54 protein-coding genes, 7 tRNA genes and 1 riboswitch (1 of these 62 running past the window's edge) are annotated in these 57,671 nt (G+C 60.5%); of the genes, 58 read left to right on the top strand and 3 right to left on the bottom strand.

The window, feature by feature from the left end; genetic code table 11:
* From GXN74_RS05595 to glmS, 17 genes are all read left to right on the top strand, one after another.
* On the top strand, positions 1-1,439 hold the 3' portion of the coding sequence (locus tag GXN74_RS05595; protein WP_162369938.1) for a lectin like domain-containing protein. 211 nt of this gene lie to the left of the window's left edge; only the last 1,439 of its 1,650 coding nucleotides appear in the window; the start codon falls outside the window, past its left edge; its stop codon occupies positions 1,437-1,439.
* Positions 1,440-1,501: 62 nt separating this feature from the next.
* The gene (locus GXN74_RS05590; RefSeq protein ID WP_162369937.1) at positions 1,502-1,882 is read left to right on the top strand and encodes a NusG domain II-containing protein; all 381 of its coding nucleotides are present in this window, start codon (positions 1,502-1,504) and stop codon (positions 1,880-1,882) included.
* Positions 1,866-2,390, top strand: a complete 525-nt coding sequence (locus GXN74_RS05585; RefSeq protein ID WP_162369936.1) for a Gx transporter family protein — start codon at positions 1,866-1,868, stop codon at positions 2,388-2,390. The genes GXN74_RS05590 and GXN74_RS05585 overlap by 17 nt, the downstream gene beginning before the upstream one ends.
* Positions 2,391-2,519: 129 nt before the next feature.
* Positions 2,520-4,772 carry an N-acetylmuramoyl-L-alanine amidase gene (locus GXN74_RS05580; RefSeq protein WP_162369935.1) on the top strand — a complete coding sequence of 751 codons (2,253 nt, stop codon included), beginning with the start codon at positions 2,520-2,522 and terminating at the stop codon, positions 4,770-4,772.
* Positions 4,773-4,775: 3 nt separating this feature from the next.
* Entirely contained in the window at positions 4,776-5,771 is a 996-nt protein-coding gene (locus GXN74_RS05575) for a biotin--[acetyl-CoA-carboxylase] ligase (RefSeq protein WP_162369934.1), read from the top strand.
* Positions 5,772-5,784: 13 nt separating this feature from the next.
* Positions 5,785-6,111, top strand: coding sequence for a DUF6145 family protein (locus GXN74_RS05570; protein WP_162369933.1), 327 nt, complete (start codon positions 5,785-5,787; stop codon positions 6,109-6,111).
* 97 nt (positions 6,112-6,208) lie between these two features.
* The gene (locus tag GXN74_RS05565) at positions 6,209-6,805 is read left to right on the top strand and encodes an ECF transporter S component (protein ID WP_162369932.1); all 597 of its coding nucleotides are present in this window, start codon (positions 6,209-6,211) and stop codon (positions 6,803-6,805) included.
* Positions 6,806-6,874: 69 nt separating this feature from the next.
* Positions 6,875-7,642 (top strand): type III pantothenate kinase, encoded by a 768-nt coding sequence (locus tag GXN74_RS05560; protein ID WP_162369931.1) that lies wholly within the window; start codon positions 6,875-6,877, stop codon positions 7,640-7,642.
* Between the two features lie 8 nt (positions 7,643-7,650).
* Positions 7,651-8,631, top strand: coding sequence for a tRNA dihydrouridine synthase DusB (gene dusB, locus GXN74_RS05555; protein ID WP_162369930.1), 981 nt, complete (start codon positions 7,651-7,653; stop codon positions 8,629-8,631).
* 75 nt (positions 8,632-8,706) lie between these two features.
* On the top strand, positions 8,707-9,183 hold the full coding sequence (gene greA / locus GXN74_RS05550; RefSeq protein ID WP_162369929.1) for a transcription elongation factor GreA: 477 nt from the start codon (positions 8,707-8,709) through the stop codon (positions 9,181-9,183).
* A 15-nt stretch (positions 9,184-9,198) separates the two neighbouring features.
* Positions 9,199-10,692, top strand: a complete 1,494-nt coding sequence (gene lysS / locus GXN74_RS05545) for a lysine--tRNA ligase (RefSeq protein WP_343032794.1) — start codon at positions 9,199-9,201, stop codon at positions 10,690-10,692.
* 81 nt (positions 10,693-10,773) lie between these two features.
* Complete coding sequence (locus GXN74_RS05540; RefSeq protein WP_162369928.1) at positions 10,774-11,175, top strand: hypothetical protein; 402 nt, start codon at positions 10,774-10,776, stop codon at positions 11,173-11,175.
* A gap of 10 nt (positions 11,176-11,185) precedes the next feature.
* Positions 11,186-12,121, top strand: a complete 936-nt coding sequence (locus GXN74_RS05535; RefSeq protein WP_162369927.1) for a hypothetical protein — start codon at positions 11,186-11,188, stop codon at positions 12,119-12,121.
* Positions 12,122-12,136: 15 nt separating this feature from the next.
* Positions 12,137-13,009 carry a diadenylate cyclase CdaA gene (gene cdaA / locus GXN74_RS05530; RefSeq protein ID WP_343032793.1) on the top strand — a complete coding sequence of 291 codons (873 nt, stop codon included), beginning with the start codon at positions 12,137-12,139 and terminating at the stop codon, positions 13,007-13,009.
* Complete coding sequence (locus GXN74_RS05525; protein WP_162369926.1) at positions 12,999-14,240, top strand: CdaR family protein; 1,242 nt, start codon at positions 12,999-13,001, stop codon at positions 14,238-14,240. The genes cdaA and GXN74_RS05525 overlap by 11 nt, the downstream gene beginning before the upstream one ends.
* A gap of 138 nt (positions 14,241-14,378) precedes the next feature.
* Entirely contained in the window at positions 14,379-15,728 is a 1,350-nt protein-coding gene (gene glmM / locus GXN74_RS05520; protein WP_162369925.1) for a phosphoglucosamine mutase, read from the top strand.
* Between the two features lie 9 nt (positions 15,729-15,737).
* On the top strand, positions 15,738-17,570 hold the full coding sequence (glmS, locus tag GXN74_RS05515; protein ID WP_162369924.1) for a glutamine--fructose-6-phosphate transaminase (isomerizing): 1,833 nt from the start codon (positions 15,738-15,740) through the stop codon (positions 17,568-17,570).
* A gap of 107 nt (positions 17,571-17,677) precedes the next feature.
* Here glmS and tpx read toward each other — a convergent pair whose 3' ends face one another.
* On the bottom strand, positions 17,678-18,181 hold the full coding sequence (gene tpx / locus GXN74_RS05510; protein WP_162369923.1) for a thiol peroxidase: 504 nt from the start codon (positions 18,179-18,181) through the stop codon (positions 17,678-17,680).
* Between the two features lie 202 nt (positions 18,182-18,383).
* On the opposite strand from tpx, the gene argC reads away from it, so the two are divergent.
* A complete protein-coding gene (gene argC, locus GXN74_RS05505) occupies positions 18,384-19,328 on the top strand; it encodes an N-acetyl-gamma-glutamyl-phosphate reductase (protein ID WP_162369922.1) in 945 nt (314 codons plus the stop codon).
* A 1-nt stretch (position 19,329) separates the two neighbouring features.
* On the opposite strand, the gene GXN74_RS05500 is transcribed toward argC, so the two are convergent.
* On the bottom strand, positions 19,330-20,190 hold the full coding sequence (locus GXN74_RS05500; RefSeq protein WP_162369921.1) for a M15 family metallopeptidase: 861 nt from the start codon (positions 20,188-20,190) through the stop codon (positions 19,330-19,332).
* A gap of 114 nt (positions 20,191-20,304) precedes the next feature.
* Between GXN74_RS05500 and GXN74_RS14845 the strand changes: the two genes are divergently transcribed.
* The 34 genes from GXN74_RS14845 to GXN74_RS05330 all read left to right on the top strand — a co-directional run bounded on the left by GXN74_RS14845 (position 20,305) and on the right by GXN74_RS05330 (position 51,580).
* Positions 20,305-20,727 carry a PspC domain-containing protein gene (locus tag GXN74_RS14845; RefSeq protein ID WP_162369920.1) on the top strand — a complete coding sequence of 141 codons (423 nt, stop codon included), beginning with the start codon at positions 20,305-20,307 and terminating at the stop codon, positions 20,725-20,727.
* 37 nt (positions 20,728-20,764) lie between these two features.
* Positions 20,765-22,045, top strand: a complete 1,281-nt coding sequence (locus tag GXN74_RS05490) for a glutamate-5-semialdehyde dehydrogenase (protein WP_162369919.1) — start codon at positions 20,765-20,767, stop codon at positions 22,043-22,045.
* Positions 22,046-22,068: 23 nt separating this feature from the next.
* On the top strand, positions 22,069-23,511 hold the full coding sequence (locus GXN74_RS05485; RefSeq protein ID WP_162369918.1) for an S-layer homology domain-containing protein: 1,443 nt from the start codon (positions 22,069-22,071) through the stop codon (positions 23,509-23,511).
* Between the two features lie 95 nt (positions 23,512-23,606).
* Positions 23,607-24,365 carry a peptidylprolyl isomerase gene (locus tag GXN74_RS05480; RefSeq protein WP_162369917.1) on the top strand — a complete coding sequence of 253 codons (759 nt, stop codon included), beginning with the start codon at positions 23,607-23,609 and terminating at the stop codon, positions 24,363-24,365.
* 5 nt (positions 24,366-24,370) lie between these two features.
* A complete protein-coding gene (gene murB / locus GXN74_RS05475) occupies positions 24,371-25,288 on the top strand; it encodes a UDP-N-acetylmuramate dehydrogenase (protein ID WP_162369916.1) in 918 nt (305 codons plus the stop codon).
* A gap of 20 nt (positions 25,289-25,308) precedes the next feature.
* Positions 25,309-26,178, top strand: a complete 870-nt coding sequence (gene rapZ / locus GXN74_RS05470; RefSeq protein WP_162369915.1) for an RNase adapter RapZ — start codon at positions 25,309-25,311, stop codon at positions 26,176-26,178.
* The gene (locus GXN74_RS05465) at positions 26,175-27,176 is read left to right on the top strand and encodes a gluconeogenesis factor YvcK family protein (RefSeq protein ID WP_246208606.1); all 1,002 of its coding nucleotides are present in this window, start codon (positions 26,175-26,177) and stop codon (positions 27,174-27,176) included. Before rapZ ends, GXN74_RS05465 begins: the two co-directional genes overlap by 4 nt.
* Positions 27,177-27,178: 2 nt before the next feature.
* A complete protein-coding gene (gene whiA / locus GXN74_RS05460) occupies positions 27,179-28,126 on the top strand; it encodes a DNA-binding protein WhiA (RefSeq protein ID WP_162369914.1) in 948 nt (315 codons plus the stop codon).
* 3 nt (positions 28,127-28,129) lie between these two features.
* A complete protein-coding gene (locus GXN74_RS05455) occupies positions 28,130-28,387 on the top strand; it encodes an HPr family phosphocarrier protein (protein WP_162369913.1) in 258 nt (85 codons plus the stop codon).
* Positions 28,388-28,394: 7 nt separating this feature from the next.
* A complete protein-coding gene (locus tag GXN74_RS05450; RefSeq protein WP_162369912.1) occupies positions 28,395-29,024 on the top strand; it encodes an XTP/dITP diphosphatase in 630 nt (209 codons plus the stop codon).
* Positions 29,002-29,508: a metallophosphoesterase family protein gene (locus GXN74_RS05445; RefSeq protein WP_246208610.1), complete on the top strand. Its 507-nt coding sequence runs from the start codon at positions 29,002-29,004 to the stop codon at positions 29,506-29,508. Before GXN74_RS05450 ends, GXN74_RS05445 begins: the two co-directional genes overlap by 23 nt.
* 136 nt (positions 29,509-29,644) lie before the next feature.
* Positions 29,645-29,719 (top strand) — tRNA-Pro (locus GXN74_RS05440).
* 5 nt (positions 29,720-29,724) lie between these two features.
* Positions 29,725-29,795: transfer RNA gene (locus tag GXN74_RS05435), tRNA-Gly, on the top strand.
* Between the two features lie 4 nt (positions 29,796-29,799).
* A tRNA-Arg gene (locus GXN74_RS05430) sits at positions 29,800-29,873 on the top strand.
* 108 nt (positions 29,874-29,981) lie between these two features.
* Positions 29,982-30,055, top strand: a tRNA-His gene (locus GXN74_RS05425).
* Positions 30,056-30,085: 30 nt separating this feature from the next.
* Positions 30,086-30,157: transfer RNA gene (locus tag GXN74_RS05420), tRNA-Gln, on the top strand.
* A gap of 3 nt (positions 30,158-30,160) precedes the next feature.
* Positions 30,161-30,233, top strand: a tRNA-Lys gene (locus GXN74_RS05415).
* A gap of 30 nt (positions 30,234-30,263) precedes the next feature.
* Positions 30,264-30,344, top strand: a tRNA-Leu gene (locus GXN74_RS05410).
* Positions 30,345-30,578: 234 nt separating this feature from the next.
* A complete protein-coding gene (locus GXN74_RS05405) occupies positions 30,579-31,337 on the top strand; it encodes a transposase (protein ID WP_162369910.1) in 759 nt (252 codons plus the stop codon).
* Between the two features lie 95 nt (positions 31,338-31,432).
* A complete protein-coding gene (locus GXN74_RS05400) occupies positions 31,433-32,068 on the top strand; it encodes a flavodoxin family protein (RefSeq protein ID WP_162369909.1) in 636 nt (211 codons plus the stop codon).
* 88 nt (positions 32,069-32,156) lie between these two features.
* A riboswitch (cobalamin riboswitch) is annotated at positions 32,157-32,350 on the top strand.
* Between the two features lie 127 nt (positions 32,351-32,477).
* Positions 32,478-36,596, top strand: coding sequence for a DUF4430 domain-containing protein (locus tag GXN74_RS05395; protein WP_162369908.1), 4,119 nt, complete (start codon positions 32,478-32,480; stop codon positions 36,594-36,596).
* Positions 36,577-37,347, top strand: a complete 771-nt coding sequence (locus GXN74_RS05390) for a DUF4430 domain-containing protein (protein WP_162369907.1) — start codon at positions 36,577-36,579, stop codon at positions 37,345-37,347. Before GXN74_RS05395 ends, GXN74_RS05390 begins: the two co-directional genes overlap by 20 nt.
* On the top strand, positions 37,344-38,219 hold the full coding sequence (locus tag GXN74_RS05385) for an energy-coupling factor transporter transmembrane component T (protein WP_162369906.1): 876 nt from the start codon (positions 37,344-37,346) through the stop codon (positions 38,217-38,219). The genes GXN74_RS05390 and GXN74_RS05385 overlap by 4 nt, the downstream gene beginning before the upstream one ends.
* Complete coding sequence (locus GXN74_RS14715; protein ID WP_162369905.1) at positions 38,192-39,841, top strand: ABC transporter ATP-binding protein; 1,650 nt, start codon at positions 38,192-38,194, stop codon at positions 39,839-39,841. The genes GXN74_RS05385 and GXN74_RS14715 overlap by 28 nt, the downstream gene beginning before the upstream one ends.
* A complete protein-coding gene (locus tag GXN74_RS05375; protein WP_162369904.1) occupies positions 39,820-40,428 on the top strand; it encodes an ECF transporter S component in 609 nt (202 codons plus the stop codon). The genes GXN74_RS14715 and GXN74_RS05375 overlap by 22 nt, the downstream gene beginning before the upstream one ends.
* A gap of 379 nt (positions 40,429-40,807) precedes the next feature.
* Positions 40,808-41,317 (top strand): radical SAM protein, encoded by a 510-nt coding sequence (locus GXN74_RS05370; protein ID WP_162369903.1) that lies wholly within the window; start codon positions 40,808-40,810, stop codon positions 41,315-41,317.
* Between the two features lie 160 nt (positions 41,318-41,477).
* The gene (gene iolG / locus GXN74_RS05365; protein WP_162369902.1) at positions 41,478-42,485 is read left to right on the top strand and encodes an inositol 2-dehydrogenase; all 1,008 of its coding nucleotides are present in this window, start codon (positions 41,478-41,480) and stop codon (positions 42,483-42,485) included.
* Complete coding sequence (locus GXN74_RS05360; RefSeq protein WP_212505716.1) at positions 42,482-43,273, top strand: hydroxypyruvate isomerase family protein; 792 nt, start codon at positions 42,482-42,484, stop codon at positions 43,271-43,273. The genes iolG and GXN74_RS05360 overlap by 4 nt, the downstream gene beginning before the upstream one ends.
* Positions 43,274-43,501: 228 nt before the next feature.
* Complete coding sequence (locus tag GXN74_RS05355) at positions 43,502-45,118, top strand: response regulator transcription factor (RefSeq protein WP_246208608.1); 1,617 nt, start codon at positions 43,502-43,504, stop codon at positions 45,116-45,118.
* A 12-nt stretch (positions 45,119-45,130) separates the two neighbouring features.
* The gene (locus GXN74_RS05350) at positions 45,131-46,912 is read left to right on the top strand and encodes a cache domain-containing sensor histidine kinase (RefSeq protein WP_162369900.1); all 1,782 of its coding nucleotides are present in this window, start codon (positions 45,131-45,133) and stop codon (positions 46,910-46,912) included.
* Between the two features lie 13 nt (positions 46,913-46,925).
* Positions 46,926-47,927 (top strand): sugar ABC transporter substrate-binding protein, encoded by a 1,002-nt coding sequence (locus GXN74_RS05345; protein WP_162369899.1) that lies wholly within the window; start codon positions 46,926-46,928, stop codon positions 47,925-47,927.
* Between the two features lie 130 nt (positions 47,928-48,057).
* A complete protein-coding gene (locus GXN74_RS05340) occupies positions 48,058-49,005 on the top strand; it encodes a sugar ABC transporter substrate-binding protein (RefSeq protein WP_212505715.1) in 948 nt (315 codons plus the stop codon).
* Positions 49,006-49,094: 89 nt separating this feature from the next.
* On the top strand, positions 49,095-50,594 hold the full coding sequence (locus GXN74_RS05335) for a sugar ABC transporter ATP-binding protein (protein ID WP_162369898.1): 1,500 nt from the start codon (positions 49,095-49,097) through the stop codon (positions 50,592-50,594).
* Positions 50,594-51,580, top strand: a complete 987-nt coding sequence (locus tag GXN74_RS05330; protein ID WP_212505714.1) for an ABC transporter permease — start codon at positions 50,594-50,596, stop codon at positions 51,578-51,580. The genes GXN74_RS05335 and GXN74_RS05330 overlap by 1 nt, the downstream gene beginning before the upstream one ends.
* Positions 51,581-51,696: 116 nt before the next feature.
* Here the strand turns inward: GXN74_RS05330 and GXN74_RS05325 are convergent, their stop codons facing one another.
* Positions 51,697-52,548 carry an AraC family transcriptional regulator gene (locus GXN74_RS05325; RefSeq protein WP_162369896.1) on the bottom strand — a complete coding sequence of 284 codons (852 nt, stop codon included), beginning with the start codon at positions 52,546-52,548 and terminating at the stop codon, positions 51,697-51,699.
* A 279-nt stretch (positions 52,549-52,827) separates the two neighbouring features.
* Between GXN74_RS05325 and GXN74_RS05320 the strand changes: the two genes are divergently transcribed.
* The 6 genes from GXN74_RS05320 to GXN74_RS05295 all read left to right on the top strand — a co-directional run.
* Positions 52,828-53,637 carry a glucose 1-dehydrogenase gene (locus tag GXN74_RS05320; RefSeq protein ID WP_162369895.1) on the top strand — a complete coding sequence of 270 codons (810 nt, stop codon included), beginning with the start codon at positions 52,828-52,830 and terminating at the stop codon, positions 53,635-53,637.
* Positions 53,638-53,666: 29 nt separating this feature from the next.
* The gene (locus GXN74_RS05315) at positions 53,667-54,494 is read left to right on the top strand and encodes a transketolase (RefSeq protein ID WP_162369894.1); all 828 of its coding nucleotides are present in this window, start codon (positions 53,667-53,669) and stop codon (positions 54,492-54,494) included.
* A gap of 26 nt (positions 54,495-54,520) precedes the next feature.
* A complete protein-coding gene (locus GXN74_RS05310) occupies positions 54,521-55,444 on the top strand; it encodes a transketolase family protein (RefSeq protein WP_162369893.1) in 924 nt (307 codons plus the stop codon).
* An 18-nt stretch (positions 55,445-55,462) separates the two neighbouring features.
* Positions 55,463-56,344: a 2-hydroxy-3-oxopropionate reductase gene (garR, locus tag GXN74_RS05305; protein ID WP_162369892.1), complete on the top strand. Its 882-nt coding sequence runs from the start codon at positions 55,463-55,465 to the stop codon at positions 56,342-56,344.
* 83 nt (positions 56,345-56,427) lie between these two features.
* Positions 56,428-57,144, top strand: coding sequence for a FadR/GntR family transcriptional regulator (locus tag GXN74_RS05300; protein WP_212505713.1), 717 nt, complete (start codon positions 56,428-56,430; stop codon positions 57,142-57,144).
* Between the two features lie 232 nt (positions 57,145-57,376).
* On the top strand, positions 57,377-57,671 hold a 295-nt coding region (locus GXN74_RS05295; protein WP_162369891.1), incomplete at its 3' end, for a transposase.

Below are 57,671 nucleotides of genomic sequence, written 5' to 3'. Positions count from 1 at the left end.
TGGAGATGTTCGGCGCGAAGGTGGAATGGGACAACAGCCGGAGGCAGGCCACGGTGGCCAAGGACGGCGTGACGGTGCTGGTTCCGGTGGGAAGCAGGACCATCTACAGGAACGGAACCCCCCAGACCATCGACACGGCCGCGGTGATCCGGGAGAACCGGGTCTATCTTCCGATCCGGGCGGTGCTGGAGGCTTTCGGAGCCCAGGTCGCCTGGACCGCCGCTACAAGCACGGTCCGGATCAGCACCGGAGGGCCGGCAAACCCGGTGGTCCGGATTCCGGAGAAGTACGACCTGCGGAACTTCAACAAGACCACCTCCGTCAAGAACCAGCAGGACAGCGGAGCCTGCTGGGCCTTTGCGGCCGTGGCCTCCATGGAATCGGTGCTGATGCCCCGGCTGCCCTATGATTTTTCCGAGGACAACATGAGTTTGTCCCACGGCTACAACCTTTCCCAGGCGGAAGGGGGGGACTACCGGGTATCCCTGGCCTATCTGGCCCGCTGGTCCGGACCGGTCCTGGAAAAGGACGACCCCTTCGGGGACGGGGTGGTCCGGGAGGACCTGAAGGCCGTGCGGCACCTGCAGGAGGCCCTGGTGATTCCGGACAAGGACCATGCGGGCATCAAGGAAGCCATCCTGCTGCATGGAGGGGTCCAGACATCCATGCGCTTCACCTACGGATCCAAAGAGGAAATGGAGAAGTACTACAATGCGGAGCTGGGCGCCTACCGGTATGTGGGCCTGGAGAACATCAACCACAATGTGGTCATCGTAGGCTGGGACGACGCCTACCCCAGGCAGAATTTCAACCACCCGCCTGCAAGGGACGGGGCCTACCTGTGCAAGAACAGCTTCGGCCCCGGTTTCGGGGACGGGGGGTATTTCCACGTCTCCTATGAGGACCTGCACATCGGGAAGGACAACATCGTCTACAGCGGACTGGAGAGCCCGGACAACTTCAAGAGGATCCACCAGACGGACCTCCTGGGATGGGTGGGGCGGATCGGCTACGGGACGGATACGGCCTATTTCGCCAACGCATACGAAACCCAAGGGGCCGAAATCCTGTCGGCCGTTTCCTTCTACGCCACAGGGCCCGATTCCTACTACGAAGTGTACCATGTGCCTGAATTCAGGGGCGTGAAGGATTTCGAGAAGCGGGTGTTCGTAGCCAACGGGACCCTGAAGCACGGAGGATACCACACCATCCGTTTCCCCCGTACGGTGCAGGTGGAAGGCAAGTTCGCCGTGGTGGTGAAGCTCACCACGCCGGGCTCCAAGCTGCCGGTGGCGGCGGAATACCGCCGGGAAGTGAGCTGGCTGGGGGATGTGGAGATCTGGGACGGGGAAGGTTACATGAGCGTGGACGGCAAGTCCTGGGACAGGACGGAAACCGCCCTGGGGAGCAACGTCTGCCTGAAAGCCTTCACCAATTAGCGCAAGCGACAATTAGCGCAAGCGACAATTAAGAAAGAATTCTGGGAAAAGGTGGAATCAAGATGGTAAGGAACGACTGGTTCCTTCTGGTGGGGGTCCTGGGGCTGGCAATCGCCCTCGGGGCCTTCAACCTGGTTAGGACGACACAAGTCCAGGGACTGGCCATGCAGGTCGTGGTCAAGGTGGACGGAAAAGAAGTGAAGACCCTTCCCCTGGAAGAGGATCACGAAGAGCGCCTGCTTACGGAGCATGGATACAATGTGGTCCACATCGAAGGTGGGGAGGCCAGCATCACGGATGCGGACTGCAGGGACCAGATCTGCGTCCGGACCAGGGCCATCTCCAGGCCCGGGGAATCCGTAGTCTGCCTGCCCTACCGGGTCACCTTGGAGATCCGGGGACGCAGCGGGGAAGGGGGGGAAGTGGATGCCGTCGCACAATAACAAGAGGCTGGTGCTGATCGGGATGCTGGTCAGTGCCGCCCTGGTCCTGGGGTATTTCGAGCGCCTTATCCCCATGAACTTTTCCTTTCCGGGCATCAAGCTGGGACTGGCGAACATCATCACGCTGATGGCCGTCTACATGTTCGGCTTCCGGGAGGTGATGACCATCGTGCTGTTGCGGGTGGCCATGACCGCCTTCTTCGCGGGGACGGGCGTGAGCTTCCTCTACAGCCTTTCCGGAGGGATGCTGAGCTTCCTGGCCATGTACCTCCTGGTGCGCTTCTTCCGCCGGCATTTCAGCATGGTGGGGGTGAGCGTCTTCGGGGCCGCCTTCCACAACCTGGGGCAGGCGCTGGTGCTGGGAGTGCTGACCGGCAGCCTGGCGGTGCCCCTGCACCTGTTGCCCTACCTGCTGGTGGCGGGGACGGCCACAGGGCTCCTGACCGGCTTCACAGCCCTCTATTTCTACAACCATGTCCAGAAGCTCCCCTCCCGGCTGTTCAAGTGAGGGAGGCGAAGATACCTATATTACGGTTTGGTTACAAAAGGGCCACAGCCTTTAGGTCGGTGGCTTTTTTTGTTATAATCATAAACAGGAAGTCATAGGAAATCCAGGAAGGAAAGGAGCAACAGACCCATGAGAAGAGCGCCGATGATCTGGCTTTTGGTATTTTGCATGCTGCTGGGAACGCTGCAGCCGGTATCGGGAGGTGAAGTCCGCCCCGGTTTCAAGATCAAGATGGATGGGGTGGTCCAGGCCTATTCCGCCCGGACGGTGACGGTCCAGGTCGCAGGAAAGGACATCCCCACGGGGGACATGCCGGCCATCATCCTGGACGGAAGGACGCTGGTGCCCCTGCGGGAGGTCTTCGAAAGCGACGGTTTCGGCGCCAAGGTGGCCTGGAATGCGGACAAGAAGGAAGCCACCGTCACCTATGGAAGCACCACCATCGTGATGGCCATCGACAGCACCACCGCCTACGTGGACGGCAAGCCCCAGAAGCTGGATGTGGCGCCGAAGCTGGTCCAGGATGTGAGCGACCCCGCCAAGCCGGGTTCGGGCAAGACCATGATCCCCCTGCGGTTCGTATCCGAGCAGCTGGGCCATGCAGTGTCCTGGGACCCGGGGACCTATACCGCCGGCATCACCCCTCCGGTCCCCGAACCAGAGCCTGCACCTGCGCCGGAAAGCCCGGTGGTGGCGGGCGACGGAGCGGGGGACCCGCCGGTCCTGGTGGCGGACGGGGCGCATAGAAGCCTGCCCACAGCCCTCCTCCAGGCACCGGTCATCTGGAGCGCGGGGACGGGAACGGCGGCACCTTCCGTAGACAGGCCCTCCGTGGAATCCGGACTGGAAGCCAGGGAGCTGGATCCGGTGGAGCTCCAGGCGGTGGAATACAGCCTCAAGGACGGGAAGCCCCGTTTCGAGGTCCGGGCGGACGGCCCCATTTCCCGGGTGGACCACCTGGTGCTGGACAAGAAGGTGGTGCTGGATGTGGTCCAGGCGAAGAACGCCCTGGGCAACCGGAGCTACGGGGACAATCCGGTGGCGACCGCCATCCGGACAAGCCAGTACGCGGAAACACCGCCGACCACCCGGATGGTCTTCGACCTGAAGGAGAACGCGCAGGTCTGCACCTTGTCCCTGAGCGCAGACAGGAAGACCCTGGTGGTGGAATTTGCGCCCAAGGCCATCAACCGCATCGTGCTGGGACAGAACGACAAGGGGGACTACATCCAGGTGGAGGGCATGGCCCCCACAGGAGTGGATTCCTTCCGGCTTTCCGGCCCGGACAGGATCGTCTTCGACCTGACCGGGACCAAGAGCGCCATCGGCAAGCAGGAGGCCCAGGCCCAGGGACAGTTCGTGCTGGGCATCCGCACGGACCAGTTCACTGAAACCACCACCCGCATCGTGGCGGTGATGGACGGTACCGCGGACTATACCGTGACCCGGAACGGGTCCACGACCCTGATCCAGTTCATGGCCTCCACCCTGACCAACGTCCAGTACACCAGCAGCGGCAAGAACCCCCTCATCGGCTTGGGCGCCAGGAGCAACTCCATCGACCTTGCCGGCGTACGGTATGTGGACGACTATGAGGACGGGAAGTTCACCGTGGTCCTGCCGGGGGACTATTCCCAAGTGTTCGGGGCTGGAGACCTGGCCATCAACGACAGCTCCGTAGGCAGCATCGAACTGGTCCAGGACAGCGCAGGCAGGACCAACATCGTGGTGCGGCAGAAGGAATACTACGAATTCCGTTTGGAAGAAGCGGAGGACGGCTACCAGCTGAAGGGGTACAAACCCAGGGAGCTTTACAGCCGGATTGTCGTCGTGGACGCAGGCCATGGAGGCAGCGACCCCGGTGCCACCGCAGGCAGCGTGAAGGAGAAGGCGCTGAACCTTTCCATGGCCCTGTACCTGAAGGCGCATTTCGACGCCTCCGGCGACTACAAGGTCTACTACACCCGGACGACGGACGTGTACAAGACCCTGCAATACAGGGCGGACCTGGCCAACACCGTGGGGGCGGACCTGTTCATCAGCATCCACAACAACGCGACCAGCTCCTCTTCCGTGAACGGTCTGGAGACCCTGTACATGCCCGGGGGGACTGTCGACGTCATGAGCTCCATCGCGGCGGCCAGGATCTTCCAGGACAACCTGGTCCCCGCCACAGGAATGGCGAACCGGGGGCTGAAGTCCCGGGAAGGGCTGTATGTGCTGCGGAACACCAAGATGCCGGCGGTCCTCCTGGAGATCGGCTTCATGAGCAACGCGGCGGACCTGTCCAAGCTGGTGGACGCCTCCTTCCAGAAGAAAGCGGCGGCGGCCATGTTCGAGGCTGCGGAGAAGGTGTTCGTCCGCTTCCCCACAGGGAGGTAGGCGATGGAAGGAGACAAGAGGCAAGAACAGCTGCTGGGGATCCTGCTGGAAGCCGAAGGCTTCATCTCCGGCGAGGAGATCAGCCGCAGGCTGGGGATTTCCCGCACGGCGGTGTGGAAGCGGATTCGCAGCCTGAAGGAGGAAGGCTGCGCCATCGAATCGGTGAGCAACAAGGGCTACCGGCTCCTGTCCACCTCGGGAGCCCTAAGCACGGCGGAAATCCAAAACAGGATCCCTCCGGAATCCCGCTTCCGGGATGTGCGGGTGTATCCCACGGTGGATTCAACCAACGGGGAAGCCAAGCGGCTGGCCGCCCAGGACAGGACCTGGGAGGGGCTGGTCCTGTCCGAGGAACAGACCGCCGGCAAGGGACGGAGGGGCAGGGCCTGGCTCTCCGGACAGGGGGAGGGGATCTACATGAGCTTCCTGTTGCGGCCCGCCATCCTGCCCCAGAAGGCGGCCATGCTGACGCTGGTGGCGGGGCTGGCGGCCGCCCGGGCCATCGACTCCCTGGGGATCGGCGTAGGAATCAAATGGCCCAACGACCTGGTGGCGGACGGCAAGAAGCTCTGCGGCATCCTTACCGAAATGACGGCCGAGCCGGACTATGTGGACCTGGTGGTGGTGGGCATCGGCATCAACTGCAACCAGAAGGCATTCCCCCCGGACCTTGGGGAGAAGGCCACGTCCCTGGCCCTGCTGGGCGGAGCGGATGTGGACAGGAACGCCCTGGCCGCCCGTGTGGTGGAGGAGTTCGAACCCTTGTACATGGAATTCCAGGAACGGGGGGATTTGGGCTTTTTATTGGAAGAATACAATGTCCGCTGCGTCAACAACGGCGCCAGGGTCCAGGTGCTGGGGGAGCAGACCCCCCTTCTGGGCAGGGGAGCCGGCGTGGACAAGGACGGTTCCCTGCTGGTGGACACGGACGACGGGAAAAGGATCGCGGTCCAGGCCGGCGAGGTGTCCGTCCGGGGACTGTACGGATATGCGGAATAGGATGGGAGACGATATGGAGGAGAAACAGACGGCGGAACCGGTCGTGCTGGCCGTTGCCAACAGCTATGAGCAGCTGTACTATTTCAACGAGGATTTCGACGGGATTCCCCGCCAGGTCCAGGAGGAGCTGAAGGTGATCTGTGTGCTGCAGACCGAAGAGATGGGCGGCATCTTCAGCGTCGGCTTCTCGCCGGAAGGAACCTTGTACCTGGAGACCTTGGCGCAGGAGGACGACATCACCTATGACGAGATCGGGGCCCACCTGAAGGTGAAGGAGCTCCAGCGGCGTTACAGGGAGCTGTGGGAATCGCTGGAGGCCTATTTCAAGGCATTCTACTGAGCAAGGAGCTTCCGCTCCTTGCTTTTTGCCGAAAAACTGCTATAATTAACTGGAAATTGTCTTGTATCCCCCAACGGGAATGAGAACAGGAGGAACCATGCAGGTATTGAAAGACACAAGGAAACTGGCCCTGATGGGCGTCATGCTGGCCCTGACCGTCTTGCTGGACGCCACCCCCATGGGTGCCATCCCCATCGGCTCCGTCAGCGCCACGATCATACACATCCCCACCATCGTGACAGGGGTCATCCTGGGTCCTGCGGCGGGATTCCTCATGGGAACCTTCATGGGAATCATTTCCCTGGTCCATGCGGCAACCCGTCCGGTGACCCCCATCGACCCCCTCTTCATCAACCCCCTGCTGTCCGTTTTTCCCAGGATGTTCATCGGCGTGGCCGCCCATTACACGTATGCGGGCCTGTCCAGGGTCCTGGGCCGCGCCCGTGGGGCCAAAAGCGCCGCCGCTTTCGGGGCCGGAGTGGCGGGAAGCCTGACCAACACCATACTGGTCCTGGGGATGCTCTATCTGGTGAAGGTAAGGGAAGTGCTGGAGCTTCTGGGAATGCAGCAGAGCGACCTGGTGAAGATGCTCCTGGCCATCGTCACGACCAACGGCATCCTGGAGGCTGTGGTGGCGGGAATCCTAACCTCCGCGGTATCCCTGGCGTATTTTTCCTACAACAGGTCCCGGTAGGGGCAAACGAACGGATCAACCCACGGCTGTCTTGGAGGACAGCCCTTTTTCAGTGCTAAGGAGGCAGGCATGCTACTTGTAGTGGACATCGGCAACACAAACATCACCCTGGGGGTCTACCAGGGGAGCCGGCTGGCCGGAAATTTCAGGATGACGACAAAGGAGAACCGGACATCGGACGAATATGGCGTCACCATCATGGCCATGCTGCAGGCCCGGGGCGTGGACAAGACCCAAATCAAGGACGTTATCATTTCCTCCGTGGTCCCCAACATCATGTATTCCTTCACCAACGGGATCCGGAAGTATTTCGACAAGGAACCCATGATCGTGGGTCCCGGCATCAAGACGGGCATCAGCATCCATACGGACAACCCCAGGGAAGTGGGCGCGGACCGGATCGTGGATGCGGTGGGGGCCTATTACGAATATGGAGGTCCCGCCATGGTCATCGACTTCGGCACGGCCACCACCTACGATGTGGTATCCGGGGACGGGGTCTTCGAGGTGGGGATCACTTCCCCCGGAATCAAGATCAGCGCCAACGCCCTTTGGGAGCAGGCGGCCAAGCTGCCGGAGATCGAAATCCGCAAGCCGGAGAGCATCCTGGCCAAGAATACGGTGACCAGCATGCAGGCGGGCCTGGTGTACGGATACATCGGACAGGTGGAATACATCGTCAGGAAAGTGAAGGAAGAGATGGAGAGGGAGATGAAGGTCATCGCCACCGGAGGTCTGGCACGGATCATCGTCGGGGAGACGGACGCCATCGACATCTATGATGTGGACCTGACCTTCAAGGGGCTCCGCCACATCTATCTGCGGAACTGCAAGTGAGAGGAACCATGAGAATAGGAAATCTGGAAGTGGAGAACAACATTTTCCTGGCCCCCATGGCGGGCATCACCGACATGCCCTACCGGCTGCTCTGCAGGGAGGCGGGGGCGGGGCTGGTCTATTCCGAGATGGTCAGCGCCAAGGCCATCTCCCATGGGAACAAGAACACCCAGGAGCTGCTGGTGGTCCATCCCGGGGAGAAGCCCACCGCCATCCAGCTCTTCGGCAGCGAACCGTCCCTGCTGGGGGAGATGGCCGCCAGGATCGACAACCCCGCCATCGCGCTGTTCGACGTGAACATGGGTTGTCCCGTCCCCAAGGTGGTGAACAACGGGGAAGGATCGGCCCTGATGACCAAGCCCAGGCTGGTGGGGGAGATCGTGCGCAGCCTGGTGGATGCGGTGGACAAGCCGGTCACCATCAAGATCCGGAAAGGCTTCTCCCCGGACGAGGTGAACGCGGTGGAGATCGCCAGGATCGCCGAGGCCAACGGAGCAAGCGCCGTGGCCGTCCATGGACGGACCAGGGAGCAGTACTACAGCGGAAAGGCGGACTGGGACATCATACGCCAGGTGAAGGAGGCGGTTTCCATCCCGGTGATCGGGAACGGGGACGTGGACAGCGGACCCAAGGCAAAAGCCCTCCTGGACCAGACCGGCTGCGACGCCATCATGGTGGGCAGGGCGGCCAAGGGGAACCCTTGGATCTTCACCGAAATCCTGGCCTACCTGGAGGATGGGACCCTATTGCCCAGGCCGGGGCTGGAAACCCTGCTGGCCATGGTCCGCCGGCATGGGGATCTGCTGGTGGACCACAAGGGGGAGCGGATCGCCATGCGGGAGATGCGCAAGCACGTGGCCTGGTACACCAGGGGACTGCGCAACTCCGCCAGGATACGGACGGAAATCAACCGTGTGGAGACCATGGAAGGCTTCGAGGGGCTCCTGGATATCCTTGACAAGCAGGGGGTCTTGCGATATAATACGTGAAATATGGAAGCCGTTGGCTTGGTTTGCTGCGCCAGTGCAGCTGGACGTCTACAAGTGCGGAGGAAGGTGGAAGAAATGTCTGACAAGAAGATGATTTTGACCTATCAAGGTCTGAAGAACCTGGAAGAAGAAGTGCAGAACCTGAAGGTTTTCAAGCGCAAGGAAATCGCAGAGAAGATCAAGGAAGCAAGGGCCCAAGGGGACCTTTCCGAGAACGCGGAATACGATGCGGCCAAAGACGAGCAAGGCGAGGTCGAGGCAAGGATCGTTGAAATCGAGAAGATCCTGAAGAACGCTGAAGTCATCGACGAAGACGAGGTGGACCTGGGTTCCATCAGCATCGGATGCAAGGTGCGTCTGTATGATCTGGAGATGGAAGAGGAAGTGGATTACGCCATCGTAGGTTCCACGGAAGCCGACCCCTTAAAAGGAAAGATATCCAACGAAGCCCCCGTAGGCCGCGCCCTTCTGGGCCTGAAGGTGGGAGAGGTGGCCAGTGTGGACACACCGGCGGGAAACGTCTCCTTCAAAGTGCTGGAAATTCATCGATAGATAGGAGTAATCGAAGTGTCTGAGAACAACAACGTCACGGAAACCGTCGTACAGGAAATGAACGAGCTGCTGCAGATCCGCAGGAGCAAATTGGCGGATCTGCAGGAAAAGGGCAAAGACCCTTTTGCCATCACGAAATTTGACGCCACCCACCACAGCCAGGAGATCCTGGACGGTTTCTCCGCTCTGGAAGGGAAGACCGTATCCATCGCGGGCCGGATCATGACCAAGCGGGTCATGGGCAAGGCCTCCTTCTGCCATGTCCAGGACAGGGATGGACAGATCCAGGCCTATGTACGGAAAGACGACCTGGGGGAAGAGTCCTACCAGGAGTTCAAGCATTACGACCTGGGGGACCTGGTCGGCGTAAGGGGAGAGGTGTTCATCACCCAGAAGGGGGAGATTTCGGTCAAGGCCCAGGAGGTCGTCCTGTTGTCCAAGAGCCTCCAGATCCTCCCCGAGAAGTTCCATGGATTGAAGGATACGGACACCCGCTACCGGCAACGGTACCTGGACCTGATCGTGAATCCGGAAGTCAAGGACGCCTTCTTCAAACGGACCAGGATCCTGAAGGAGATCAGGAGCTACCTGGACAGCCGCTCCTTCCTGGAAGTGGAGACCCCGGTGCTGCACACCATCCCCGGTGGGGCCGCGGCCAAACCGTTCCTGACCCACCACAACGCCCTGGACATGGAGCTGCATCTGCGGATTTCCCTGGAGCTGCACCTGAAGCGGCTGATCGTTGGGGGCTTCGAGCGGGTCTATGAAATGGGAAGGGTGTTCAGGAACGAGGGGATTTCCGTACGCCACAACCCGGAGTTCACCCTGCTGGAACTCTACCAGGCCTACACGGACTACTACGGCATGATGGACCTGACGGAAGAGATGTTCAGGACCGTGGCCAGGAACGTGCTGGGCACCGCCGTGGTGAACTACGACGGGGTGGAAATCGACCTGGAGAAGCCTTTCGGACGGCTGACCATGCTGGAGGCCGTGAAGAAATACGGAAATGTGGACTTCAACGAGGTCAAGGGGGACGAGGAGGCCAGGGAGTTGGCCAAAGCCCATGGCATCGAGTTCGAGAAGCATTTCAAGAAAGGGGAGATCCTGAACCTTTTCTTCGAGCATTACGCGGAGGAACATCTGGTGCAGCCCACCTTCATCATGGACCATCCGGTGGAGATCTCCCCCCTGGCCAAGCGGAAGCCCGAAGACCCGGCCTATACGGAACGGTTCGAGCTGTTCATCACCCGCAGGGAGTTCGCCAATGCATTCTCGGAGTTGAACGACCCCATCGACCAGCGGGTGCGCTTCGATTACCAGGAGAGCCTGCGGGCCGCCGGGGACGAGGAAGCCAACATGATCGACGAGGACTTCCTGACGGCGCTGGAATACGGCATGCCCCCCACAGGGGGACTGGGCGTGGGGATCGACCGGTTCGTCATGCTCCTCACCGACTCCTATTCCATCCGGGACATCCTGCTGTTCCCCACCATGAAGAACAAATAGCACCGGTAGGACGCGGTGGCGCGGAAGGCAAACTTTCCGTGCCACCGCTTTTCTTTTGTGGTATAATGTCTAAAGGCTTCTATGAAAAGAAACGGGGTGGACGCTTTGTTGAACAGGGAAAAGCTCATCTTGATGACCAAACTTGCGTCCTATGAGAAGAACCAGGGGCGCAGGGACCTGCGGACGGCCGGATATTTCCGTTCGAATTACCTTTCGTTCCAAAACTTCAAGACCAGGATGGCCGTCACCGCAGCGCTGCTGCTGCTCTTCCTGATGGACCTTTCCGCAAAGTTTCTTGACAACATCACGAACATCACCCACTTCGATTTTGTGGGGCAGTTCGTTGAATATTTCACCATCTGGTTGCTCTGCATGCTCGCCTACACCTTCATATCCAACCGGATCCAGAAGAGGGGCTACGAAGAAGCGCAGAAGCGGCTCAACCAGTACGAACAGCGGTTGAAGACGCTGCGAAGATTGTAGGGGGTGTGGGATGACGTTCTTGTATGAGATGAAAGATTGGATGGCCAATTTCTATAGGCGGTATGAGGGGATCCTGAAGCCTTTTGGAAAATTCCTGGTGTCCTTGGGGGCCTTGCGCTACCTGAACGCCTTCTTTTCCCTGGTGCCCCTGCTGGGAAGCCCCTGGCTCCATCTGCTGCTGGCCGCCGTGGCGGCCTTCGTTCCGGCCACCTGGTTCCTGCTGCTGCTGATGGTGTTCACCGGAGCCCAGCTGATGGCCCGCTCCGTCGAGGCCGCCCTGATCGTGTTCCTGGGCATGGTGGTCCTCTACCTGATGTTCGTCCGGCTCCAGCCGGACCTGGCCTATCTGGTTCTCCTGGTGCCCCTGCTGGAGCAGTGGAAACTGGGGATCCTGCTGCCCCTGGTGGCCGGACTCTTCCTGAGCGGAACCGCGGTGATCCCCCTGGGGGTCGGGGTGGTGCTCTACAGGATGTCCGCCTATGTGCCGGGCATGCTGGAGATCGGCGGAGGGGGTTCCACCCTGTACGACCTTCCGGAAGTGATGGTGGGCATGTACAAGTATCTGTCCCAGGCGGCCATGCACGACATGGCCATGCTCCTGACGGTGCTGGTGTTTTCCGCGGTGGTCCTCTCCATGCGTTTCGTCCGGGGGCTCCCGGTGCGCCAGGTCTTCTATCTGGCCATCGCCGTCGGGGCGGCGGTGAACCTTCTGGGATTCTTCCTGGGAAGCGTCCTCCTGAAGGTGGAGGTGTCCATAGGCGGCCTGGTGGCGGGCACCCTGGTGGCGGGAGCCCTGACCGCGCTATTCCAGTTTTTCCGTTTTTCCCTGGACTACCAGCGGAGCGAGAAGGTGCAGTTCGAGGACGACGACCATTACTACTATGTGAAGGTGGTCCCCAAAGTGAAGCTGGCAAAGGCAGTCAAGGAAGTCAAAAAGATCAAATAATGTCGAGGTGCGGCCGTGAATACATTTTCTGAGATTTGGAGCAACGTCCTGCAGGTGTTCCAAGCCCTTCCCATCATCAAAATCAAAGATATCATCGAAATCGCAGTCATCGCCTTCGGCATCTACCAGATCCTGAAATGGGTCCGGGGCACCCGGGCATGGATGCTGTTCAAGGGGATCATCGTGCTGTTTGCCGTTTCGGCCATCGCCATGGTTTTCGAGATGAACACGATCATGTGGATTTTCGCCAACACCATCAATGTGGGGATCATCGCCCTGCTGATCGTGTTCCAACCGGAGCTCAGGAAGGCCCTGGAACAGCTGGGGCAGAAGAATTTCCTGTCCACCCTGGTGGCCTTCGACGAACAGAAGGACAAGAAGGAGAAGCTGGCCCAGGAATACATCGAGGAGATCGTCCAGGCCTGCGCCCTCATGTCCAAGGTGAAGACGGGAGCCCTGATCGTGCTGGAGAAGGACGTGAAGCTCTATGAGTTCGAGAAGACGGGGCTTCCGGTGGACGCCATCGTCACCCGGCAGATCCTCTGCAACATCTTCGAGCACAACACCCCCCTCCATGACGGGGCCGTGATCATCCGGGGAAACCGGATCGTGGCGGCCACCTGCTACCTGCCCTTGTCCGAGAACATGACCCTGAGCAAGGAGTTGGGCACAAGGCACCGGGCCGCCGTGGGGATTTCCGAGGTTTCCGACTGCGTGGTGGTCACCGTGTCCGAGGAGTCGGGCAAGATGTCCGTGGCCATGGGAGGGAACCTGGTCCGGGGAGTGGACCTGGAGTACCTGAAAGGGAAGCTCCTGGAGATTTACGCGGACACGCCGGATGCCACCAAGTTCAAGATCTGGAAAGGTAGAATGAAGAATGTTAGATAACATCATGGACAACATCGGCTGGAAGCTGCTGTCCGTGCTGCTGGGATTTGTCCTGTGGCTGACAGTCGTCAATTATGAAGATCCCCTTGTCACCAGGACCTTCAACAACGTGCCGGTGAACAAGTTGAACGAGTCGGTGATCACAAGCCAGCGGAAGTCCATCGAGTATGTCTCCGGCGACCGGGTGGACATCAAGATCAGGGGCAAGCGGTCCCTGGTGGACAGGATGTCCTACAACGACATCTACGTCTATGCGGACCTGAGCAAGATGTCCATCACCGGAGCCGTGGAGATCCAGGTCCAGGTGGACAACGACATCAAGGTGATGGAGAAGGAGCCCGGGACCATGCAGGTGGAGCTGGAGAACGTGCTGACCATCCAGAAGGAGATCCAGCATGTCTTCAAGGACGACCCGGCCGCCGGTTACATCGCGTTGAATCCCAGCATCGAGCCCAATTCGGTCCAGATCACCGGACCCCAGTCCAAGATCGCCTTGGTGAAGAGGGTGCTGGTGCCGGTGAGCATCAGCGGCGCAACAAAGGAAGTGACCTTCTACGGGAACCTCCAGGTGATGGGCGAGGACGGCCAGGAGATCCTGGGGCTGACCCCCAGCATCAACCAGGTGAAGGTGGTGGTGCCCATCGAGAAGACCAAACGGATCGACATCCAGGTGCCTGTCACCGGGCAGGTGGCAGCGGGCCACGTGCTTGCAGGGGTCTCCTACGAACCTAGGACCATAACGGTCCGGGGCAAGGAGGGTGTGGTGGACGAGGTCTCCTCCATCACCCTGGAGCCAATCAGCGTGCAGGGACTGACCGAGGACAAGGTCGTGGAGGTGGACCTGGTGCCGCTGCTGCCCCGCAGCGTCTTCCTCTATGACGAGGCGGAGACGGTGAAGGTCACCCTGGACGTGGAGGCCCTGGTCCAGAGGGACCTGATCCTGCAGCCCAGGGAGGTCCAGAACCAGGGGCTGGCCGAAGGCCTGACCCTCACCCATGTGGCCCAGGGCGCCTACAGCCTTCGCCTTTCCGGAACCCAGGAGGCCCTGGGGGGCCTGACGGTTTCAGCCCTTAGGCCTAGTATTTCCCTGGCGAACCTGGGAGCGGGGACCCACACGGTCCAGCTGGTCCTGGACCTGCCGGAAGGGGTCTCCCTTGTGGCCCAGCCCCTGCGGATGCAGGTGGTCCTGGAAGCGGAAGGACCGGTGACGGAACCGGAAGAAGAGCAATAAGTCGAATGGTCTATGCCAAAGGAAAGATTGGTATAGACCATTTTGTTGAAAGGTCTACTTTTTAGAGGGAACAGGCTTGTAAAAAGGGACCAGGGTGGTATAATTGAACCGATAAGCGACAGAGGAGAGGAGGCCGACATGGGAAAATTGTTTGGCACGGATGGAGTGAGGGGAATAGCGAACCAGGAACTGACGGTGGAGATGGCATACCGGCTTGGACAGGCGGGAGCCTATGTGCTGACCAAGGAGAACAAGCACAAGCCCACCATCCTGATCGGTAGGGATACAAGGATTTCCGGAGAAATGCTGGAGGCGGCCATGATTGCGGGCATCAGCTCGGTGGGGGCGAACGCCATCGCCATCGGCGTGGTACCCACGCCTGCGGTGGCCTATCTTACCAGGGAGTACGGCGCGGATGCGGGGGTGGTGATCTCCGCTTCCCACAATCCGGTGGAATACAATGGGATCAAGTTCTTCAACAGGCACGGCTACAAGCTTTCCGACCAGCTGGAAGAAGAGGTGGAGGACCTGCTTGGGGAGGGGAACGCTTCCATCCCCCTGCCCGTGGGGACGGAAATCGGGCGGGTCCAGTACAGGACGGAGTCCATTTTCGACTACATCCGTTACGTGAAGCGGCAGATCGGCACCCGGCTGGAAGGCCTGAAGGTGGTCATCGACTGCGCCAACGGAGCCTCTTTCGTCTCCGCCCCCCAGGCCCTGCGGGAAATGGGGGCCGAGGTGATCATCATCCACAACGAGCCGGACGGGACCAACATCAACAAGAAGTGCGGCTCCACCCACATGAACGACCTGCAGCAGTATGTGCGGCAGGTGGAAGCCCATGTGGGTCTGGCTTTCGACGGGGACGCGGACCGCTGCCTGGCGGTGGATGAAAACGGGCGCCTGGTGGACGGGGACCAGATCATGGCCATCTGCGGGAACTTCATGAAATCCCAGGGAAGGCTGAAGAAGAACACCATCGTGGCCACGGTCATGAGCAATCTGGGCTTCTTCATCATGGGCAAGGAACAGGGCATCCATATCGAACAGACCAAGGTGGGGGACCGCTACGTGCTGGAGAACATGCTGGAGAACCACTACAACATCGGCGGGGAGCAGTCCGGCCATATCATTTTCCTGGACGAGAACACCACGGGGGATGGCCTGCTGACGGCCCTCCACCTGTTGGAAGTGATGAAGGTCACAGGCAAGAAGTTGTCGGAGCTGGCCTCCATCATGGACGTGCTGCCCCAGGCCCTGGTGAACGCCAAGGTGGCCAACAGCAGGAAGAACGACTACCTGAAGGACACGGTGGTCCAGGAAGCCATCCTGGAAGTGGAGCGGAAGTTCGCCGGCGCAGGCCGGGTGCTGATCCGTCCCTCCGGCACGGAACCGCTGGTGCGGGTGATGATCGAAGGCAAGGACCAAGAGGAACTGGAAATAGAGGCAAAACGGCTGGCGGCTCTGATCGAGGAGCGGTTGGCATAGGAGGCAATTATGTGTGGAATCGTAGGATATATAGGCAATCAGGCAGCGGTCCCCATTCTGATGGACGGATTGCGGTCCCTGGAATACAGGGGCTATGACTCCGCCGGGGTAGCGGTTTATGACCAGGCGGTGGAGATGATCAAAGTGAAGGGAAGGCTGGTCAACCTGGAGGAGCGGCTTCTGGCAACGCCCATCCAGGGGAGCGTGGGGATCGGGCATACCCGTTGGGCGACCCACGGCGCCCCTTCCGATGTGAATTCCCACCCCCACCGGGATGAGGAAACGGACATCGTGCTGGTGCACAACGGAATCATCGAGAACTACCTTTCCCTGAAGGCGGAACTGATGGAAGAGGGCTATGTGTTCGCCTCCGAAACGGACACCGAGGTGGCGGTCCATCTGATCGCCTCCTACTACAGGGAGACCAAGGACCTGCTGGACGCGGTCCTGCTGGCCATCGACCGCATCCAGGGATCCTATGCCTTCGGGGTGTTCTGCAAGGACGAACCGGACACCATCATCGCGGCCCGGAAGGACAGCCCCCTGGTGGTGGGACTGGGCACGGGTGAAAACTTCATCGCCTCGGACATCCCGGCGATCCTGAAGCACACCCGGGACGTCTACTTCCTGGAGGACGGGGAAGTGGCGGTGGTGCGCAAGAACTCCGTGCAGCTCATGGACAACCTGAAGAAGCCCATCGAGCGTCCGGTCTTCCATGTGACCTGGGACATCCACGCGGCGGAGAAGGGCGGCTACGACCACTTCATGCTGAAGGAAATCTACGAGCAGCCCAAGGTCATCCGGGACACCCTCCTGGGCAGGATCGGCAAGGACAGCACGGAAGTCCAGCTGGACGGCATCCGTCTGGACAAGGAAACCATGGAGAAGATCAACAAGGTCTACATCGTCGCCTGCGGCACCGCCTACTATGCGGGATCCGTCGGGAAGATGCTGCTGGAGGCCCAGGCACGGGTCCCCGTGGTTGCGGACGTGGCGTCGGAGTTCAGGTACAGGGACCCCATCCTGGATGAGAACACCCTGATGATCGTGGTGTCCCAGTCCGGGGAGACGGCGGACACCCTGGCCGCCCTGCGGATGGCCAAAAAGGCCGGCGCCCGGGTGCTGGGCGTGGTGAACGTGGTGGGTTCCACCATCGCCAGGGAAGCGGACGACGTGTTCTACACCTGCGCGGGACCGGAAATCGCCGTGGCCTCCACCAAGGCCTATTCCGCCCAGCTGGTGGCCATGTATCTGCTGTCCATGAAGATCGGACAGGTGCTGGGAAAGATAGGGGACGAGGAGTTCGCCGTCCTGCGGGATGCCCTGCTGGAGCTGCCGGAGAAGGTGGAGCGGGTGCTGGAGAATGCCCATCTGGTGGAAGACCTGGCCAGGAAGAACCTGCACATGAAGAACGTGTTCTACATCGGCCGGGGGCTGGACTATGCCGCCGCCATGGAGGGCGCCCTGAAGATCAAGGAAGTCGCCTACCTACACGCCGAAAGCTATCCCGCCGGTGAGCTGAAGCACGGCCCCATCGCCCTGATAGAGGAAGGGTCCCTGCTGATGGGACTGGTGGGCCAGGAGGCCCTTCTGGAGAAGACCATCAGCAACATCAAGGAAGTGAAGGCCCGGGGAGCCAATGTGATGGCCATCGCCATGGAAGGGAACGAGGAGATCCGCCTGGCGGTGGACGACGCCATCTTCGTGCCCCGGACCCACCCCAACTTCACCACCCTGCTGGTGAACATCCCCCAACAGCTCTTCGCCTACCATATCGCCTGCGGCCTGGGCCGCGACGTGGACAAGCCACGGAACCTGGCCAAGAGCGTCACGGTGGAATAGGCTGCGGCCAAAGCACAAGAAACAGGAAAAGCCATCCGGTCAAGGATGGCTTTTCCTGTTTCCGTTTCCATCATAGGAAGGCAGATTCGCAACCTCCGGGGCGCCGCTCAGCGTACCGCCTCCAGGGCCCTTTCATAATCCGGGTGTTCCGTCACCTCGGGCACGTATTCCACATGGGTGACCACGCCCTCCTCGTCCACCGCCACGATCCCCCGGGCCAGGATCCGCAGCTCGTCGATGACGAAGCCGTACTTCCTTCCGAAATCCAGTTCCTTGTGGTCGGACAGGGTCTTCACCTTGTCGATGCCTTCCACCGCGCAATAACGTCCCAGGGCGAAGGGGAGGTCCACGCTGACGGTGTAGACCTCAACCTCCTCCAAAGTGGCCAGTTCCTCGTTGAAACGGCGGGTCTGGCTGGCGCACACGGGGGTGTCGATGGAAGGCACCACGCTGATCAGCACCTTCTTGCCCTTGGCGTCGCTGAGCCTCACGGGATTCAGGTCCTTGTCCAGGACGGTGAAGTCCGGGGCGACATCCCCCACCTTGATTTCCTCTTCCAATAGTGTCATGGGATTGCCTCCCAATGTGACGGCACCTGCTCTTTTCTTCATGATATGGCTCCTTCTCTTGAAATTTAATAGATAATGGTTATCATTTAATAGCATTTTAACCCACGAAAGAAGGATTGTCAACACCAAAAAGGGATTTGTTCCGGAGGGGAGCGGGAGCTTCGCTTGACTTTACTGCGGGAGTCGGGGTAAAATCATACATAAGACAAAGCGGAAAGAATCCAGAACCAGGAGGACAGGATTGATGAGATACAAGATATACGTAGACGGGCAGCATGGAACCACGGGGTTGCGGGTCCATGAATATCTGGAGCGGCATCCCCATGTGGAGGTGCTGCAAATCGATTTCGAACAGCGCAGGGACCAGAAGGTCCGGGCGGCCCGCATGAACGAAGCCGACCTGGTGGTCCTGTGCCTGCCGGAGGCGGGCTCCCGGGAAGCGGTTGGGCTGGTGGAGAATCCCCGGACCAAGATCATCGACGCCAGCACGGAATTCAGGACCAACGACCAGTGGGCCTACGGCCTTCCGGAGCTTTCCCCCTTCCAGCGGGAGAAGGTTCGGAGCAGCAACCGGGTGAGCGTGCCGGGTTGCCATGCATCGGCGGCGATCCTGGCTTTGGGGCCCCTGGTCCGGGAGGGGATCGTGCCGGAGGACTATCCTGTGAGCATCCATTCCATCACCGGATACAGCGGCGGCGGGAAGCAGATGATCCACGACTACGAGCAGGAAGCGATCAAGGGCTTCGAGCTTCCCAGGCCTTATGCCCTGGGACTGGCGCACAAGCATCTGCCGGAAATGAAGAAGTTCATCGGCCTGGCGAAGAATCCGATCTTCATGCCCATCGTGGGGAACTTCTACAAGGGACTGGCGGTGACCATCCCCTTGCGGGCGGACCTGCTGGCGGAGGCCAAAAGCAGAAGGGGCCTGTACGACTTCCTGTCGGCAACCTATGGGGACGAGCCCTTCGTGGAAGTGGTGGATCCCGACGACGACAGCCGCTTCCTGCTGGGCACCTTCCTGGTGGACGGTTGCAACGACACCAACCGGGCGGAAATCTTCATCCTCGGAAACGACGAAACCCCCATGCTGGTCTGTCGCTTGGACAACCTGGGCAAGGGGGCTTCGGGGGCCGCCATCCAGAACATGAACCTGATGCTGGACCTTCCGGAGACGACGGGACTGGTCTAGGTCAGATCCCGAAATATTCTTCCATGGTCAGGCCCTGGCTGTGCAGCTCGGTGGCCAGGGGGATCCCCACATAGCGGAGGTGCCAGGGCTCGTAGTTGTAGCCTGTGATCAGGGTCTTGTCCTTGGGATAGCGGATGATGAAACCGAAACGGTGGGCGTTCTCCGCCATCCAGATCCCTTCGGGCAGTTCCCCCAGGGAATAGGAAAGGCTGTAGCCGATGGAGGCGCAGCTCATGTCGATGGCCAGGCCGGTCTGATGCTCGCTGTGGCCGGGCCGGGCGCTGACCTTGTCGGCCGCCTCCTGTCCTACGGCCGCCACCTTGGCCTCGTAGATGGCCTTCTGGCGGCTGAAGGAGCGGTATCCGGACACGCCGGCCAGGGGGACCCCCTCCTCGGCCGCGGCCCCCACCAGTCCCTCCAGGGCGGTGGCGGCTTCCTGTCGGAGATGCCGCTTGTCCTCCACCCCGTCGAAGGAAAAGGGGATGTCCGGCACCACCAGGTCGCTGGGGATGTAGTCGGAGGGAAGGGCGAAGGTCTTGTTCACAAGGGCCTGCAGGCTGGCCGGATCGGGCACTTCCTGGCCCTCTGGAAGGGCCGGCTCCCGTTCTCCGGGAGCGTCCGGCTTCTGGGGGGGACCGGGTTGGTCCGCGGTGCCGGTGCCCTCCCCGGAGGCGGTTTCCGTCCCGGAATCCGGGACGGCCGGGCCTTCGGTTGCCGCCGGTGGTTCGACCGGGGACTCCTGTCCGGTTGCCTGCGGGTCTTCGGGGGTGTCCTTGCCGCAGGCGGCGCCCAAGGCAAGGGTCAAAAGAAGCAGCAGCGCAAGCGCGCCGGTCCGCTTCATGAAGGTTTTCATCAAGGTCATCATAAGCCTCCCCATGTGCAATCGTGTGTTTCCTACCCATTGTACGGCAAGGCTTTTCAAACTGCAAGGGGAACTTCATGGGGGTCCCCGCCAAAAAAAGGAGAGGTGCCAAATATGGACAAGAAACTCTACAGGTCCCGGAGCGACCGGATGCTGGCAGGCGTCTGCGGCGGTCTGGGCAAGTATCTGGGAATCGACCCCACGCTGATCCGGCTGGTGTTCATCATCATGGTCTTCGCGGGATTCAGCGGAATCCTGACCTACATCATCGCCATGATCGTAATCCCGGAGCAGCCGCTGGACATTCCGGAAGACGATGTGGAAGTCTATGACAAGGACGGAAAAAGGGTCCACGTGGACACGGATACGCAAAAAAAAACTAAACAATTGCTGGGCGGGCTCCTGATCATCATGGGAGCCGCCCTGCTTTTCGAGAAGTTCTTCAATTTTGCAGCCAAGGAACTCTTCCTGGGGGTCGCCATCGTCCTGGTGGGACTGTATCTGCTCCTGGGACCCGCAGGCGGCTCCAAGGAATAGGAAAGCGTCAAAATACAATGAATGAGAGAGGTATGCGATGGACATCAATACAATAGCCAAGAAGGCCAAAGAGGCCTCCATCCGGTTGGCGGCCGTATCCACCGAAGAGAAGGACAAGGGGCTGGAGCGGATCGCCCAGGCACTGTTGGACAGGCAGGAGGAGATCCTTGCGGCGAACCGGGCGGACCTGCAGCGGAGCGAGGAGGAGGCCTTGGGCGCCCCCCTCCTGAAGAGGCTGAAGTTCGACCAGGCAAAGATCCGGGAAGTGGTGGACGGCATCCGGAGCCTGATCGGGCTCCCGGACCCTGTGGGCAAGGTGCTCATGGAAACGGAACTGGACGAAGGGCTGCTGCTGGTGAAGGAGAGCTGCCCCATCGGCGTCATCGGCATCATCTTCGAATCCAGGCCGGACGCCCTGGTCCAGATTTCCAGCCTCTGCCTGAAGAGCGGGAATGCGGTGCTGCTCAAGGGAGGCAGCGAAGCCAGGGAAACCAACAGGATCCTGTCCCAGGTCATCCAGGACGCCACCCAAGGGGCACAGATCCCCCAGGGATGGCTGCACAACCTGGCCACCAGGGAGGATGTCCAGGGCCTCCTGAAGCTGGACGAATGGATAGACCTGATCATCCCCAGGGGCTCCAACGAGTTCGTCCGCCACATCATGGACAACTCCAGGATCCCCGTCCTGGGCCATGCGGACGGCATCTGCCACGGATACATCCATGAGGACGCGGACCTGGAGATGGCCGTACGGGTGGCGAACGATTCCAAGACCCAGTATGTGGCGGTCTGCAACGCCATGGAGACCCTGCTGGTCCACAAGGGGATTGCGCCCCGGGTGCTTCCCCCGCTGGCGGAGAAGCTTAAGGAGAGCAACGTGAAGATTCTGGGATGCCCCAGGACCCGGGCGCTGATCCCCTGCGTGGAGGCCACGGAGGAGGACTGGAAGACGGAATACCTGGATTACACCCTCTCCATCAAGGTGGTGGACAACCTGATGGAAGCCATCGACCACATCAACACCTACGGATCCGGACATACGGAAACCATCCTCACCCAAAGCCAGGAAACCGCGGACATCTTCATGGACCTGGTGGATGCGGGGAACGTGTTCCACAACTGCTCCACCCGGTTCAGCGACGGCCTGCGGTACGGTTTCGGAGCGGAAGTGGGGATCAGCACCAACAAGATCCATGCCAGGGGCCCGGTGGGGCTGGAAGGCCTGATGATCTACAAATACAAGCTGGAGGGCAACGGGCACATCGTCAAGGAATATTCCGACGGCGTGAAGAAGTTCCATCACAAATATCTGCGGTGACCACGGGAAAAAGGAGGTGCGGGATGCGGAAAAGAACAGGTTGGGGCAGGCTGGTGGTCCTAGGGATGCTGGTCCTGGGGCTGCTGTCGACCGGGTCCCTGGAGGCGGGGGCCCAGGCGAGGACGGTTCCGGTTTTCACGGACGTGTGTGAAAGCGACTGGTTCGCGGGGGAAGTCCTTTTCCTTGCGGGCACGGGAATCATCAACGGCTATCCGGACGCCACCTTCCGGCCCGACCGGACCATCAGCCGAGGGGAGTTCATCAAGATTCTGGTGGAAGCCCAGGGGCATGCCACATCCATAGGGGAAGGGACCGGACACTGGGCCTCCCCCTATGTGGAGAAGGCCTTGGAACAGGGCTACCTGGAGCCTGGGGAGTTCGAGGAATTGGACCGCCCCATCCTGCGCAAGGAGATCGTGCTGGCCATCCACCGTGCCCTGGCCCTGAACTACCGGGACAGGAACGAGTTCATCCCCGTAATCCGGGACTACGGGGTCATCGAGCCGAAGTACAGCACGGCTGCCTTGGACACCTACATCGCAGGAATCGTCACCGGATACGGGGACGGCTACCTGCACCTGGAGCGGACTGCCACCCGGGCGGAGGCCAGCGCCCTGACCATCCGGCTGTTGGACCCCGCCCGGCGGGTCCAGCCGGAGACCTTGGAAGAGGCCGTGGCCCTGGGATCCGACCTGGGAATCGGCCTGGACGCAGGCAATCTGGCACCCAGGCTGGGGGAGCCCACCGATTCCTACAGGGAGTCCGACGGCCTGGTGTGGAACATCCATGCCAGGGACTACAGGGACTTCTCCATGGCGGCCGTCCGGGACGGAATGGTGGAGGCCTACTACTTCAACAGCGGCAGCCGGAAGGTGGAGGGGATCGGCCTGGACACCCCCAAGGGGGAGGTCCAGCGGCTGCTGCCGGTGACGGAGCAGGAGAACGCCCTGGTGCTCCAGAAGGGCGGGGTGAAGACCACCTTCTACCTGGACAGCCACCGGGAGGACCGGGTCCAGGCCATCCTGGTCCAGGGGGCTTCCGCCGGCTTCAGCCTCCCATCCACGCCGGAACAGCAGGCCGGCTGGGAGAAGGCCCTCTTCCACATCGCAAACGGGGAACGGGCCAAACTGGGGGGCCCCCCCCTTTCCTGGTCGCCTGCGGCGTCTGCGGCAGCCCGGCTGCACGGGACGGACATGGGGACCAGAGGCTACTTCAGCCACACCTGTCCCTCGGGTACCGACGTGCGGACCCGCCTGGGAGCCCAGGGGGTGGACAGCTCCTACATGGGGGAAAACCTGGCGGCGGGACAGGAGAGCGTCTTCGATGCCCATGCGGGATGGATGAACTCCAGGACGGGGCACCGGGAGACCCTGCTGTCCCCGGAATTCAAGTTCCTGGGCGCGGGGGTCTTCCATCGGGAAGGAAGCCCCTACGGCACCTACTATGTGCAGAACTTTTTCCAATAAGGCCCGTCTGGGGACGGGTCCGTCTTGCAAAAGAAAATGAAATCATGTAATATGGATGGAAGAACCTAGAGAATAGTCATGGATTGGAGAATATAATGGAAAAAACAGTATTGGCTACGGTAGCCGGACAGGAAATCACGAAGGACCAGATGGTGCAGATCATGCGCAACCTTCCCCAACAGCAGGCGATGGAGGTTTCCACCGAAGCGGGACGCAAAATGCTCCTGGAGGAGATGATCGCAGGGGAACTGTTCTATCTGCAGGCGAGGGACAAGGACATGGAAAGCGATCCGGTGTTCCAGCAGATCCTGGCGGAAACCAAGAAGGGCCTTCTCCAGCGGTATGCCATCCAGAAGCTGATGGAGGACATCCAGGTGGAGTTCGAGGAAGTGGCCGCATACTACAACGAGAACGGGAATGAATTCCTGGCAGAAGCCCAAGTCCAAGCCAAGCACATCCTTGTGGACACGGAGGAGCTCTGCAGCCAGGTGAAGGAAGAGATCGCCGGAGGACTGTCCTTCGAGGAGGCGGCCGCCAAGTACTCCACCTGCCCTTCCAAACAAAGGGGCGGAGACCTGGGGACGTTCGGCAGGGGCCGCATGGTGCCGGAATTCGAAGAGGCCGCGTTCGCACTGGAAGTGGGCGAGGTAAGCGCGCCGGTGAAGACCCAGTTCGGCTACCACCTGATCCAGGTGGGGCAGAAGGTGCCGGCGGGCAGGAAGGAACTGGCCGAAGTGAGCGCCGAAATCCAGCAGACCCTCCTGCAGCAGAAGCAGAAGGCCGTCTACCAGGCGGAAGTGGAAAGCCTGAAGGCCGCCTATCCCGTTGCCGTGAACGAGGAAGCATTGAAATAGCCGCCATGGAAAAAAAGGAAATCGGCGGATTGCTGGGAGGGATCCTTCCGGAGGACAGGATCCTCCGGGACGAGCCCATGGCCAACCACACGAGCTTCAGGATCGGCGGCCCGGCGGATTTCTATGTGGCGCCCCAAACGGTGGAGGAGCTCCAGGCGGTGCTGGCCCTGTGCCATGGGAAGGGGATTCCCCTCCAGGTGCTGGGAAACGGGAGCAACCTTCTTGTCCGGGATGGCGGCATCCGGGGGATTGTGGTGGAGGTCTACCGGAACTTCAGCGGAATCCGCTTCCTGGAGGGAGGGAAGGTGAAGGCCCAGGCCGGCATCCTCCTGTCCAAGCTGGCGGGAGCTGTCTGGAAGGAAGGGCTTGGAGGGTTCGAGTTCGCCTCCGGGATTCCGGGAACCTTGGGGGGCGCGGTGTTCATGAACGCCGGAGCCTACGGGGGGGAGATGAAGGACATCCTCCTGGAGGTCCAGGCCCTGGAGATGGACGGGACCCTGACCACATTCCCGGCGGAGGCGCTGGAGCTGGAGTACAGGCACAGCGTCTTCCACCACCGGCCGGCGGTGGTCCTGGAAGCCACCCTGCAGCTGGTTCCGGGGGACCGGCAGGCCATCAAGGAGCGGATGCGGGAATTGAACGCCCAGCGGAAGATGAAACAGCCGCTGGAACTGCCCAGTGCCGGAAGCACCTTCAAGCGGCCGGAAGGGTATTTTGCGGGAAAACTGATCATGGACGCAGGTCTCCGGGGGGTTTCCATCGGAGGAGCCCAGGTTTCCGAGAAGCATTGCGGGTTCGTGGTCAACAAGGGACAGGCCAGTTGCCAGGAGGTGCAGGACCTGATTGCGCACATCCAGGACACGGTTTTCCAGCAGTATGGGGTGCGGTTGGAACCCGAGGTGAAAATCATCGGGGAGCCCTGACCCAGTAAAGGAGATGGCCCATGCAATTCACAGTGATCACAGGCATGTCGGGTGCGGGGAAAAGCACGGTGCTCAAATTTTTGGAGGACATGGGGTACTTTTGCGTGGACAACCTTCCACCGGTCCTGATCGGAAAGTTCGCGGAAATCTGCTTCAGTCCCGAATCAGGCATCAACAAGGTCGCACTGGGCATCGACATCCGGGGCGGGGACGTGTTCGAGGAGCTCTTCAAGGAGATGGACCTCCTGAAGGGGATGGGATACCGGATCAATCTGGTGTTCATCGACGCCCAGGACAAGATCCTGGTGAAGCGGTTCAAGGAAACCCGGCGGAAGCATCCCCTGGTGGACCATGGTAGGGTCTCGGAAGGGATCCGTCTGGAACGGAGCATCCTGGAGGCGGCCAAGAAACGGGCGGACCATATCATCGACACCACGAACCTGCTTACCAGGGAACTGAAGGAGGAGGTCCGCAAGGTCTTCGATGCGGACGGGCAGTACGATAGCCTGATCGTCACGGTGGTCTCCTTCGGATTCAAGTACGGGATCCCCGCCGATGCGGATCTGGTCTTCGACGTTCGCTTCCTGCCCAACCCCTACTATGTGGGGGAGTTGCGGGAGCTGACGGGCAACGACCGGGAGGTGTCGGACTTTGTGATGCAGTGGGAGCAGGCCAGGGATTTCATGGTCAAGTTGCTGGACATGGTGGAGTTCCTCCTTCCCAACTACATCAAGGAAGGCAAGAACAACATCGTCATCGCCATCGGCTGCACCGGCGGCAAGCACAGGTCGGTGACCCTGGCCAATGCGCTGCACCAGGCGCTGGCCCAGAAGGAATACAGCGTCCACATCCAGCACAGGGACCTGGAAAAGGATGCGCACGGCAAATGAGGATAGGTGCACCCATGTGTGAAGATTCGGTAAAAATCGTATGTATCGGCGGCGGGACAGGCCTTTCCACCATGATCCGGGGCCTCAAGCACTATACGGACCAGCTGACCGCCGTCGTGACGGTGGCGGACAACGGAGGGGGTTCCGGAATCCTGCGCCGGGAGATGAACATGCCCCCGCCGGGGGACGTGCGGAACTGCCTGCTCGCCCTGGCGGAGACGGAGTCCATCCTGGAGCATGTGTTCCAGTACCGGTTCAAGGACGGATGCATGAAGGGCCAGAACCTGGGGAACCTCTTCCTGGCCGCCCTCTACGACATGTACGGCGGTTTCGATGTGGCGGTGGAGAAGGCAACGGAGGTCCTGGCGGTGAAGGGTAAGGTTCTGCCGGTGACCATCGAGGACATCCATCTGGCCGCAACCTATGAGGACGGTTCCGAAATCGTGGGCGAGCATGAAATCGTCTTCGTAAACAAGATCGAACGGAAGAGGATTGCGGAGGTCCGGCTCCTGCCCGGCAAACCCAAGGCCTACAGGAAGGCGTTGGAGGCACTGGAGGAGGCGGACCTGATTGTGCTGGGGCCGGGGAGCCTGTTCACCAGCATCATCCCCAATCTGCTGGTGGAGGGGGTCTGCCAGACCATCCGCAAGGGAAAGGCGCTGGTGGTCTACGTCTCCAACATCATGACCCAGCCGGGGGAGACGGACCGGTACACCTTGAAGAACCACGTGGAAGCCATGGAGGCCTATCTGGGGACAGGGGCCATCCATGCGGTGGTGGTGAACGGGGAGCCGATTCCGGAGGAATATCTCCGGCTCTATGAGGAGGACGGATGCACCAGTGTGGAGATGGACCTGGAGGAGGGGAACGGGATGCGGATCGTCTCGGCCCCCCTACTCCAGATCTCCCACGAAAAAAGGCATATCCGGCACGATCCGGAAGAGCTGGCCAAGGTGATCCTCAGGGTGTTCAAGGAAAACCAGGAAAGGAACGGATGAGGATGTCGTTTTCAGCAGAGGTCAAACACGAATTGTCCAGGCACATGGGGGAAGGCAGGCATTGCCAGATTGCGGAGGTCGCCGCGATGATCAACATGTGTGGAAAAGTGCACAAAGATTCCGCTGGGGAAGTGGTCGAAATCAAGCTCCAGACCGAAAATCCGACCGTAGCCAGAAAGTACTTTACATTGCTGAAGAAAACATTTAATATGAATGTGGAAATCGCCGTCAGAAGCAACATGCAGCTGAAGCGGCACCGGACCTACTATGTGCTGCTGAAGGGCGCGGAGGAGACCAAGCGTGTCCTCCAGGCCTGCAAGCTCTGGTCCGGGGAGGGGTTCGTGAAGAGGATCCATCCGCTGGTGGTCCAGACCACCTGCTGCAAGAGGGCGTATATCCGGGGGGCGTTCCTGGCCGCGGGATCCATCAGCGATCCGGAGAAGACCTACCATCTGGAGTTCGTGGATACGGAGGAAGCCCACAGCGAGGCCCTGGTCCACCTCCTCCAGCAGTTCGAGGTGGATGCGAAGACGGTGCTTCGCAAGAAGTACCATGTTGTTTACCTGAAGGAAGGAAGGCAGATCGTGGACCTGCTGAACATCATGGAAGCCCACGTGGGGCTCATGTCCCTGGAGAACACCAGGATCCTGAAGGAGATGCGCAACAACGTGAACAGGATCGTGAACTGCGAGACGGCCAACATCAACAAGACCGTGTCGGCTGCGGTACGCCAGACCCAGGACATCCAGCTGATCGAAGAGACCGTGGGGCTGAGCCGCCTTCCGGAAGCGTTGGAGGAGTTGGCCCGGATCCGTCTGGAGTATTCGGAAGCGAGCCTGAAGGAGCTGGGGGAAATGCTGGGCAACCCCATCGGAAAATCGGGTGTGAACCATAGATTGAGGAAAATCAGCGAGTATGCTGAACAATTGCGAGCGCAAATGGAGGAGTAGCAAATGGTTGAAAAGAGTATTGTCGTCAAGATCCCCTCGGGACTGGAAGCCAGGCCTGTGGCACTTCTGGTGCAGGTGGCCAGCCAGTTTCAAAGCAGCATCTATGTGACGGTGCACAACGCCAAAGTGAACGCGAAGAGCATCATGGGCATGATGTCCATCGGGGTGCCGGAAGGGGAAGAGCTTCTGGTGAGCGCCGAGGGCGTGGACGAACAGGAAGCCCTGGACAAGATCGAAGACTATCTGTCCGACAGAAAGTAGGGCCTTCATGAAACGCATCATCTTTGCCACCAAGAACCAGGGGAAAATCAGGGAAATCAATGAAATCATGAAGGGTTCCGGCTTCTACGTGGTTCCCATGGAGGAGGCCGGAATCGACCTGGATGTGGAGGAGGACGGTTCCACTTTCGAGGAGAACGCCATCAAGAAGGCCGTGGAGATCATGGAAGCCAGCAATTCGATTGTCCTGGCGGACGATTCGGGTCTGGAGGTGGACCACCTGGACAAGGCGCCAGGGGTCTATTCCGCCCGTTTTGCCGGAGTGGATACGCCCTATGCGGTCAAGAACCAGATGATCATGGATAAGCTTGCGGATGTCCACGGGGAGGACCGCTCCGCCCGGTTCGTCTGCGTGGTGGCCGCCGCTTTTCCCGATGGCCGGGTGGCCACCACCCGGGGGACCATCGAGGGGAGGATCGCCTACGAGAGCAAGGGGGACCACGGGTTCGGCTACGACCCCATCTTCTACGTGCCTTCCCATGGCTGCACCACGGCGGAAATGCCGCTGGAGCTGAAGAATCGCCTCAGCCACCGGGGGAAGGCCCTGGAGGCCATGAAGCAGATCCTGATGGAATATGCGGAGGGGATTTTTGAAGATGACGATTTTGGTGATCAGTGACACCCACGGCCACCTGAAGCATGTGGAGGCCCTGCTGGCCCGGAACAAGGGGATCGACAGGATCGTGCACCTGGGGGACCATGCAGCCGACGGGGAGTATCTGGAGGCCCTGACGGACCTGCCGGTGGACCGGGTGTCAGGGAACTGCGACTATCCGGACGGGGAGAACCCCCTGGAGAAGGTGCTGGAGGTCCATGGGAAGCGGATCCTGCTGACCCACGGGCACCTGCGGCAGGTGAAGTACGGTTTGGAGACCCTCCGGGCGCATGTGCGGGAGGAGGGCCTGGACGGGGCCTTCTTCGGCCACACCCATTGCCGGTTCCTGGGCTACGAGGGGGACGCCGTCCTCCTGAACCCCGGGAGCATGTCCCTGCCCCGGGACGGCGGGGGGCCTTCCTTCGCCCTGGTCCAGGTCGGGGAGGACGGAATCCTGCATGTTTCCCTGGGGGAGATGCAGGGTAAAAAGCCGGTAAAACTTTTTTGAAGAAATGGGGAAAATCCTGTTGACAAAACTCCCGGGAATGCGTATAATAACACTTGCGTCTGAGAGATGAGCAGTGCGAAAGCCGGCGGAAAGCCTGTACAGCTAAAGCGGCCCATGGACCTTGTCGCGGTGCAGACGGGGTGTGGCTCAGCTTGGCTAGAGCGCTTGATTTGGGATCAAGAGGCCGCAGGTTCAAATCCTGTCACCCCGACTCATGCGGGTGTAGTTCAATGGTAGAACACCAGCCTTCCAAGCTGGATACGCGGGTTCGATTCCCGCTACCCGCTCTATGTGCCAGTAGCTCAGCTGGATAGAGCATCGCCCTTCTAAGGCGGTTGTCCGGGGTTCGAATCCCTGCTGGCACGTTCAACACATTTATTTGTTTGGTTTTCACAAGATTCACAGGCAGTCGACAACTAACTTCCTCCAGCCACAAGCCTTCGGGAAACAGGGGAAAGGTCGACGAACATATGGTGGGTATAGCTCAGTTGGTTAGAGCGCCAGATTGTGGCTCTGGAGGCCGTGGGTTCGAATCCCACTATTCACCCTTTGACCGTTTTGGTCGGATTATGATTGATGGGTAGTCGCCAAGCGGTAAGGCACAGGACTTTGACTCCTGCATGCGAAGGTTCGAATCCTTCCTACCCAGTTTGGGTCACTAGCTCAGCTGGCAGAGCACTGGACTTTTAATCCAGGTGTCCCGGGTTCGAACCCCGGGTGACTCATTAGGACGCCCCGGAGCATCGGTCGCCTACGCGGGTGTGGCGGAACTGGCAGACGCACTAGACTTAGGATCTAGCGCCTACGGCGTGCAGGTTCAACTCCTGTCACCCGCATTATGAATACGGTGAAGTAAGAACGACGGACTCTCGGGGTCCTTTTTTTGTGTTCGCTTGGTTTGCGCACTTGGGGACAGACCCCAAGTGCGCACCGGTTGCAGGGTATCGTCAGCAGGCATGCTCTTTTGGGGACAGACCCCAAGTGCGCATCCATTGGTGTCAGAGGGCGTGGATTGATGTTGCTCGTCTTTGTTGGTAGAATGGAACCACCAGTGGAGGGGAGGGTGCGCAATGCCTAGAAAACCCAGGATGAAAAGCGAAACGGGAATCTATCATGTGGTCTGGAGAGGGAACAACAGGCAGACGGTGTTCTGGGATGACAGGGATTGCTTGCGGTTCCTGGAGATGCTGCAGGAATACCGGGAGCCATGCGGTTATGCGGTCTATGCCTATTGCCTCATGGGAAACCATGTGCACCTATTGATGAAGGAAGGGCGGGAGCCGTTGGAAGAGGTGTTCCGCCGGCTTGGTGCGAAGCATGTGGGATGGCACAACCGCAGGCATGAAAGGACAGGACACCTGTTCCAGGACCGCTTCCTGAGCGAAGCGGTGGAGGATACGGCGTATTTGCTGACGGCGCTGCGGTACATCCATTTGAACCCCGTAAAAGCGGGAATGGTGGGGTCTGTGGAAGAACATCCATGGAGCAGCTACGGGGAGTACATGTCCGGTCCCAGGATCTGTGAAACAGGTCCCGTCCTGCAACTGTTTGGCGAGGAACGGCAGAGGGCGCTTGCCTCATTCCGCCGGTTCCATGAGGGGGGCAGGGGAGACCGGTGTCCGGTTGAGCAGGGAAGGCGGCAGCAGGATGACAGGGAAGTCATCGGGAGAATACGGGAGCTTTCCAGAGCGGATGACATCGAGAGGATTGGGGAATGGCCGAAGGGTCCCAGGGACAGGTTGCTCCGGGAATTGAAGGAGGAGGGGATGTCGACGGTGCAGATCGCCCGGATACTTGGCATCGGTTTGAGCATCGTGAGAAGGTCTTGATGCGCACTTGGGGACAGACCCCAAGTGCGCAAGACGCCGGCAAGGGGTATAATGTTTTTGTTGACCAGGAAGACAACAGGAAGGAAGGGAATCGCATGAAGGTGATGGCATTCAACGGGAGTCCGAACGAACACGGTAACACGAGGCAAGCGCTGGAGATTGTGGGCGAGGAGCTCAGGAAAGCGGACATCGGGTTCGAAGTCGTCCACGTGGGGGACAAGGTGTTGTCAGGGTGCACGGCGTGCCATGGCTGCATCGGAAAGCGGGACGGCACCTGCATCCTTGGAGACGACGGCGTGAACGGATGGATCGGAAAGATGCGGGAGGCGGATGGAATCCTGTTCGGCTCCCCGGTCCATTTTGCCTCCATGGGGGGATCCATGAAGGCCTTCCTGGACAGGGCGTTCTTTGTTTCCGTCGTGAACGGGAACCTGTTCCGGCACAAGGTGGGGGCCGGGCTGGCGGTCGTGCGCCGGACGGGAGGCTTGCCCACCGTGGACCTGCTGCAGAACTACCTGAACACATCGGAGATGCTGATCCCCACATCCTGCTACTGGAATGTCATCCACGGAAAGGAACCGGGGGAAGTGATGGAGGATGTGGAAGGTGTGCAAACCCTGCGGATTCTGGGGAAAAACATGGCCTGGCTGCTGCAGCTTGTGGACAACGGGAAAGATTCCGTCCGGAAGCCGGCGGCGGAGGAGAAGGTCTTCCAGAATTTCATCCGCTGAACACGCTGAACAAATGCGCACTTGGGGACAGACCCCAAGTGCGCATTTTGCATTGAAAGTCGGCCCAAAGGATGTTATAGTAGAAGGGACAATTGAAAGAAGAACAGGTGATGCTTCCGATGCATATGCGGAAGCAGCGAGGGAAGCCGGTGAGAGTCCGGCACGGTCGCGCCACTGTAAGGGAGAGCCGGTTGCACGGTCACTGGGGACGCATGTTCCTGGGAAGACGCAATCAGGGCAATGAACCCAAGTCAGGAAACCTGCCTGTTCCATTTGATTATTTGCCCACGCGGATTTGGGGAAAGGAGGATGTTTCAAGGATGACACAACCCCCGCTGCCGTTGAACGGTTGCGGGTTTTTTTAATGTCCGGCAATAGAAACCATTGATTCCATTAAGGAGGAAACACCATGAAACAAATACACAAGCGGCTGGCGGCCTATCTGCTCTCCATGATCCTGGTCCTGGGAATGCTTTCGCCCCTATCCCTGCAGGCGATGGAGGCGGGGGTCTCTACGGAAACGTCCCCGCAGCCCGCTGCGACCACAGAAGGGGCGCTGACTGTGACAAGTGCCGCCATCACCATCGCCCTCCAGGCCACGGGCCTGCAGGGCGAGTTGTTCAAGTCGGAAGACCTGACCATCCCCGCCGGGGAGGTTGAAGAGGACGGCCACATCCTGGACAGGCACAGCGCCCTGGGGGCCCTGGCCTATTACTGCCAGGAAAACGGCATCCCCCTGACGGTCGCCGAAAGCGCGTGGGGGATTTATGTCCAACAGATCGGAGAGGACCCGGCGGACGAGTACGGTTGGATGTACTACCTGAACGGGGAATCCCCCTGGGTGGGCGCTGCGGAGCAGATGCTTGCCGACGGGAACGTCCTGCACTTCGGGAACTGGCAGCTGACGCTGTACCTCACCATCGACCTGAATGCCACTGGTATGGAGGGGGACCTGTTCCGTGAAAAAGGTGTGACCATTCCCGCCGGGGAGGTTGAAGAGGACGGGCACACCCTGGACCGGCACAGCGCCCTGGGGGCCCTGGCCCATTACTGCCAGGAAAACGGCATCCCCCTGACGGTCACCGAAAGCGTGTGGGGGATTTATGTCCAGCAGATTGGGGAGGACCCGGCGGACGAAAAAAACTGGACATACTATGTGAACGGGGAATCCCCCTGGGTGGGCGCCGCGGAGCAGATGCTTGCCGAGGGGGACATCCTGCACTTCGGGAACTGGAACCTGGACCTCTACACCCCGGAAGAGGTTCGCTTCGAGGCCGCCGAAGGCGGCTGGATCCAGGCGGAAGGCACCGTGTTGGACGCCCTTCTGCGTTTCCAGCAGCCGGACGGCAGCTTCTGGTGGACCCAGGAAATCGAAGGGATGCCGAAGTTCTCCGTGGTCCAGGTCCTGGGCGCCCTGGTGGACCTGGGGCATGGGGGTTCCCACAAGCACCAGCCGGGAACCCCTGTGGACCTGGAAGGGGCCCCCGGCAGGCTCCGGGAGGCGCTGGCCCTGACGGTGGGCTGGTACCGAGAGAACCACAACCCCGCAAGCTCCTGGGAAGGGCTCACTGCCCTGCGGGCCGCAGGTCAGGACCTGAACGCCGCCCCCTGGGGGACGGACCAGTCCTTCAGGACAACCGACCCGGGATTTGAAGCCGACGCCACAGGAACGGAGCACATCCAGGCCATTTTCCAGCTGCGCTCCGTGGGGATGGACCCCGCCGCAGCCTGGGGAAGACGGAACCTCTACGGGGAACTGGCAGCCCAGCAGGATCCGAGCACCGGCGCCATCGGCGCATATCTGGGAAAGCACATCTGGGCCATGGTGGCCTTGGACGCCCAGGAAGGCTGGGACCGAACAAAGGCAGTTTCCCATCTCCTGGCCAGCCAGCATGCGGATGGGTATTTCGAGGACCTGGACACCACCGGATGGGCCCTGACGGCCCTGGCACCCTACCGGGGAACCGGAACGGTGGACGAGGCCGTCGCCAAGGCCGTGGATTTCCTGGCGGGACGCCAGAAGGTGAACGGAGGCTTCGAGCCCCTGCCCGCCTCTTGGGGCGCCATGCCGGAGAACTCCAACACCAACGCCTCGGTCATCGCAGGCCTGGCGGCTGTGGGGGAATCCCTGCTGCCGGAACAGAACGAAGTGGCGGTCACCGCCCTGGACATCCCCATGGAAATAACCCTTTCCACCGGCGTGGCGGCCACGGTTCTGGTCACCCAGCCCCTGGAGGAAGGGGGCAAAAAGACGGCCATGCTTCCCCAAATCCAGGTGACGGCACACACAGGAGAGGGAAGCACCCAACTGGAAATACCCAAGGGCACCAAGGTCACCGGATCCTCCCAATGGGATGGACGGATCCAGCTGCCCCTGATGCTGGACCCGGCGACGGTGCCCTTCGGGGAAGGCACCCTTGCCTCCGCGGTGGAGGTGGGGCATCCCGGTGGAAGCCTGTCCTTCGACCGGCCGGTGCGCCTCCTGCTCCCCGGGCAGGCCGGTAAATCCGCCGGCTTCCTGCAGTCCGGGATTTTCACGGAAATCACCCGGGTGCTGGAGGGGGACTCCGGCGCAGGGCTGGAAGGCGGTGAATCCGGGAAAATAGCGGTGGGCCAGGACCTGGTGGTCTGGACCACCCACTTCACCACCTTCATCGCCTATGAGGCGCCTGCAGACACGACCGACGACACGAATCTGGACGAGTCTCCGAACGACACCGGATCCACCGGCGGGGGGACCACTTCCGGGGGAAGCCAGGCCAGCCTGACGGTCCGTGGCCTGGGAGGGAAAACCATCCTGAGCGCCACCCAGCACACCGTGGAGGCGGGCGAGACCGTCCTTTCCTTCACGGAAAAGGTGCTGGCGGATCGGGGCATCCCCTACCAGGTCCAGGGCGGCTACGTCCGTTCCATCGACGGCCTGGCGGAATTCGACCATGGACCCGAAAGCGGCTGGATGTTCTCCGTGAACACAGCCTATCCCCAGACCGGCGCCAGCGCCACCCGGGTGCGGTCAGGGGACAGCATCCGCTGGAGTTACACCGCCGACCTGGGTGTGGACCTGGGAGCCACCTCCAAGGTGACCGCCACGGAAGAAACGGCCGCCGGGCTGGCGCTGGAAGAGGTCCGCAAGGGTGCCGTGGCCTGGATCCTGGCCAACCGGGACTTCCGGATCCACGACAACTTCGCCGACTGGGACGCCCTGGCCCTGGCCCGCAGCAAGGAGACGGTGCCCGCAGCCTACGGGACCGCCCTGCAGGCCCTCCTGGAGGAAACCGGAGGGGACTTCCGGCTGGTCACGGACCAGGCCCGGATCCTGCTGGCTGCCACGGCCCTGGGCCAGGACCCCCAGGACCTCTTCGGCCATGACCTGCTGGCGAAGACGCTGGCAAACGGCAACATGCTCCTCCAAGGAGTGAACGGCCCCATCCACGCCCTCCTGGCGCTGGATTCCGGGACGTTTGCGGAACCCGCCGGCGCCCTGTGGACCCGGGAGAAGCTCCTGGGGGAAATCCTGAAGGCGCAAAAAACAGCCGGCGGCTGGGCCCTGGACCAGGACCCGGCTGCCCCCGGGGACATCGACCTGACCGCCATGGCCCTCACGGCCCTGGCTCCCTACCGGGACCAAGAGGCGGTGGACCGGGCGACAGAAGAGGCGTTGGCCTGGCTTGATCTCCAGACCTTCGGGAACAGCGAAAGCGCCGCCCAGACCATCCTGGCCCTGACAACCCTGGGCCAGGACCCGTCGGAGATGGACCTGCTCACCATCCTGCTGGCCTACCGCCAGGAGGATGGCGGCTTCGCCCACGGCGGGGACGGCGGCAGCGACCCCATCGCCACCCAGCAGGCCCTCATGGCCCTGGAGGCATACAGGCGTTTCCAGGAAGGGGAGCCCGCATTCTACCACATGGCGGACGCGGCGGCCGACCCGCTGCTAGCCATCCGTTTCGCGGACGGGGACCAGGTGTCCCCCTGGGCCATGGAAGCCATGAAGAAGGCTGTTGCCTACGGCCTGATGGACGGGGTCAGCCAAGAAGAACTGCGCATGGCCCCCAAACGGACCCTAACCCGGGCGGAATACGCCACCCTCCTGGCCCGCATGTACGGCCTGGAACCCCTGGAGTCCGCGGCGCCCGCCTTCGGGGACGTAACCCCCGGAGACTGGCACTACGGCTGGGTCATGACGGCCCGGGACCAGGGCTTTATGCAAGGCGTGGGACAGGACCGCTTCGAGCCCCAGCGGGCCATCACCCGCCAGGAAATGGCCGTGGTCCTGGAGAACGCCCTGGGACTGGAAGCCCTGGAATCCCCGGAAGCCATGGCGGCCCCGACGGACATTGCGGAAGCGGCGGACTGGGCACGGACCTCCGTGCAGCTGGCCTACCACCACGGACTGATGCTGGGGGATGGACAGCGGTTCGAACCCGCCGGCGCCCTCACCAGGGAAATGGCCGCGGTGGTACTGGTCCGCGTGTATGAGAACCATCTGGAAGGAGGCGCAGACATCCATGCGGAAACTGAAAACTAAGGCGCAGGGAGCTTTTCTGGCCCTGCTCCTGGTGCTGCTGGTCCTGACAGGATGCAGCGGCACCTCCCCTCCCCAAGGGGACTCCGGAAAAAACGGCCCCCTCCCCACGGAGGAATCCGCAGCGGAAAGCACCCGGCCGGAACCTGGGGAAGATACGGAAACGGAAACGCAAACGGAAACGCAAACGGAAACAGAAGCGGGAGCATCCCCGGACGCGCCCGGGAATCCCGCCCAAGATGCGGCGGACGGAAACACGGCGGACGGAAACACGGCAGACGGGAAAACGGAAACAGGAGACCCGGCGCAGGAGAACACAGGGGCCGCAAACGACCCGGACACCACGGCCCAGCCGGAACCCAAAGCGCCGGACACCACTGCCGCAAACAGCCCGGAACCCACAACCCAACCCACGGTGACGATCACCATCCAGGGGCCGGTGGGGACACCTCCCCTGCGCACGGCGGCCCCGGTGGCCCTCCGGCAGGGGGACACCGTCCTGGACCTGCTCCAACGGATGGCCAAGGAACAAAGGCTCCACCTGTCCGTCCGGGGGAGCGGCAGGGCGGGCTACGTGGAGGCCATCGACAACCTGTATGAATTCGACCAGGGGCCGGGCAGCGGCTGGATGTACAGCGTGAACGGCGCCTTCCCGGACCGGAGCTCCGGGGAATGGGAGCCGGAGGACGGGGATACCGTCGTATGGTGGTACACCCTGGACGCCGGAAAGGACGTCCGGGAGGCCCAGCCGTGACCGGCGGCTTCCGGAGCCTCCACCCCCTTGCAGCCGCCCTGTATTTTTCCGGACTGGTCCTCTTCGTGATGTGGCTGGTCCATCCCGCCTACCTGCTGGCGGCCGGCGGCTGCCTCCTCCTGCTGCACCTGCAGCTGGACGGGGGGGCGGCCCTGGGCAAGGCTTGGAAGGGCTATCTGGCCATGGGGGCCCTGGTGGCCCTGGCCAACCCCCTGGTCTCCACCCGGGGGGCCACCATCCTGGGCTATCTGGGGAACCGGCCGGTGACCCTGGAATCCTGCGTCTACGGCCTCCTCTTCGGCCTGACCCTCTCGGTCATGCTCCTGGGCTTCGGGGCGGCCCGGCAGGTGATCACCCTGGACAGGTTCCTGTACCTGACCGGGACGGGGCTCCCCCGGACGGCCTTCGTGATCGTCATGGTCCTCCGGCTGGTCCCCCTGCTGAAGCGCCGCCTGCGGGAAATCGCCGCCGCGGCCAAGACCCAGGGCAGGCTGGGGGGAGGGAAGAGGACCGCCCGGATCCGGGAGGCCATGGAACTCCTCAACACCCTGGTTGTCTGGACCCTGGAGGAATCCCTCCACATGGCGGTTGCCATGCGGGCCAGCGGCTACGGGAGCGGCCCCCGGAGCACCTTCGCCGCCTACCGGATGGAAGGCAGGGACAAGGGGGTGCTGGTCCTGCTGGGGGGGCTGGCCCTCCCGATCCTGGCCGGAAGCCTGTGGGGACGAGGACAGATGGTTTTCTACCCCCTCCTTTCCGGTCTGGAACTGCACCTCCCCCACTATGGGGCATTCCTGTTCTGGTGCGCCCTTCCCATCCTCATGAACATAGGAGAGACCCTACAATGGCAGATTATCAAATCCAAAACCTAAGCTTCCGGTATCCTGGAGAGACGGAGCCCGCCCTGGACGGGGTGGATCTGGACGTGCGCTCCGGGGACTTCGTCCTCATCGGCGGCCCCACGGGCTCCGGGAAGACCACCCTGCTCCGGCTGCTGAAGCCCCAGGTCCAGGCCGCGGGCCAACGGGAGGGGACCGTCCTCTACAACGGGAACCGGCTGGAGGACCTGGACCTCCGGACGGCGGCGGAGGAGATCGGGATGATCTTCCAGAACCCGGACAACCAGATCGTGATGCACACCGTGTGGCAGCAGCTCTGCTTCGGCATGGAGAACCTGGGCTACCCCACATCCCTCATGCAGAAACGCATGGCTGAAGTGGTCCCTTTTTTCGGGATGGAGTCCTGGCTGCACCAGCCGGTGGAGACCCTCTCCGGGGGGCAGAAGCAGCAGCTCAACCTGGCTGCGGTGATGATGCTCCGGCCCAAGGTGCTGCTCCTGGACGAGCCCACCGCCCAGCTGGACCCCATCGCCGCCAGCGCCTTCACCGACCTGCTGACGCGCATCAACCAGGAGCTCTCCGTCACGGTGATCCTCTGCGAACACCGGCTGGAGGCCCTTTTTCCCCGGGCGAACCAGGTGCTGCTCATGGAGGCGGGACGGATCGTCCACCAGGGAAAGGCGGAGACGGTTGTCCGCCAGGTCTGGGAGGCAAAAGCCCCCGGATTCGCCCCCTACCTTCCCGCAATCAGCCGCCTCTACCTCCAGATGGAGGCGGACCGGAAGGAGGGCCCCGTCCCCCTGACCGTGAAGGCCGGGAAACGCTGGTTCGACCGCTACTGGGTCCGGCGGCCCGGCGTCTTCGGGGAAAGGCCGGAGGGCATCCGGGGGGAGGCGCCCAAGGAGGAACCCCTCCTCCAGTGCCGGGACCTGCATTTCCAGTACGGGAAAAAAGGGCCCCAGGTCCTGCAGAAGGTCTCCTTCACCCTCCATCCCCGGGAGTTCTTCGTGCTCCTGGGCGGGAACGGGGCGGGCAAGTCCACCCTGCTGCAGGTGCTGGCCGGGGTCCTGAAGCACCAGGGGGGGAAGCTGAAGACCCGCCTGGCTCCAGGGGACATCGGCTATGTGGGGCAGAACCCCCTGGCCTACTTCACCCGGGAGACGGTGCGGGAACAGCTGGAGGACCGGGCGAAGTCCCTGGACCTTGGGGACCGGGAGCGGATGGATGCCCTTGTCCGCCTCTTCCGGCTGGAGCCGGTCCTGGACAAGCACCCCTTCGACATCAGCGGCGGGCAGCAGCAGCAGCTGGTCCTGGCCCTGGTGCTCCTGGCAGACCCGGCGCTGGTCCTCATGGACGAGCCCACCAAGGGCCTGGACCCCACGGCCAAGCAGGCCCTGGCCGGATGGCTGGGACAGCTCCTGGAAAAGGGGAAGACGATCCTGATGGTGAGCCACGACATCGAGTTCGCCGCAGCCCATGCCCACAGGTGCGGCCTGCTTTTTGACGGAGGCCTTTTGGCCGTGGCGGAGCCCTCCGTCTTCTTCACCGAAAACTACTACTACACGACCATGGTCCACCGGACGGTGCGGGAGCATCTGCCGGAGGAGGTCACGGAGGAGGGGGTGTTGGCGCGATGGGCCATTACCTCCCCATAAGCTTCCTCCTGGTGGTGCTCTCCATCCTGCCCTTCTACCTCCGGTTCGAGCGGCGGAACATGAAGGCCGAGGAGATCGTGCTGGTGGCCTCCCTGGCGGCCCTGGGGGCCATGGGACGGGTGCCCTTCGCCGCCATCCCGGGGGTCCAGCCCACCTCCTTCATCGTCATCATGGCGGGGCTGACCCTGGGGGCCGAGTCCGGCTTCGTCATCGGAAGCACCGCCGCCATCGTGTCCAACCTGTTCCTGGGCCAGGGACCATGGACCCCCTGGCAGATGCTGGCCTGGGGGTCCATGGGGCTGGCGGCGGGGCTCCTGCGGCGGCTCCCCTGGATGCACAGGCCCTGGGGAAGGGCCGCCTTCGGCTTCGTCTGGGGCTTCCTCTACGGATGGATCATGAACCTTTGGTTCGTCCTGGGCTTCCTGCATCCCCTCAGCTGGCAGGCATTTGCGGGGGCCTTCGCCGCCAGCGCCTACTTCGACCTCTCCCATGCATTGGCCAACGCCACCTTCCTGCTGCTCTTCGGAGGGAAGTGGTCCCGGATTCTTGGGCGGGTGGTCAGGAAGTTCGGCCTGCTGGGGGAGTGACCGGTAATCGTTGACAATGCGCACTTGGGGACAGACCCCAAGTGCGCATTGTTTACTTTAGAAAAACAAAAGTTGACAATCTTCCCGGTTCTTAGTATATTTGATGGAGCACATCAAAAGGAGAATGGAAGCATGATCAACCGGATAAGGACAAGACTGCTGGAGGGCGGCGACATCGATTTCAACGAAGCCCTGGAGCTGATGGAAACGGAAGGGTTGGAAACGATCCTGAGGCTGGCAGATGAAGTGCGCAGGAAATACCGGGGAAATCGGATTGAACTGTGCACCATCATGAACGCAAAATCGGGAAAGTGCTCCGAAAACTGCAAGTACTGCGCCCAGTCGGCACATTACAACACGGGGGTCGAGGAGTACGACCTTGTGGATATCGAAGAAGCTGTGCGCCTCCCACGACATCATTTCGAAGGAGAAGGCCGTCCGCTTGAAGGAGGCCGGAGTCGGCAGGTACCACCACAACGTGGAAACCAGCCGGGAACATTTCAGGAGGATCTGCGACACACATACCTATCAGGACAGGCTGGACACCATCAGGAACGTCCTGGACGCCGGCATGGACGTATGCTGTGGAGGCATCATCGGCATGGGGGAATCGGCCGTGGACAGGATCAGGATGGCCTTCGAGATCAGGGAGGTGGGCGTGGCATCGGTGCCCGTAAATGTCCTGAATCCCGTGGCGGGAAGGCCCCTGGGGGAAAGCCCCAGGTTGACGCCGGAAGAAATCCTGCTTGCCATGGCCATGTTCCGGCTGGTCCTCCCAAAGGCAGCAATCCGCTTCGCAGGCGGCAGAAGCGCACTGGGCGAACACCAGCGCAAAGGGTTGGAGGCCGGCGTGGACGCCATGCTGGAGGAATTGGGGCGCGAGGTGTAGGGAGGGAGAAAGCGGCTTTTGGTCCGGAAGAACCGTCCCCCTGGACCAGTCCCGGCCCCAAAGTTTTTACCCCTATTGCAAAGAACTGGTGCCTGTCTTTCAGCGGATTCCATGCTATACTATGGTTATCAAAGCGTACAGTATGGAAAGGAGACCAGTTATGAAAGTAGGTATCATCGGCGCAGGCAGGATCGGCAAGGTCCACGCGCAAAACATCTCCATGTTCGTCCCTGAAATGGAGATCAAGGCCATCGCGGACCCCTTTGCCAACGAGGAAACGGAAAGCTTCGCCAAGAGGTTCGGCATCCCCGTTGTGTCAAAGGAGGCAAGCACAATCCTGGAGGATCCGGAGATTGAGGCGGTCCTGATCTGCTCCTCGACGGACACCCATTCCAAATACATCATCGAATCCGCCCAGGCGGGCAAGCACATCTTCTGCGAGAAGCCCATCGACTACGACATCGCCATGGTCCGCAAGGCCATCCAAAGCGCCGAGGATGCGGGCGTGAAGCTGCAGATCGGCTTCTGCCGCCGGTTCGACCACAACCACCGGGCGGTCTACGACATGGTCCAAAACGGGGACGTGGGAACCCCCCACATCATCAAGATCAGCTCCCGGGACCCCGAACCCCCGCCGATCAGCTACGTGAAGGTCTCCGGCGGAATCTTCTACGACATGATGATCCACGACTTCGACATGGCCCGCTTCCTGGCAGGCAGCGAAGCGGTGGAAGTACATACCCAAGGTTCGGTCCTGGTGGACCCGGCCATCGGGGAAGCCGGGGACGTGGACACGGCAGTGGTCACCATCCGTTTCGAGAGCGGCGCCATCGCCGTCATCGACAACAGCCGGAAGGCTGTCTACGGCTACGACCAGCGGGTGGAGGTCTTCGGATCCGAGGGCTGCGCGGTGAACGCCAACGACACCCCCAACACGGCGGTCCTGATGAAAGCCGAAGGCACCATCAGCGGAACCTGCTACAAGGTCATGTGGGACCGCTACACCGGCGCCTTCGTGGAGGAAATGAAAGCCTTCGCGGACGCGGTGGTGAACGGCAAGGAAGTGCCGGTGACCGGCATGGACGGACTCTACCCGGTCCTGATGGCCGCTGCGGCCACACTTTCCCTGAAGGAAGGAAGACCTGTCAAGATCAGCGAGGTGGAATGATGAGACATTGCGCATGCATCGACACATTGTATACGGAACTGCCCTGGAAGGAGCGGTTCCAGGCGGCCAAGGACGACGGCTTCGCGGCGGTTGAATTCTGGGACTGGAGGATCCGGGACCTGGAGGAGACCAGGGAGGCCGCGGACAAGGCGGGCATCGAAATCAGCGGATTCAACGGGGATGCGGACTATTCCCTGGTGGACCCCACCCACAAGCAGGCCTACTTGGATTTCCTGCGGCAGTCCATCGCGGCGGCCAAGACCCTGGGGGCGAAGAGCGTCACCATCCACTCCAACGCCCTGGGCGAAGGGGGAGTCGTTGTAAACCACTATGAGGAGCTCTCCTCTACGGTGAAGCTCTGCTCCATGTTCGACACCCTCAAGGAATGCGCCAAAATCGCGGAGGAGGAGGACATCCTCCTGAACCTGGAGGCGCTGAACATCACCACGGACCATGTGGGGAACTTCCTCCAGACCACCCGGATGGGGGCGGAAATGGTCCGGATCATCGGATCCCCCAAGCTGAAGCTTCTCTTCGACGCCTACCACATGCAGCTGAACGAGGGCAGCATCTGCGACAACCTGTCCAAGTACATCGACTGCATCGGCCACATCCACATCGCCGACGCCCCCGGCAGGCATGAGCCCGGCACCGGGGAGATGAACTACGCCCATATCGCCCGGCACCTGGAGGTGCTTGGATATGCGGGCAACGTGGGCAGCGAGCTGTTCCCCCTGACGGACACGAAAACCGCCGTCAAGGCCATCATGGCCATCACACCCAGATAATCTCGCAATCCTACCGGCCCTGTGGGCCTGAGCGTTGCTTGATCATACTCCTCCTTAGGGCAGCCGGACACCAACCCGGCTGCCCGCTTTTTTTCGGAGCGAACAATGGAAAAAAGGGCGGACAACGGAAAAAAGGAAAAAAGAAAACAGGAAACAGGATGGCATAAGCCCGGAAATGGGGTACAATGGATTCAACAAGGACTGTACGGAAGGGAATGGGTGAGGAAGATGCTGACTGTGTTGATTGTGGACGATGACATGCTGGTGCGCCAGACCTTGCGCGCGCTGGTGGACTGGGACAAGCTGGGCTTTGCGATTGCGGGAGAGGCGGGAGACGGCCTGGAGGCCATCGAGGAGATCGACAAGACCCCCCCCGACCTGCTGATCCTGGACATGTCCATGCCCCAGATGGACGGTCTGGAGGTCATCCGGCACATCCGCCAAAAGGGCTTGGACACCCGCATCCTGGTCCTAAGCTGCCATGACGACTTCCATTACGTGAAGGAAGCCATGCGTCTGCGGGCGGACGAATACCTGTTGAAGCACATCCTTTCTCCGGAGGGTCTGGAAGAGACCGTGCTGAAGCTGCGGGAGCAGATCCTTGCGGACGCGAAACTGAAGGTGGACGAAATCGCGGTGCAGAGGAGGAGCCGGGAAGGGATGCGCCTCCTTAGGAACGAGCTGCTGGCGAAAATCCTCCGGGGACCGGTTTTTTTTACGGAGATCGAGGAGAAGATCAAAGCCTATGCACCCGACCTGGCCCAAGCGAAATTTGCAGTGGCCCACATCCGGATCAGGAACTTCCAGGAGGCGGTGAAAAGCTTCGAGCCGGATGGGGAGGACATCCTCCGGATGGTCCTGGGGAACATCGTGGAGGAAGTAGGGAAGGACAGCTTCCCGGCCGAACTGGTGCAGCTGGAGCAGGGGGAATTCGCCCTGCTGGTCCGCATGGCGGCCACAAGCCGGGCCAGGGTCAAAACGGACATGGAAGCCCTGACGAAACGGATCGAATACGCCATGCACACCTTTTTCAACATCCGGATGAACGCGGTGGTTTCCACGGACTGCGCAACCTACCGGGGGCTGGGGGAAATCTACAGGCGGGTGCGGCAGACCGGAAAGCACTTCTTCTATGAGGACGCCGTCCTCCTGGCGGACGGACAGCTGGCGCCCATCGGGGAAACCGCCCTCCCCCAGGCCCCGGCCCTGCTGGACAGGGTCAAAAGCCAGCTGGAAGAAAACGGATTCGAGGACATGCTGGAGGAGATGCAGGAGACCCACAGACGCATGGCGGATGCCAGGCCGGATCCCGACGCATTCATGGACTGGTATGCGGAAATGAACCGGAGCCTTCTCAATTACGTTGCCTACCGCTTCAAGCTGCGTCTTGACCAGGACAAAAAGGATGACTTCGTGGAGGGCTGCAGGAAAGCGGACAATGAAAAGGAACTGTTCCAGTGCTTCAAGGGGATGGTCGCCTTCCTGGAATCCCTCCTGGCAAGCGACAGTTACAAGGACGTGGAGAACAGGCACATCAGGGAGGCCCTCCGGTACATCCAGGCCCACTTCATGGAGGACCTCTCCCTCTCCACGGTGGCGGAACACCTGCATGTGAACGGAGCGTACCTCAGCCATCTTTTCAAGGAGTTCACAGGCCAGAACTTCGTGGACCATGTGAAGGAGGTGCGGATCAAGAAAGCCTGCGAGCATCTGGACCATTCGGACATGAAGATCAAGGACGTGGGGGAAGCCGTGGGCATCCCCAACAGGAAATATTTTTCGAAATCCTTCAAGAAGCTGGTGGGCATGAGCCCCCAGGAGTACAAGGGAAGGGCTTTGAAGTAGGGGGTGGTGGGCATGAAATTGAAGATGAACATATACAACATCCGCACCAGGCTGGTACTGGCGGTGTCCGGAATCATCGTATTCGTCTCCATCGCGACCCTGCTGCTCTTCTACAGCTTCACCAACATCTTCCTGGCAGGGAAGATCGCCGACACGACCACGGACCACCTGAGCAAATACTCCAGGGTCCTGGACCGGTATCTGGGGGACGCCTATTACCTGGCCACGAAAACGCTGACGGAGGAAGAATTCCGCATGCTCCTGGGCGGGGAGGAGGGGCTGACGCCGGAGAGGCAGGAGGCCCTCGGCAGCCTCCTGAACAGGGAAGCGGAGATGAATCCCGTGGTGGACTCCATCTACTACTATTCGGTGGCGGACAGCCTGATCCTGACCTCCGACGAACTGAACCCCAAGAGGGAGGTCAACAACCTGGGCCTCTACCCATGGATCACCGCCGTCACCCGGACCCTGGGGAGCGTCGGGAACCTGTACAACATTTCCGGCCATGAGGACGAGGTCGGCCTGGTCAAGAACCGGTATGTGAGCCTGTCCAGACCGGTCTATGGGGAAAAGGGGGACATCCGGGGCATCCTCTCCGTCAACATGAAGGAGGCCAGCGTGTTCTCCAGCTTCTTCTACAGCATCACCGACAGCAACGGATCCCATGTGCATCTGGTGGGGACCGCGGACGACCTGGTCTCCTCCAGCCAGGAGGGATACGGGGACAAGCGCATCCTGGACAGGGAATACTACCCCCGGATCCGGGAATACTCCCAAGGCTACACCCTTGGGATGGAGGACGGGGTGGAGAAGCTGGTCGTCTTCGTCACCCATCCGCTGGCCGAATACATGCTGGTCTACACCATCCCCTTCAGGAACGTGACCTCCGGGATGGGGACCCTCCGGAACCTGGCCATCCTGCTGAGCGCCTCTGGCATCCTGACCGGCGTCCTCATCCTTTACCGCATGTCCGACAGCTTCTACAAGCCCATCCGGACGCTGAAGGGTGCCATGAAGGGGTTCGAGGAGGGGGACTTCGCCCTTCGGATCCGGGAGGAGAGGAACGACGAGTTCCGGGTGCTGTACCGGGGGTTCAACAACATGGCGGAGGGGGTCACCAGCCTGATGGACCAGACCATCCGGCAGAAGGTCCGCATGGACCGGGTCCACTACAAGACCCTGCAGACCCAGATCTCCCCCCACTTCATGTACAACACCCTGTACTCGATCAAGTGCATGGCCATGCTCAACAAGGACACCGTCACCACCCAGATGCTCACGGCCTTCATCGAGCTGCTGCACGTGAGCACGGACAACCGGGTGGACCTGATCCCCTTGGAGACGGAGAGGAAGCAGATCGAGAACTATGTGGTCCTGCAGAAGAAGCGGTACGGGGACGCCTTCCAGGTAGCCTTCGACATCGAAGAGGAATACGGCGCCATCCTGGTCCCCAAACTGATCCTGCAGCCCCTGGTGGAGAATTCCCTGAAGTACGGTCTGGACCTGAAAAAAGGGGGAGGCAGCATCCGCATCGGCGCCCGAAGGGTGGAGGACGGCTTCCTCCTGGAGGTTGTCGACAGCGGCAGGAAGCCGGACATGGAGCGCATCCGGGAGATCCTGGACTCTGACTTCCTCCAGGACTTCCGGGAGATCGGCATCAACAACGTGAACCAGCGGATCAAGCTGATCTACGGGGAGGCCTACGGCCTCAGCTACGAATACAGGGAAGGGCAGGGACTGGCGGCCCGGGTCCATCTGGGGGAACGTCCCATCGCCAATTACGACAAGATCTGAACGGAGGCAACCCATGGACTGGAAACACGCAAGGAAGAACCGGATCATCGTGCTCGTGGCAGGCGGGGGGCTGCTCCTGTGCCTGCTGCTGTTCGCCCTCCTGCAGGGATCCCTCTCCGGCAAGGGCATCGAATCCCTGCAGGAAGGGAAGGGGAAGCCCACGGTGGCTGTGGTGCTGAAAGCCCTGGACAGCGAGCATTGGGAGAGGATCAAGAAGGGGGCCGAAAGGGCCGCCAGGGAGTACGGAGCGGACTTGGTGGTGATGGCCCCCGACAAGGAGAGCAATGTGGCCATGCAGTTTGCGATGGTCCAGGACCTGCTGAAGGAGGACATCGACGCCCTCTGCATCGCCCCCTGCGATTCGGAAGGGATCCTGCCCCTGGTCACCAGGGCCAAGCTCCAGGGGATCCCTGTTTTCACCATCGACACCAACGCCTATGACGAACGAAACATCCAGGCCTTCATCGGGACCGACAACTACAAGGCGGGGATCCTGGCGGGGGAGCGGATGCGGGAAGTGCTCCCGGAGGACGGCAAGGTGGCCGTCATGACGGGGCTCCTGACCCAGCAGACCCATGGGGAGCGGCTGCGGGGATTCCGCAAGGCCATGGAAGGGAGCGGACTGGAGATGGCCCTGGTGCTGGGCGGCAAAAGCGAATCGGATACGGCCTACAGGGCCACGAAGGAATTCCTGCGGGAAGGGGAGTCCGTGGACGGCATCTTCGTCACCAACGCCCTGATGGCCATCGGGGTGCTGGAGGCACTGAAGGAGGAGGGCATGACCGGCCAGATCCGTGTCATCGGCTTCGACGACCAGAAGGCGATGCTCCTGGCCGTCGGGGAGGGGCACATGGACAGCACGATCACCCAGGACCCCTACGCCATGGGATATCTGGCGGTGGAATCCAGCATGCGGCACCTGCGGGGGGAGGCCCTCCAGAAGCACATCGAGACACCCGCCGGCATCGTTTCCCTGGACAACCTGGAGGCGTACAGGGAGACACGCAAGGAATAGGGACACGAGAAAAAAAGGAAAAGACAAAGATAAGAGGTCCATTCGAAAGATGTGACCTCTTTTTTGATGCCCTTTTTCAGGAGATAATGGGGTCGTAGCAAAAAGGTGGGATTTTGAAAGGAGAAGAAGAATGAAGAGAATTGCAGCAATGTTGTTGGCAGGAATGATGCTTGTGGCCGGTTGCGCCAAAGAGGAAGCGGTACAACCTCCTGTGGACGGTGGAGAAGCCGGCGGCGGAGAAACCGCAAAAGAGCTTACCATCGGTTTTGTGGTCAAAGGAAGCGATGAGCACTGGATCGCCGTGGAGCAGGGAGCCAAGCAGGCGGCCGAAGATTTCGGCGTGAAGCTGGCGTTCACGGGTCCGGCCAAGGAAACGATGATTGAAGAGCATACAGGAATGATCGAGAACAACATCACCAACAAAGTGGACGCGCTTTGCGTGGCACCGGTGCAGCCGGCGGCCCAGGCGGGCATCCTGAAGCGGGCGGTGGATGCGGGAATCCCCCTGCTGCTGATCGATACAGATGCAGATGTGGAAGGGAAGACAGCTTTCCTTGGAACAGGCAACTACGCGGCGGCCGAGCTTGCAGGAACCTATATCGGTGAGAAATTGAGCGAAGGCGCCAAAGTGGTGATCATCCGCGGAGCCTTGGGAGACAAGACCCATGACGACCGGACGGCGGGCGCCAAAGACAAGCTGGAGGCCATGGGACTGGAAGTCATCGACGTGCAGCCTGCGGACAGCGACAGTGAAAAAGCGGCCAACGTCATGGAGAACATGATGCAGACCCACGAGACCATCGACGCCGTGTTCGTCACAGCAGACCAGATGGCCCTGGGCGCATTGCAGTCCATCCAGAAGGTCGGAAAATCCATCATGCTGGTCGGATTCGACGGATCCCCCGGAGCGGTGGAGAAGATCAAGGAAGGCGTCATGGAAGGCTCCGTAGCGCAGAACCCCTACCAGATGGGATATCTGGGTGTGCAGAACGCAATCGAAGCAATCAACGGAAATCCGGTGGATGAGATCATCGACACGGGAGCGAAATTGCTTACAAAGGAAAACATCGAGGAATAGCCCATAACCAACATCAGCAGAGGCTGCCGACACAGACGGATTCAGAAGGACCCCTGTCCGGCAGCCTTTATAAAAGCAAGGTGGTAAAGATGGAAAAATTGATTGAAATCAGGAAAATACGGAAGCAGTTCCCCGGCGTCCTTGCATTGGACGGGGTCTCCATGGAAGTCCTTCCAGGACAGGTGCATGGGCTGCTAGGAGAAAACGGGGCTGGAAAGTCCACGCTGATCAAATGCCTCACAGGCATCCACCAGCCGGAAGAAGGGCAGATCCTGGTCGACGGGAAAGAGGTCCGGTTTGAAAATCCCAAGCAGGCGATCAATTTGGGGATCAGCTGCATTTATCAAGAGTTGAACACGATTCCAGAGCTTTCCGTCACAGACAACATCTTCTTGGGCCAATACCTGAGAACAGGCGCGGGATTCTTGGATTACAATACGATGCATACAAAAGCGAAGGAATACTTGAGCCAGCTGGGGCAGGAGATCGATCCGAAGACGCCCATGCGGGATCTTGGGATCGGCCAGCAGCAGATGGTGGAAATCGCCAAATCCCTGTCCAGGAACGCCCGGCTGATCATCATGGACGAGCCTTCCGCCAGTTTGAGCCGGCGGGAAATCGACGAACTGATGAAGGTGGTCCGTTATCTGGCGGACAAGAAGGTGGGCATCATCTTCATTTCCCACAAATTGGAGGAGGTGTTCGAGGTCTGCGACATGGTGACGATCCTTAGGGACGGGCAGCACATCATCTCGGAAGACGTGAAGAACATGACCAACGAGAGCCTGATCGCCAACATGGTCGGCCGGGAATTGAAGGAACTGATCCCCAAGGAAGTCCATCCCGTAGGGGAAGAGTTCCTTCGGGTGGAAGGTCTGACCCGGTACGGCGTGTACAGGGACATCTCCTTTTCCGTAAGGGGAGGGGAAGTGCTGGGAATGGCAGGCCTTGTGGGGGCCGGGCGTTCGGAAACCATCCGGGGCGTGTTCGGTATCGATGACATCGACGGGGGCAAGGTCTGGGTCAAGGGGAAAGAGGTTTCCATCAAAAACCCCATGGACGCCATCGCAAACGGACTGGCCTTCGTGACCGAGGACCGGAAAGGGCAGGGCCTGGTCCTGAACGACAGCATCGCCAACAACCTGTCCCTGGTGTCCCTGGAACGGAATTTTTCCAAGGGCGGGTTCATCCAGAAGAAGAAGGTCCGCCAGCGGTCCAAGGAGAACGTGGACGCCCTCCGCATCAAGATCGCATCCCTGAACGATCCGGTGGGGCAGCTGAGCGGCGGAAACCAGCAGAAGGTGGTCATCGGGAAATGGCTGAATTCGGATCCGGACATCTTCATCTTCGACGAACCCACCCGGGGCATCGACATCGGTGCGAAGGTGGAGGTCTACAACGTGATGAACGCCCTCACCAAGCAGGGCAAGGCGGTGGTGATGATCTCGTCCGAGCTCCCGGAGATTCTGGGAATGAGCGACCGTGTCATCGTCATGCGGGAAGGCAAGGTCATGGGAGAACTGGATAGGGATTCCAGCAACTTCAATGAGGAAACGATTATGAAAGCGGCATGGGGAGGAAAAATCTAATGGCTAATATCAATTTGGGCAAATCCTGGAAGGAAGTGGCGTTCAAGCTGGCGCCGCTCCTGTCCCTGGTGATCCTTTCGGTCTATCTGACGTTCGCGTCAAGCAATTTCCTGAAAATCGACAACATGATGAACATCCTGCGCCAGGCGTCGACCATCGCCCTGGTGGCCTTGGGGATGCTGATCGTAATCATCACGGCGGGCATCGACCTTTCGGTGGGATCCATCCTGGCCCTGTCCATCGTCACCATGGGGGTCGCGCTCAAGGCGGGCGTCACCAATCCCCTGATCCTGGTCCTGGTCTGCGTGGCCGTGGGGATCGCCTTTGGGGTCGTCAACGGACTCCTGCTGACCAAGCTGAACCTGCCCCATCCCTTCATCTCCACCATCGGGACCAGGAACATCGGACAGGGTCTGGCCCTGCTGATCACGGGAGCGGCCCCGATCATCGGCTTCCCCAAGATCATCGAGGCGCCCGGTGCAGGCAATGTGGGCGGGTTCCCGGTCAGCTTCCTGCTGGTGCTGGTGGCCTACGTGCTGGTCCACATCATGCTGAACAACACGGTGCTGGGCAGGCAGATCTACTCCATCGGCGGCAACAAGGAAGCGGCCATCGTGGCGGGGATCAACGTGAAAAGGGTGCTGCTCTTCGTCTACGGCTTCTCCGGCTTCATGTGTTCCCTGGCGGGGATCATCTACATCGGCCGTGTGGGCGCGGCCATCCCGTTGGCGGGACCCACCACGGACATGGACGCCATCGCGGCGGTCATCATCGGGGGCGCCTCCTTCTCCGGAGGGAAGGGGACGGTCTCGGGAACCATGATCGGCGTCCTGCTCATCGCCCTGATCCGGAACGGATTGAACCTGATGAGCGCTGCGTCGGACTTGCAGTACATCGTCATCGGTCTGGTCATCATCATCGCCGTGTTCGCCGATGTGGTGCGCACCAAGGTGGAGGAAAAGGCAAGGAGACTGGCAAAGGCCTAATCTGGAACGCGGAAGAACCGTCCCTGCAGTCCAAGGACAAGAAAAGGGATGCGGCAAACCAACCGGTGGTTGGATTGCCGCATCCCTTTTCTGCTGGATTCCATAGGGAAGGAGGGTCAGAAAAGCAGGCGCCGGTATTTCGCGGGGGTGTACCCCACATGCTGCTTGAAGGAAGAGATGAAGTAGGACTCGCTGCTGAAGCCCAGGTGGAAGGAGATTTCCTTGATGGGCATCCCTGTCTTCTTCAGAAGCTCCTGGGCCTTTTTCATGCGGTGGTTGATCAGATATTCGTAGGGGGAATAGCCGGTCCCCTGCTTGAACAGCCGTGAAAAATGATAGGGGCTGAGGGAGACATGGTCCGCCAGGTCCTTCAGGGTCATGGGTTTGCTGTAGTTGGCGTGGATGTGGTCCACCGTGGTCTGGATGATGTCCTTGGCAACCTGCAGGTGGAAGCCTTCCGGTGAGGTGGGGGTGGTCGCCAGGATGCCCAGCAGGTTATGGAGCATGGAGGAGACGGCATGCTCGTTGACGAAATCGGACAGGGCCATCTCCGACAGGATGGCCTCCACAAGCCGTCCCTGGGTGGAATCCGGGGGCAGGTCCACCGCCGCCGCGCCCCGTTCCACCAGCAGGTGGTAGTATGCCGGGCTGGCGTTCCCGTCAAAGACGACCCATTGGAATTCCATCTGCGTTTGGGTGCCGTACCGGTGCTCCTCGTAACGGTTCAGGAGGACCAGGGTGTCCTTCCGCAGAGGAAACTCCTTCTGCTTCTGGATGGCGTACCCCTCCCCTTGCAGCACCCGCAGCAGCAGGAAGCTTTCGGAGCCCTGCTTCTCGATGTGGTAGTCCTGTCCGCAGTGGAAATGCCCGGCGCTGGTGGCATGGAACAGATGGCTCCGGGCGAAAGCCGTGGGGATGTGGTGGAACATGGTCGAGGGGGGAAGGACCCCTTTCTCTCTGTACTGCATGGGATACCTCGCAATTCTGGATGCAAATCCTGGATGCAATGGGTTGGCGGTTGTTGCAATGATGGTACCACAGGAATCGAGGTGATGCAAGGGGAGGGGACGGTTCTTCCGGACCAGAAAATGGTCCGGAAGAACCGTCCCCTCGGACCAGCCCAAATCCCCCTTGACAAGCGTTCGCGTACTGTGATAAAGTAAAGGCACAACCTGTTATACAAGTAACAAGTAACAAGTAACAAGCTAATACAAATAGGCAGACAATTGCATGGAAGGAGGGCAAGCGTGTCCATTGAAAGCAATTTGAAGAAGCTGTTTTCCCTGGAGGGGAAGGTCGTCATGCTGACCGGAGCCACGGGAGGGATCGGCAGCGTCCTGGCCAAGGGACTGGCCGAAGCGGGTGCCACGATGGTCCTTTGTGACATCGATGGAGCCGGCATGGGACAGCTGGAAGAGGAAATAAACGGCAAGGGCGGCATGGCCTGTTCCATAGGGCTGGACATGCGGAACATGGACTCGATCAGGGAATGCGTCAGGCGGGCGACGGACAGGCTAGGCAGGATTGACGTCCTGATCAACTGTGCGGGCATCAACAAGAGGGAGGGGTTCCTGGATGTGGAGGAGGAAACCTACGACCGGATCATGGACATCAACCTGAAGGGGCTCTACTTCCTGTCACAGGAAGTGGCCAAGGACATGATGAAAAGGAAGCGGGGAAACATCATCAACATGGCGTCCCACAACTCGGTGGGGATGCTGGGAGGCGTAAGCGTATACGGGGCAACAAAAAGCGCGGTGACGGCGCTGACCAGGTCCATGGCGGTGGAATGGGCCCGATACGGAATCCGCGCCAACGCTATCGCTCCAGGCCATATCCTTACTCCCCTCACCCAAGTGACCTGGGAACATCCGGTGCGGAGCGCCTACCTGAAGGAGAGGATCGCCATGGAAAGGCCGGGCGATCCGGAGGAGCTCCTGGGGATCACCATCCTGCTGGCCTCGGATGCCTCCAGCTACATGTCGGGAACGATGTGCCATGTGGACGGCGGATGTCTGGCGGGTGGAAAACCATGGCCCTACGACACGGCGTACTAAGGGAGACCGAAACGATGGGAGGAAATGAAATGGCAGAACGAGTGGAACTGGTCCGGAATCTGGAAACGGTGGCAAAAAGGATCAGAAGGAACATCATCGAGAGCGTGGGGGTCGGTGTCGCCGGCCACATCGGCGGAAGCTTTTCCAGCGCCGACATGGTGGCGGCCCTCTATTTCCACAAGATGCGCTACAGCCCCACGGACCTGGGCAGACCGGACCGGGACAGGTTCATCCTCAGCAAGGGGCATGTGGCGATCCTGCAGTATGCGGCCCTGGTGGAGGCGGGCATCGTCGATCGTAAGGAGCTGAAGAAAACGAAAACCATCGGCTCCTGCCTGCAGGGGCACCCGGACGTGATGAAGACGCCGGGAATCGAGGCGGGCACAGGATCCCTGGGCCAAGGGCTTTCCATCGGCCTGGGGATGGCCTTGGCCCAGCGTCTGGACGGGCAGGATGCCAAGACCTACGTCCTCATGGGGGACGGGGAGCTGGCGGAAGGCCAGATCTGGGAAGCGGCCATGGCCGCGGCCAACTTCAAGGTGTCCAACCTGGTGGGCATCGTGGACAGGAACCGCCTCCAGGCCACCGGAAGGATAACGGAACGCTTCAATACGAACCCCCTGAACGCAAAATGGAAAGCCTTCGGATGGGAGGTCATCGAAGTCGAGGACGGCAACGACATGCCCCAGCTGCTGGAAGCGCTGGAAAAGGCGGACAAGGCCGAAACAGGCCCCACGGTCATCATCATGGATACGGTCAAGGGGAAGGGCCTCAGCTTCGCGGAAAACGTGGTGGGATTCCACAACGGCATGCTGACACAGGAGCAATATGACCTCGCCATGGCGGAACTGGCCTGAACAGACGAAAGGAAAGGAAGAAGGAAATGACTTACAACAACCAGAGAATCGCCTATGGGGAAACATTGGTACGCCTGGGGCGGGAGAACCCCGACATCGTGGCATTGGAAGCGGACTTGGGCAAGTCCACCATGAGCTTCATGTTCCAGGAGTCGTTCCCGGAACGGTATTTCGAGATGGGCATCGCTGAGGCCAACATGACCTCCACGGCAGCAGGCCTTGCGCAGACAGGGAAAATCCCCTTCACCCATTCCTTCGCCGTGTTCTCCGCAGGCAGAGCCTACGACCAGATCCGACAGACCATCGCCATCGGCAACCTGAACGTGAAAATATGCGGATCGTCGGCGGGGCTCAGCGACTTCGGGGACGGTTCCACCCATCAGGCAATCGAGGACATGGCGATCATGCGCGCAATCCCCAACATGACCGTCCTGTGCCCCGCAGACGCCAATGAAACCGTCAAGGCCGTGGAGGCCATGGTGGAGTTCAAGGGACCCTGCTACATCCGGCTGAACAGGAACAACTACGAGAACGTGACCGCAGAGGACGCACCCTTTGCAATCGGAGTTCCAACCATTTTGCGGGAAGGGACCGATGTGGTCGTCTTCGCCTGCGGCATCATGGTGGGCAAGGCGCTGGCGGCAGCGGAGGGACTCAAGGAAATGCTCTCGGTGAAGGTCGTGAACGTGAGCACGGTCAAGCCCCTGGATGTGGAAAAGATCCGAAAAGCAGCAGCCGGCTGCAAGGGAGCCGTGACCGCCGAGGAGCACAGTGTGATTGGAGGATTGGGGAGCGCCGTCGCACAGGCGCTGGCAGACATGCCCGTGCCCGTCGCATGCATCGGTGTGGAGGACGAGTTCGGATGCAGCAGCCACGACTATGAGGGACTTCTGGCGCACTATGGACTGACGACGGACGTGATTGTCAGGGAAATCAGGAAATTCGCTTAGAGTAGAAAGGAGACAAGGATGAGAATCGGATTTATCGGACTGGGAATCATGGGAAAACCCATGGCCAAGAACCTTTTGAAGGCAGGCCATGAACTGAAGGTATACGATGTGGTGCGGGGAAATATGGAGGAGCTTGTGGACGCAGGTGCCTGGGCCGCCGGATCGGCAAAGGATGCGGCTGCCCAGGCGGAAGTCGTCATCACCATGCTCCCGAACTCCCCCCATGTCAAAACGGTCGTCCTGGGTAAGGACGGTGTGCTGGAAGGCGCCGGGGAAGGGACCATCCTCATCGACATGAGTTCCATCGCACCGCTGGCGTCCCAGGAAGTGGGGAAGGCTTGTGAGGCCAGAGGGGTCAGGATGATCGACGCCCCCGTTTCGGGAGGCGAGCCCAAAGCCGTCGACGGGACGTTGGCTGTCATGGTCGGCGGGGACAAAGCTGCATTCGAGCAGGTGAAGGAGGAGATCCTGCTGAAAATGGCGGCGACGGCTGTCCACTGCGGCAAGCTGGGGGCAGGGAACACCACCAAGCTGGTGAACCAGGTTGTGGTCGCACTGAACATCGCCGCGGTGTCCGAAGGATTCATGCTGGCAAAAATGGCGGGCGTGGACCCGGAGCTGGTCTATCAGGCCATCCGAGGCGGACTGGCGGGCTCGACCGTGATGGACGCCAAGGTTCCCATGATCCTGGAGAAGAACTTCAAGCCGGGATTCAAGATCGACCTGCACATCAAGGACCTGAACAACGCCCTGGAGACGGCCCACCAGGTGGGGGCACCCCTGCCGCTGAGCGCCGAGGTGCTGGAGATGATGACGAACCTGCATTTCGACGGGAACGGAAACGACGACCACAGCGCCCTTGCGAAATACTACGGCAAGCTGACGGGAGAATCCATCTAGAAGCGGTGGAATCGGCGGCCCCTCTTGCATTCGGCGGGAGCCCGTGATATGATTTGTAAAAAAGAAAAGAAGGACAGAGGACTATGGGAATAGACGTACGCCGTGTGCAAAAAACCAATGTCAGCAATGAAATATTCGAACAGCTGAAGCAGATGCTCCTGAACGGAATCTACAGGCCGGGAGACAAATTCCCGTCGGAAAACGAGCTGACGGAAGCCTTCGGCGTCAGCAGGATGACGGCGCGCCAGGCCATCCAGAAGCTGGCCGTATTGGGCTTCCTTGAAACAAGGGTCGGAGAGGGTTCGTATGTCCAAGAAGCCAATATGGGCATGTTCATGAACGGCATCATTTCGGCCGTCTATCTGGGAGAGGACGCGATTCTGGAAATCCTGGAGTTCCGGACCGTGGTGGAGGGGAAGACCGCCCAAATCGCAGCAGACAAGGCCACCGGCCAGGACATCGCCGACCTGGAAGAAATCGTCGGGCAGATGGAGAGCTGCAAGGACGACGAGAAGCGGTTCTCCGAACTCGACCTGATGTTCCATCTGAAGCTGGCGGAAATCACACGGAACATCATCCTGACCTCGACCTACAACATCGTCAACGAAGCCATGAGGATGGCCATGGAGCAGATCGTCCACGTCACCGGCCACAAGGACGGGCTGCATTACCACAAGCTGATCCTGGATGCGATCAAGGCCCATGACGGGAAAGCGGCAAAGGAACACATGACCGAACATGTGGAGAAGACCTACCAGAGGATGCTGGAACATCGCAGGAAGACGGGGGCGGATGTCTAGACAAATCGCAACAAAAAGCTTGACCGAAAAAAGAATATATGGTACTATTTTCCCACAGGTTGTTATACAAGTAACAAGTAACAGGTAACAGTCAACAAGCACAAAGCAACAACCAACAACAGAGGCCACTGAAAAAGTCTCATAATTAGAAAAGAAGCTTGAATGCAGATTAGACTGCAATTCAAGCTTTTTTTTGTTATAATCATAGTATCAAAAAAAGGTGGTGGCCCTTATGATCCAGCAACAACAGGCGATGGTTTTAAGTCAATTCCTATCCTTATATGAACGCATCATTCCCAAAGACAACATGCTGCGTAAGATCAAGGAACTGGTTGATTTCAGTTTCGTATATAAGGAGCTGAAGGACAAATACTGTTTAAACAATGGACGCAATGCAATCGACCCGATCAGACTGTTCAAATACCTGATTTTAAAGGCCATCTTTGGACTATCCGATGTGGATGTGGTTGAGCGTTCGAAATACGACATGTCCTTCAAGTATTTCCTGGATATGGCTCCAGAGGAGG

The sequence above is a fragment of the Anaerotalea alkaliphila genome (genome assembly GCF_010179735.1).
Classification (GTDB): domain Bacteria; phylum Bacillota; class Clostridia; order Lachnospirales; family Vallitaleaceae; genus Anaerotalea; species Anaerotalea alkaliphila.
The sequence above is the reverse complement of the archived record's forward strand: the minus strand, read 5'-3'. Positions and strand labels throughout refer to the sequence as shown.

Bases quoted from the DNA above. Each gene is read 5' to 3' on its own strand.
- GXN74_RS05590 (WP_162369937.1), top strand. From the start codon at position 1,502: ATGGTAAGGAACGACTGGTTCCTTCTGGTGGGGGTCCTGGGGCTGGCA.
- GXN74_RS05585 (WP_162369936.1), top strand. From the start codon at position 1,866: ATGCCGTCGCACAATAACAAGAGGCTGGTGCTGATCGGGATGCTGGTC.
- GXN74_RS05580 (WP_162369935.1), top strand. From the start codon at position 2,520: ATGAGAAGAGCGCCGATGATCTGGCTTTTGGTATTTTGCATGCTGCTG.
- GXN74_RS05575 (WP_162369934.1), top strand. From the start codon at position 4,776: ATGGAAGGAGACAAGAGGCAAGAACAGCTGCTGGGGATCCTGCTGGAA.
- GXN74_RS05570 (WP_162369933.1), top strand. From the start codon at position 5,785: ATGGAGGAGAAACAGACGGCGGAACCGGTCGTGCTGGCCGTTGCCAAC.
- GXN74_RS05565 (WP_162369932.1), top strand. From the start codon at position 6,209: ATGCAGGTATTGAAAGACACAAGGAAACTGGCCCTGATGGGCGTCATG.
- GXN74_RS05560 (WP_162369931.1), top strand. From the start codon at position 6,875: ATGCTACTTGTAGTGGACATCGGCAACACAAACATCACCCTGGGGGTC.
- dusB (WP_162369930.1), top strand. From the start codon at position 7,651: ATGAGAATAGGAAATCTGGAAGTGGAGAACAACATTTTCCTGGCCCCC.
- greA (WP_162369929.1), top strand. From the start codon at position 8,707: ATGTCTGACAAGAAGATGATTTTGACCTATCAAGGTCTGAAGAACCTG.
- GXN74_RS05540 (WP_162369928.1), top strand. From the start codon at position 10,774: ATGAAAAGAAACGGGGTGGACGCTTTGTTGAACAGGGAAAAGCTCATC.
- GXN74_RS05535 (WP_162369927.1), top strand. From the start codon at position 11,186: ATGACGTTCTTGTATGAGATGAAAGATTGGATGGCCAATTTCTATAGG.
- GXN74_RS05525 (WP_162369926.1), top strand. From the start codon at position 12,999: ATGTTAGATAACATCATGGACAACATCGGCTGGAAGCTGCTGTCCGTG.
- glmM (WP_162369925.1), top strand. From the start codon at position 14,379: ATGGGAAAATTGTTTGGCACGGATGGAGTGAGGGGAATAGCGAACCAG.
- glmS (WP_162369924.1), top strand. From the start codon at position 15,738: ATGTGTGGAATCGTAGGATATATAGGCAATCAGGCAGCGGTCCCCATT.
- tpx (WP_162369923.1), bottom strand. From the start codon at position 18,181: ATGAAGAAAAGAGCAGGTGCCGTCACATTGGGAGGCAATCCCATGACA.
- argC (WP_162369922.1), top strand. From the start codon at position 18,384: ATGAGATACAAGATATACGTAGACGGGCAGCATGGAACCACGGGGTTG.
- GXN74_RS05500 (WP_162369921.1), bottom strand. From the start codon at position 20,190: ATGACCTTGATGAAAACCTTCATGAAGCGGACCGGCGCGCTTGCGCTG.
- GXN74_RS14845 (WP_162369920.1), top strand. From the start codon at position 20,305: ATGGACAAGAAACTCTACAGGTCCCGGAGCGACCGGATGCTGGCAGGC.
- GXN74_RS05490 (WP_162369919.1), top strand. From the start codon at position 20,765: ATGGACATCAATACAATAGCCAAGAAGGCCAAAGAGGCCTCCATCCGG.
- GXN74_RS05485 (WP_162369918.1), top strand. From the start codon at position 22,069: ATGCGGAAAAGAACAGGTTGGGGCAGGCTGGTGGTCCTAGGGATGCTG.
- GXN74_RS05480 (WP_162369917.1), top strand. From the start codon at position 23,607: ATGGAAAAAACAGTATTGGCTACGGTAGCCGGACAGGAAATCACGAAG.
- murB (WP_162369916.1), top strand. From the start codon at position 24,371: ATGGAAAAAAAGGAAATCGGCGGATTGCTGGGAGGGATCCTTCCGGAG.
- rapZ (WP_162369915.1), top strand. From the start codon at position 25,309: ATGCAATTCACAGTGATCACAGGCATGTCGGGTGCGGGGAAAAGCACG.
- GXN74_RS05465 (WP_246208606.1), top strand. From the start codon at position 26,175: ATGAGGATAGGTGCACCCATGTGTGAAGATTCGGTAAAAATCGTATGT.
- whiA (WP_162369914.1), top strand. From the start codon at position 27,179: ATGTCGTTTTCAGCAGAGGTCAAACACGAATTGTCCAGGCACATGGGG.
- GXN74_RS05455 (WP_162369913.1), top strand. From the start codon at position 28,130: ATGGTTGAAAAGAGTATTGTCGTCAAGATCCCCTCGGGACTGGAAGCC.
- GXN74_RS05450 (WP_162369912.1), top strand. From the start codon at position 28,395: ATGAAACGCATCATCTTTGCCACCAAGAACCAGGGGAAAATCAGGGAA.
- GXN74_RS05445 (WP_246208610.1), top strand. From the start codon at position 29,002: ATGACGATTTTGGTGATCAGTGACACCCACGGCCACCTGAAGCATGTG.
- GXN74_RS05405 (WP_162369910.1), top strand. From the start codon at position 30,579: ATGCCTAGAAAACCCAGGATGAAAAGCGAAACGGGAATCTATCATGTG.
- GXN74_RS05400 (WP_162369909.1), top strand. From the start codon at position 31,433: ATGAAGGTGATGGCATTCAACGGGAGTCCGAACGAACACGGTAACACG.
- GXN74_RS05395 (WP_162369908.1), top strand. From the start codon at position 32,478: ATGAAACAAATACACAAGCGGCTGGCGGCCTATCTGCTCTCCATGATC.
- GXN74_RS05390 (WP_162369907.1), top strand. From the start codon at position 36,577: ATGCGGAAACTGAAAACTAAGGCGCAGGGAGCTTTTCTGGCCCTGCTC.
- GXN74_RS14715 (WP_162369905.1), top strand. From the start codon at position 38,192: ATGGCAGATTATCAAATCCAAAACCTAAGCTTCCGGTATCCTGGAGAG.
- GXN74_RS05375 (WP_162369904.1), top strand. From the start codon at position 39,820: ATGGGCCATTACCTCCCCATAAGCTTCCTCCTGGTGGTGCTCTCCATC.
- iolG (WP_162369902.1), top strand. From the start codon at position 41,478: ATGAAAGTAGGTATCATCGGCGCAGGCAGGATCGGCAAGGTCCACGCG.
- GXN74_RS05360 (WP_212505716.1), top strand. From the start codon at position 42,482: ATGATGAGACATTGCGCATGCATCGACACATTGTATACGGAACTGCCC.
- GXN74_RS05355 (WP_246208608.1), top strand. From the start codon at position 43,502: ATGCTGACTGTGTTGATTGTGGACGATGACATGCTGGTGCGCCAGACC.
- GXN74_RS05350 (WP_162369900.1), top strand. From the start codon at position 45,131: ATGAAATTGAAGATGAACATATACAACATCCGCACCAGGCTGGTACTG.
- GXN74_RS05345 (WP_162369899.1), top strand. From the start codon at position 46,926: ATGGACTGGAAACACGCAAGGAAGAACCGGATCATCGTGCTCGTGGCA.
- GXN74_RS05340 (WP_212505715.1), top strand. From the start codon at position 48,058: ATGAAGAGAATTGCAGCAATGTTGTTGGCAGGAATGATGCTTGTGGCC.
- GXN74_RS05335 (WP_162369898.1), top strand. From the start codon at position 49,095: ATGGAAAAATTGATTGAAATCAGGAAAATACGGAAGCAGTTCCCCGGC.
- GXN74_RS05330 (WP_212505714.1), top strand. From the start codon at position 50,594: ATGGCTAATATCAATTTGGGCAAATCCTGGAAGGAAGTGGCGTTCAAG.
- GXN74_RS05325 (WP_162369896.1), bottom strand. From the start codon at position 52,548: ATGCAGTACAGAGAGAAAGGGGTCCTTCCCCCCTCGACCATGTTCCAC.
- GXN74_RS05315 (WP_162369894.1), top strand. From the start codon at position 53,667: ATGGCAGAACGAGTGGAACTGGTCCGGAATCTGGAAACGGTGGCAAAA.
- GXN74_RS05310 (WP_162369893.1), top strand. From the start codon at position 54,521: ATGACTTACAACAACCAGAGAATCGCCTATGGGGAAACATTGGTACGC.
- garR (WP_162369892.1), top strand. From the start codon at position 55,463: ATGAGAATCGGATTTATCGGACTGGGAATCATGGGAAAACCCATGGCC.
- GXN74_RS05300 (WP_212505713.1), top strand. From the start codon at position 56,428: ATGGGAATAGACGTACGCCGTGTGCAAAAAACCAATGTCAGCAATGAA.